Consider the following 57671-nt stretch of genomic DNA (forward strand, 5'->3'; position numbering starts at 1 on the left):
CGAACGCTATTATCTGAAAACAGAATGCCAGATTAAATTATTCTAACAAACCGCCGTATACCAGACCGGTACGTACGGTGGTGTGAGGGGACAGTGAGGGAAATAATCCCTCACTTCCTACTCGATTGGTGGAGATATCATTTTCGTACGGAATAACAATCCTGTCAGCACACGCTTCATTGGTAGCTCGAAATACTCAAATAATAACAGCGCAACTCCTACTATCATCCCATACACCAACACCGGTACCCAGGCATACCACATCGGTGCTGCAATCCAGCTACAAATTTTGTCGATCAATATCAATCCTACGTTCTGGTGTAGCAAGTACAGCGTATAACTAACCACCCCGACTTTCCTTAAAACGCTCCATTCCATCACCCTGATCATTTGCCAGTCTAAAACCAGGGCCAGGAACAGCAGTAACATAACTGCGAGCATGGTAAGACTAATCCAATCGAAATCCTGCATTGAACTAACCAGCAGTAACACAGGAATTATATAAGCCGGTTTTAACGTCTTCCCGATATAAAAATCATAAAAGCAAATACCAAGTGTGAAGAATGGCATGTGCTCATAAAAGAATAACAGACCCGCAGCTTTATCTACCAACCGAAGAGGAGTTAATCCACTAAATTTAGCCAGGTAGTGGAGAGATAAAAGCCCGATTAGTAGTAAGTTCCAGGACCTGAGTATATGCTTCCGGGAAATCAGGAAGTACATAAATCCAATTAACAGGTAAAATTTTACCTCTACCAGTAACGACCAGTAAACGCCGTCAATGAGGGCTATATTCGGATTCCGCAGCAGATGCTGCCACAACAATGGGTCCGTAAAAGTCAACGATGGCAGGAACGATAAAACACTTTTATGAAAGGGAAATTTGCCAGCAGGGTCTGCTATGGCCACAAATACAAAAGTAATTACACTGCATAGTAATAGTGGCGGCCATAACCGGATGAGGCGCTTCAACAAAAATTCTTTCAGTGTTACACACTTTTCAATACTCAGGAAAGTCACAAATCCTGAAATCATGAAAAAGAACTGGACACCCATATGTCCGTGCTCAAAGAAAATATTACTGTAGGTATTTCCGTAAGGGTAGTAGGACTGGTCGATGTGTGGAGGAGCCCAGCGGACATAATAGTGAAACAAGACAACCAGCGATATAGCCAGAAATCTGAATCCATCTAATCCCCCGATACGCAAGGTGGACATGGTTAAGTAGGTTGATATGGTTTATAAACGAGACAACGGATTAAACAAAAATTGTGCCTATACAGAATTCGGCAAGCGTATAATCACTGGTGGAAGTTAAACAACAAAGCCGCCAAAGTATTACTTATGGCGGCTTTAGAACGTACGAGTGTTAATTATTTTTGTGCTTGAACTTGCTGCTTCCAGGTTTTCAGCGTTTCAATTTCTTTCTGCTGCTGAATAATATATAAGGTTAGCTCCTCTACTTTCTGCAATAATTTTTTATTCATTTCACCAAGGTCTACGTCATTCTTTGCTACATCTGCTGCCGTTGGTATGTTAGGGAGATGTTGGTGCTGCCGGATATAGTTTTCCAGTTCTGTTAACGAGGGAAGTTGATAGTCGGGGGAGAAAACGAAGTCGGCCCAGTCGTTGACGCTTACTTTAATCTTTTGTGCCCTGATAGTGCCTGCTACCGCCAGTTTTGCATCGCTTCTGATAGCGCCGATACCTATGTTTCCAGTACCTGGTTGCAACAGGAGATCACCGGCGCTGTTCTCAAGTTTAGTGGTAGTACCACCTGCAGTTACAGGTCCTACCACAAAGTTACTGCCGACATGTTCCGCTTTAATGGATGGCAGGAGGCCACCACCGGTGTTTACCAGGAGTTTTATATCACCCGGATCACCATTAATCCCCATATTTCCATCCCTTGAGATGGTTAATCTGTCGCCACGGTAACTATCGTATAGATATACATTGTTTTCTTTCGCATACCATTGGAATGCCCTTCCATCACCATTCCTGGAAAGAAAATTAATACCTGCGGATGGTCCCGATGATAGGATCTGACCATTTACCTGTAATGGTGTACCGCCATCATCAGTGGCATTATTAACGAGCATGCGGCAGTTGGTGCGGATAAGTTTCGCCTCCAGGTTGAGCGGCAGCCATTCTGAATTGCTTCGATCAAACGACTGTATATAGCTGTTTTTCACGCCATCGCCATTGGTGGTGTGCGCCAGCTCAAGGCCGGTGCCGGAAGTAGGAACAGCCAGGTTACTGGTAATACGTAAGGTAAAAGGTGTACTGTTGCCGGTAGTCATGGCACCTTCTAAGCCCTGTGCCTTCAAATGTGCAGTAATACTGATGGTGGCGCCAATGGCCAGCAAAACAGATTTAAAATTCATTGGTATAGGTTTGTATATGGGTTATATAACAAAACCCGGCATAAAGCCGGGTTCATTTTGTAGCCTCGCCAAGAATCGAACTTGGATCTGGAGCTTCGGAAACTCTTATACTATCCATTGTACTACGAGGCCGTAAAGGACGGCAAAACTACATTTTATACCTTATAATCCCAAATTACATTATAGATTGATATTCGCCTTAAATATTTTTACCGCTATCGCCAGCAGGATTACCCCGAAAAACTTACGGATCACCATCAGCCCGGCCTTGCCCAGCAAGCGTTCTATGTAGCTCAGGGAGCGTAAAACAATATATACCAGCGTCAGGTTAAGTACTATACCCGCCAGGATATTGGCCTCGTCAAAGTTGGCTTTGAGCGACATAATGGTTGTCAATGTCCCCGAACCCGCTACCAGCGGGAACGCAATCGGCACAATACTGCCCGCCTTCGCATCTTTTTCACTCTTGAAAAGTTCAATACCCAGGATCATCTCCAGGCCGATTACAAAAATTACGATGGAACCCGCCACCGCAAAGGAATGTACGTCCACGCTCATGAGCCTTAAAAATGGCTCCCCGGCCAAAAGGAACAGGATCATCAGCACCCCGGATGCCAGCGTAGCCTTCCCGGCATCTATATGGCCCAGCTTCTCCTTCAGGGACACCAATATGGGTATAGACCCCAGGATATCAATCACCGCAAATAATGTAAAGGTAATGGTCAGAATTTGGCCGAAATTAAACATCGAGGTTAATTTATGTTCCCGTAAAGATAGAGAGTTATATTTGCAATCATGACAGAAGATATTATCATCCAGATCAGCAATAAAATCAAGGAAAAGCGTAAAGCCAAAGGCATCACTATCCAGGAACTGGCCGATAAAGCCGAGGTCAGCAAAGGCCTCATCTCCCAGATAGAAAATAACCGCACCGTGCCCTCCCTGCTGGTTCTGATCAATATTATCCGCGCCCTCAACCTCGATATGAACGAGTTCTTCAACGAAATCGATCAGCAAAACCAGGGCGCTAAAGTCATCGTCAAAAAAAACGACGAATACACGCCGTTTGAAAAAGAACCCGCCAAAGGATTCAACTACAAACGCGTGCTCACCAAAAATATAAAGAACTTCCCGGTAGATATTGTTCTCCTCGAACTTAGAAAAGGCGCCCGCCGCAGCCAGCTCGTTAAAACTGACGCCTACGAATACAAATACATCATCAAAGGTAAAGTCGAATACCTGATCGACAACGAAAAGTACCTGCTGGAAGCAGGCGACTCCCTCTTCTTCGATGGCCGCCTGGGCCATAAACCCGCTAATATAGGCGAGGAAGATGCACTATGCCTCGTCGTTTATTTCTTCATCGACGCTGAAAAGTAGTGTTTAAAAATACTTAACATTTAATTTAGTATAGATTAACATTCCGGTCACATTGGACCCGAATCTTTGCATGGTAAAAAATATCCCCTTAATCTAAATTGCCATGCATCTAAATCTACAACTGGCCGTCAAACGGCTCAGCGCTATGCTATTGCTATTAGGGTACGTAGCCATAGCCCATGCCCAGCAAACTATTTCCGGAAAAGTATTTAACGCAGATGATAAACAACCCATCATCGGCGCATCCGTGAAAGTTGCCGGCACCAACAAAGGCACCGTAACAGACGTCAACGGCGCCTTCGTACTATCCGCCACCAACGACGCCACCCTGCTGGTGAGCTTCATCGGATTTAACCCGGTTACCTTACCATTAAATGGTAAAAACTCAGTAACCATTGAATTACAGGGAGATAAAAAAGCCCTCAATGAAGTAGTGGTAACGGCACTGGGTATACGTAAAGAGGTAAAACGCGTAGGCTACGCCGTTCAGGAAGTGAAAGGGGCCGACCTCACCAAAGCACGTGAACCCAACGCCGTAAACGGCCTCGTTGGTAAAGTGGCCGGACTCACCATCGGCGCCTCCGCCGAACTGCTCGGCGCACCCATGGCCCTCCTCCGCGGTAATAACATCGGCCTGTACGTAGTGGACGGCGTGCCCATCAACTCCGATACCTGGAACATCTCCCCGGATGATATAGAAAGCTATACCGTCCTCAAAGGAGTTACCGCCTCCGCCCTCTACGGCTCCCGCGGCCTCAACGGCGCCATCATGATCACCACCAAAAAAGGTACGAAAGACAAACGCGGCTTCTCCATCGATTTCAACTCATCCACCATGTTCAACAAAGGCTTTATCGCCATCCCGGAAGTACAGGACGAATATGGCCCCGGCGACCATGGTAAATATGCCTTCGGTGACGGTAAAGGTGGCGGTACCAACGATGCGGACTACGACGTATGGGGACCTAAATTCGAAGGACAGCTCATCCCGCAGTACGACAGCCCCGTAGACCCCACCACCGGCAAAAGAACCGGTACACCATGGATCGCACGCGGGAAAGACAACCTGAAAAGATTCCTGCAAACGGGTATGCTCAGCACCAACAACCTCGCAGTGTCCAGCCATACTGATAAATCTGACCTGCGATTCTCCCTGTCCCATTCCTACCAGAAAGGCCTGGTACCCAACACGGAACTAAGCATCACCAACTTCAATTTCTCCGGTGGCTATAACTTTAATCCACGCCTCCGCCTCGATGCCTATATCAACTACAACCGTCAGTATACGGACAACTTCCCGGATGTTACCTACGGCCCCAACAGCATCATTTATAATACCCTCATCTGGGCCGGCGCCGACTGGAGCATGGACGATATGCGCAATTACTGGCAGCCAGGTAAAGAAGGAATACAATCAATATATGCAGAATACCAGCGCTACCACAACCCATGGTTCATGACCTACGAATGGCTGCGCGGTCACTATAAAACTGATATCAACGGCTACGTAAAACTCAACTACAAAATCTCCGATAAAGTAGAAGCATTAGTACGTACCCAGGTGACCTCCTACGACCTGCTCCGCAACGAAAAAATGCCTTACTCCGCACACCCCTACGGTCGCGAAGAAGGTAAAGGAGACTACCGCGAAGACAGACGCTCCCTCTTCGAAAGTAACACGGACGTATTGCTCTCCTACACCAACATCTTCCCACATAAAATTGGTGTACACGCCTCCCTCGGTGGTAACGTTCGCTCCTATAAATACAATTCCAGCTTCGTTTCCACCGGCTACCTCAACGCACCGGGATGGTACAGCTTCGCCAACAGCCGCGACCCGCTCTTCGCTACCAACTATACGGCACCTATGCTGGTGCTGAGTACCTACGGTTACGTGGACATCGACCTGGGGAAATATGCTACCATCTCCCTGACCGACAGACTGGATAAAAACTCCAGCCTCAGCCCGGGTATGAACGACTACTGGTACCCATCCGTTTCATTAACCACCGTGGTATCCGACTACGTGAAACTCCCGGATGCCGTGTCCTTCCTCAAGTTCAGAGGCTCCTACGCGAACGTAAAAGGGGGCCTCACACAGGCCACCATCGGCGCTACGCCAATGGCCACCTATCCGCTGGGCTATGGGGCTGAATACCAGTCGTCCTACGACGGGCCTACGTTCCAGAACTCAGGCACCTACTCCGTACAACCAATTTATCAAACTCAAGCCGGTGCCTACTACACCCAGCTGGTGCCAAATCCAAGCCTGCGCCCATTCACCAGCAAGGTGTTTGAAACAGGAATGGATGTACGCTTTTTAAATAATCGTATAGGCCTCGACGTTACTTATTACACGAACCTCAACGGACCAAGAATCTACACCGTTCCTATGCCAGTATCCACCGGCTACGCCGGCGCACTGGTAAATGGTGTAACCACCCGCAAAAAAGGCTGGGAAGCCACCATCAACGGCTCTCCGCTGCGCTCCGCCACAGGCCTTAGCTGGGATGTAACCGCCAACTGGTCCACCTTCGAGGAACGCTATGAAAGTATCTACGGCGACCAGACAAAACTGACACCTTTCATTGGCGTGGGCGACAGGGTAGACGTGTTCTATGGTACCAAATTCGTGAGAACAGCTGATGGCAAAATTATCAATGGGGAAGATGGCCGCCCTATCAACAACCCCGTGCAGCAAAAGCTCGGATACGCCAACCCTGACTGGGTATGGGGTATCAACAATAGCTTCCGCTACAAAGGCGTTTCCTTCAGCTTCCAGTTTGATGGCCGCGTAGGTGGTAGCCTGATCGACTATATCCAGCAACAAACTTTCCGCGGTGGCCGCAACATCCAAACCGTACAAGGTGCCATGGGTGAAGCCCGCTACCAGGATTATAAAGGCGTGAAATCCTGGCAGGGTGAGGGGGTAGTGGTAAGCAATGGTGTACCTATTCAGTATGATAACAACGGTAACATCACCAACGCAGATAAACTGGCATTTGCACCTAATACTACCAAAACTTTCCTGCAGGACTATATCAGCGTTTATTACAGAACCAATGAAGCTAACCTGATCAGCAAAACCTTCACCAAACTGCGTGAAGTAACCCTGGGCTATACCCTGCCGGTAACCTTGCTGCACGGTACTTTCATTAAAAATGCAAGTGTGTCCTTTGTAGGCAGAAACCTCCTGTATTTCGCGAAAAACAAAGACGTGGATATGGATCAGTACCCAGGTGCTGACCAGGGTTCATCTTCACTGCAAACGCCTACCACCCGCAGTTATGGCTTTAACGTAAACGTCACTTTTTAATCATTGGTCATGAAATCGCTTAAAATATTATCATTGGCAGCGCTTACCGGTATTGTGTTTAGCAGCTGTAATAAAAAATTCGAGGAGTACAATGTGAACCAGAACAGACCCGCCCAGGTGCCTCCCAGCATGGTGATCGGCGGTGTGCTGGCCAACATGAACGTGGATAAACCATGGAGCAACGTAATGCGCTGGAACCAGTTCGACTGCTGTAACTATAACTACTACGGCGATCAGCGGTACGACTGGGGCGGTGCGGATCTGAACTCTTTCTTCTCCCTCACCAACGTACAACAAATGGAAGCGGAAGCCACCCGCCTCGGTGGTAAAACAAACAATCCATACAACGCGTTGGGTAAATTCATCCGTGCTTATTTCTATTACCGGATGACCAGCCTCGTGGGCGACCTCCCTATCGATGATGCGCTCAAAGGCACTGCTGTAGTAGCGCCTAAGTATGCTACACAAAAAGAAGTATTTGTGCATATCCTGCAATGGCTGGATGATGCCAATACACAGCTGACAGACCTGATCAACAATCCCGATAAAAGCAATACGGCCGAAGGCCAGGTATTGAAAGGTGATATCTACTACGGTAACGACCTTACTAAATGGCGTAGAGCGGTGAACAGTTTTAAGCTGAGAGTACTGATCGCTCTCAGCAAAAAATCAGCAGATACGGACCTGAATGTAGCCGCTGCTATAAAAAACCTGCTGTCAGACCCGGCTAAATTTCCGCTGATAGAGGGAATGGATCAAAACCTGCAGTTCATTTATAACAACATCAACAAGTATCCCTCCAACCCGGATAACCTGGGCAATGATGCTACCCGTTATAATATGTCGGCCACCTACCTGAACATCCTGGTGACTCTCAATGATCCACGCGCGTACATCACCGCGGAACCAGCCACTTTACAGCTCAACAAAAACAAAAAATCGCCGGCAGATATTACTGCTTACGTAGGTGCACCCGCTGGGCAAAGCCTGGAAGATATGTCCTCCCTGATGTCTAATGTTGATACTGCTGCCTACTCCGTGCGGAGCCGCGCCCGCTACTATAGCAGCTATGCCGCTGAGCCGGGTGTGCTCGTAGGTTATCCGGAAGTATGCTTCAATATCGCAGAGGCTATCAACCGCGGCTGGGCCGAAGGCAACGCCGAAGAGTGGTATAAGAATGGGATGAAGGCCTCGCTGGGATTCTACGGTATCCCGCTGAAAGGTAATGTAGTAAAGACTTACGGCGGTGTGAACTATACAGTTTCATTCGATTTTGAAGGCGTGTATTACCAACAGCCCAGCGTAAAATACCAGGGTAACAATGCCCAGGGGCTCACGCAAATCCTGCAACAGAAATACCTGGCCTTCTTTGAAAACTCAGGTTGGGAAGCGTATTTCAACTGGCGCCGCACCGGCGTACCTACGTTTAGCACAGGTGCTGGTACCGGTAACAGTGGCGTATTACCTAAGCGCTGGAAATATCCTGATTCAGAACGTACCTCCAACACCGTAAACTGGACAGCCTCGCTGCAAAGCCAGTTTGGTAGCGGAACGGATGATATTAACGCAGCCATGTGGCTGGTGAAATAATTTTATCTCCCTAAATAAAATTTACAGGGCTGGCCATACAGGTCAGCCCTTTGCTATTCTGCTAGGAATTTTCGGAAGGGTGCTATATATTCGTCACCAGCAAACAGAAACCGCATCTCCCGGAGTCCAAACCAATGAACAGTAACCTAGCCGATCTCACGGATCAGGAACTTTTGGAATTAGTAAGAAAAGCTGATCAGCCAGCCTTCGTCTGTATATACAGGCGCTACTGGTCTGAGTTGTATCGCTGTGCCTTCCGGATTTTTCCCAACCAGCAAACCTGTGAAGAGCTGATACATGACGTGTTTCTGTACCTCTGGGATAAAGGCCGCCATACGCATATTCAGTCGCTGAAAGATTACCTGTACATCGCCGTAAAAAACCGCGCGCTCAACCAGGTGCGTGCAGAAAATAACCTGCACCGTATGCTCGGCTCCGTGCCCACGGAGGCCATATCTTCCCTGGCAGCTGAAGAAAAGCTCAATTGTCAGGAAATCAACCGGATTTACGATGAAGCAGTGGCGGAACTCCCCGATAAATGCCGGACGATACTGTTGATGAGCCGCCATCAACATCTCTCTAATAAAGAAATTGCCGCCCAGTTGAACATTGCCCCTAAAACGGTGGAAAACCAAATCACCATTGGCTTACGCCATATACGCCTGCGCCTTGGCGAATACCTGATTATCCTGCTTTCTATTTATACCCACCTGTAACCCGGAAAATATTTTTACTTTTTTTGGGGGATGGTACTTTTCGCTGTGTCTTTATATTAAACCACCCAATATGAAATTCCCTTTTTTCAGGAATAAGGTCCACCAACAAACGGAGCAAGACGCCACCCGTGGCATCGCGGAGGCAATTGACCATTTAAGGGAGGCGCCATCAGCCTGGAATGAGGATAGTATGGGGAATGAACATGCCACCGGGGAACGGGTCCTGGGCAGGCTAATGGGTAGCATCGCTACTATGCAACAGCAACGACGCAAAAAAGTGCGTAGAATAGCCACCATAGCGGCAGCTGCTGCAGTAGCACTGGCGGTTGTAGTGGTAACGCTTAACCGTTCAGCACCACCAAAATACGCCATAGCACAGGCTATGGCCGGTCAGCAACAAAAAGTGGTATTGCCCGACGGGTCCACCGTACAGCTGAATGCGGGTAGCCGTTTGCGCTATCCGGAGCAGTTTGACGGCCAGGCCCGCGAAGTGACACTGGTCGAAGGGGAGGCGTTTTTTGATATTAAACAGGATAGCAAAAGGCCCTTTATCGTGAAGGCCGACAGCCTGGAAACAACGGTGCTGGGAACCAGTTTTAATATACGTGCTTACCGTTTTATTAATAGTGTAACCGTTACCGTAGCCAGTGGTAAAGTGTCAGTAAACGGACCAGCTGCCGCGCAGCCATTTATCGTAACACCGGATCAGCAGGTGACTTACGCCAGAGGTAACGGCAAAATGGAATTGAAAGCCACCACCGCAGCAGAGACGCTGGGATGGATGGAAGGTAAGCTGCTGTTCTCTAACCAGAACTTACGCCAGGTGGCAGGCCTTATAGAAAACAAGTTTAATGTAAAAGTGATATTGGACGATGATAAGCTATCGGACTACCACTTTACCGCCTCCTTTGATGGTAACGAATCACTGACCGATGTGCTGGATGCACTCACGCTTACAAAGGGTTTGCAATATACCGTCAAAGACTCAGTCATACATATTTTACACGCGAAATAGCAGCAGAACGAAAGGTCAAAAATCAACCACCAACCTAAAATCTAAAACGACGATATCATGATTAGGTACCCTTATCTATGCTGATTGACCGGGAAGAAATGCTTCCCGCTGTGAACCTGGTCTGTTGACCACTTCATCATTTATCAACCAATTATTCATTATCAATTACGTGCATGAAAATTAAAATTGATGCCCGCAGGCATTCGTTTGCCCATACGCGAACGGGCAGGATACTGCGTATGCTCGCTGGTTGCCTGCTGCTACTTTGTTACTTCCCTGCATTTGCTCAGGAACCTGGTGAAACCAGGGTGAGCGTGAACTTTAACAACATTTCCCTGAAACAGGCCTTCAAAGAAATGGAGACGCAGGGGAAGGTGAAATTTGTATTCAACGATGAATCTATCGCGCCCTACCGCGTTACCCTGAAGGCCGATAACCAGCCGCTGAAAGCCGTTATTGGTAACCTGCTGAAAAATACCAGCCTGGATTTTCAGTTACGTGATAACAAGGTGATTATCATGGAACGAAAGAAAACAGGGGCAGTAAAGATGACCATGATGCAGGCACAACCTACCTCCGTACCCGCTACCACATTATCCATGCGCCGTGTCCGGGGAAAGGTGCTGGCAGCCGATAACAATGGCCCGCTGCCTACCGCAACCATCTCCGCGCGAGGTGCAGAAGGGCAGCACAGCGTAACCGATGCGCAGGGCGAATTTGTTATTAGTCTGCCGCCATCAGCCCGCGTATTGGTCATAACGCATATCGGCTATACGCCAAAGGAAGTAGTCATCGGTGCTTCAGAAAGCTATGTGATCACACTGGATGTATCGCAGGAAAAGCTGAATGAGGTGGTGGTCATGGGCCCGTTCAACCGTAAGGCGGAAAGCTTTACCGGCTCCTCCGTTACCTTCACGCAGGAACAACTGCGTGCTGCCGGCAACCAAACGCTGATCCAGAGCCTCAAAATCCTCGACCCTTCATTTGTACAAGTGGTGGATAACATAGCGGGTTCTGATCCTAATACACTTCCAAACCTCCAGATCCGGGGTGGGAGCAGCCTGCCAGGGCTACAGGGAGAGTATTCCAGTATGGCCAACGCACCCCTGTTTATCCTCGATGGTTTTGAAACTACCCTCGAAAAAATCTATGACCTGGATATGAACCGCGTAGCCTCGGTTACCCTGCTCAAAGATGCAACCGCCAAGGCCATCTACGGTTCCAAAGCAGCTAACGGTGTGGTGGTGGTAGAAACCAAACGCCCGCAGGCAGGTAAGCTGCGGGTAAGCTATACCGCTGATCTGAAAGTGACTGCCCCGGACCTCAGTAGTTACAAGCTGGCCAATGCTTCCGAAAAATTACAGGCAGAAGTAAATGCCGGGAGATATAAAAGCAGCTATTACCATACCACCCAGGCACTGGCAGAGCAATACAACACCAACTACGCCGCCGTAGTCCGCGGTGTGAATACGGACTGGCTCGCACAACCGGTACGCACCGGCATCGGTCAAAAACATACTATTTCTCTGGAAGGTGGGGATGAGTTTTTCCGCTACGGCGCCGATTTAAGCTATAACGATACCAAAGGCGCCATGATAGGCTCGGATCGTAAAACCACGTCAGTAGCTGTGCTGCTGTCGTATCGCGTAAAGAAGTTTGTGTTTCGCAACAACCTGACCGTAGGCTTTAACCGCAGCGATGATTCGCCCTACGGCTCCTTTGCACAATACTCCCGGCTAAATCCGTACTGGTCGCCCTTCGATGATAATGGTAACCTGAAGCGTGTGCTGGGTACATTCAGCACAGGGTCCGGCACATCTAATACCTACTACAATCCGATGTACGACGCAACCATCGGTACCAAAAATTTCTCCCGCTACACAGATATCAATAATAACTTCCAGGCAGAGTGGAACCTGGCATCTTCACTGAAGCTGGTTGGCCGTTTCTCCTATAACCTGCACCAGTCGTCCAGGGAGGATTTTTACCCGGCTAACAGTACCCGCTATACGGAGTATCCCGATTCTATGTTCTTTTTACGGGGAGATTATACCATTACCGATGGCAGGGATGTATCGTTACGGTCCGATCTTACACTGAACTATTCCAGGCAGCTGGGCGACCACCTCTTCTTCCTCAACGCAGGCTGGAACGTGGCGGATGATGCCGGTGAAACGCATGGCTTACAGGCGCAAGGATTCCTCAACGACCGCGTGGATAACATCAGCTTCGCCAAGCAATACCTGCAAAACGGCCGCCCGCTGGGTACGGACGCTAAGTCGCGGGAAACAGGACTGCTCTCCGCACTCAACTACTCTTACGATGATCGCTTCCTGGCCGACTTAAGCTATCGCCGACAAGGCTCCAGCATATTTGGTGCGGATAATAAATGGGGTAGCTTCTGGTCGGCAGGTATCGGCTGGAACCTTCACCACGAAAGGTTTTTAAAGGATGTAAGCTGGCTGAATCAGTTTAAGCTCCGTTCTTCTACTGGTTATACAGGTAGTCAGAACTTCAATCCGTACCAGGCTATGTCTACCTACACCTATTACACGGATACTTATTATGATAACGTAGTAGGCGCTAAGCTCATGGCCCTCGCCAACAAAGAACTGAAATGGCAGGAAACACAGGACTATAACATCGGGGTGGACCTGAAAGCGTTTGAACGCCTGAGCCTCCGCTTCGACTATTTTATTTCCAATACCAACAACCTGCTGACAGACTTACCACTGCCGGGTTCCACCGGTTTCAGCACCATCAAGGAAAACCTGGGCGGTGTGCAAAACAAAGGTATAGACGCCACACTGAGCCTGAAAGTAATGGCCGATCGTAAAACTGGTTCTTTCCTTAACCTCTTTGTAAGTGCTGCCGGTTATAAAAATAAGCTGGTACGTATTTCCAATGCACTTAAGTCACTCAACGATCAGAAAGAGGCTGCCAGGGCTGCATCCGGCGCCACTGCACCTTTTATCCGGTATAAAGAGGGAGAGTCTACCACGGCTATTTATGCGGTGCAATCGTTAGGAGTGGACCCCAGCACCGGCCGCGAAATTTTCCTGAAAGCCAACGGCGACAAAACATTCATATGGAATGCGGATGACCAGGTGAGGATAGGAGATTCCAACCCCTTGCTGAACGGAAGCTTTGGTTTTAATACACAATACAGGGGCTGGGGACTCAACTGCGCCTTTACATACCGCATAGGTGGCCAGTATTACAACCAAACATTAGTGGATAGGGTGGAGAACGTAGATATTCAGTACAACGTAGACCAACGGGTATTTTCCGATACCTGGAAGCAGGCAGGAGATCAGTCGTTTTTTAAAGCAATTACAACCTTGCCTAACCGCACGCTGCCTACGTCCCGCTTTGTGCAGGATTTGAATGAGCTGGTGTTGTCATCACTCAATATCACGTACGATTTTAAGAATGCACCTTTCCTGAAGAAGAGTAAGATGCAGCGCCTCCGTGCTACCCTGTTTACAGGTGATCTGTTTGTGCTGTCGTCTGTAAAGGCGGAGCGCGGATTGAGCTACCCTTACGCACGTACGCTGTCATTTTCTGTTCAGGCCACTTTCTAAACCAGCATCACATGAAAAAGAAAATATTAATAGCCAGCCTGTTGCTTAGTTGCGGTTTGATGTCGTGCAGCAAGTGGCTGGATGTAAAGCCGGATTCCCAGGTAAAAGATACGGAGCTTTTTTCTACGGAAACCGGCTTTAAGGAAGCCCTGTCGGGCGTTTACAGCGCACTCACCTATGAACCGCTGTACGGGCGGGAATTAACTTTTGGGTTGATGGGAGTGCTGGGGTATGAATGGGATTATCAGAATTCATCGTATCAGGCGGATAAGGAATATGTATATAAAACAAGTTCCACTTCCCTGGATCGCATTGATGCGATCTGGAACGGTGTGTACAATGCCATTGCAAATGATAACAAGATCCTGGAGAACATCGACGATCGTAAGTCCGTATTTGGCGGCGAAAATTACGCGATTATAAAAGGGGAAGCATTGGCATTGAGGGCATTCCTGCACTTCGATCTGCTGCGCACTTTCGGAGCCAGCATGGCTGAGAACCCGGATAAGCTCACCATACCTTATGTCACGTCCAGTTCCAAACAAATCTTTCCACAGCTATCTGTTACCCAGGTGTTGGATAAAGTTTTGGGAGACCTTACCGCCGCTGAAGCATTGCTGGCCGCGGACCCAATCAAAACCGGCAAAGTCGTTACAGTTGCGGACGATAATGGCTACCTGGTAAACAGGCAGGTGCATCTGAACTACTACGCCGTAAAAGGAATGCTGGCAAGGGTATACCTCTACAAACAGGACCTGAATAATGCACTGGCCAATGCAGAAGCGGTGATCGCAGCCACTAAATTTCCGTGGGTAACACCTGCTGCACTTAGCAACAGAGCCACTGCGGACCTGACCTTCTCTACAGAACACCTGTTTGCATTGAATAATGTGCGGTTGAATATTATTTCACAAAACTCATTTACCGCCACCGGCAGCAATGTGTTCTACATTTCTTCTGCCAGCCTGCAGGACTATTACAACAGCGCCGCTGAGGACTACCGCTACCTGTACTGGTTTAAGGTAAATGACCTGGGTGATTATTACCTGAATAAATACACGCAGTTAACGGATAACAACTGGCCAATAGCGTATCGTAACAAAATGCCGTTGCTCCGGATCAGTGAAATGTATTTCATCGCAGCAGAGTGCCTGCAAAAAACAAATTACGACAAGGCGGTAACGTATATCAACGCAGTGCGCCAGGGGCGGGGGTTAAAGGCTTCTCCGATTATTGCAGCGGACTTTGATGCAGTGCTTACCCAGGAATATCGTAAGGAGTTCATCGGCGAAGGGCAACTCTTTTTCTATCATAAAAGAAAAAATAATGCTGCCATTCCAAAGGCTTCCGGCCTGAACCTGATAGCGCTGAAAGGCTATAAGCTGCCATTGCCGGTGGCTGAATTTGAAAACGGTGTGAACCGCGTGGATAACCAATAAACGTTCGCAAATGAAAACTAAGATATCTTTTCTGGTAACCGTTTTGGCAGGTTGTTTTTTTTATTCCTGCGAGAAGTCACCGGAGCTCATGTATACCGCCGCCAACGACGGTATTAATATCTGGCTCGGCACCTCTGCTTCATCAAAGCCCGACAGTACAGAATTTAATTTCGCATTTAAGCCGGTGGTGCCAACGGACTCCATCGTTTTTACCGGTATGCTGCTGGGACAAAAAGTGGAGCACGACCGTAAGTTTATACTCTCACCTGTTGGAGGTGACACGGATCGCGTAAAGGAGGGTGTACATTATGCTTTCGGGGAATATGTGATCAAAGCCAATACCTATACCGGCACCTTCCCGATCTATGTAAAACGTACCGGTGATTTTAAAGCTGCCGGGGCACGTATCGTATTTGGTATTTCAGCTGCCGGTGACCTGAAGAAAGGGCTTACAGAAAACTCAAAAATCACTGTCATCTTCAAGGAAGAATTTTCTAAACCAGCTAACTGGGACGCAGATATTTATCCCTATAACAAGCTGTCCACTTATTTCGGTGTATACAGCGATGCCAAGTTTGAGTTCATCACCACTGTGATTGGCAAGCCGCCGGTATTCCGGGTATTGCTGTCAGGTACCGTGGGTGCAAACGATATTGATTTCACCACTGTCAGTTATTACAAAAGCAGTTGTGTGAAGCGGTTGAGTACCTACAATGCTGCCAATCCCGGTAATCCCCTGCGCGATGAAAACAATAATCTGATCACCTTTCCCTGATTTATCATGAAGAAACTATTAAGCTACATACTACTCTGTATCGCTATGTGCGGGCTGTTTGGCAGCTGCGCTAAAGACAGGGGCAATTACGATTACCTGACACTGGATTCGGTAGCCATCGATGTGTCGGGGCTGGCCACATCTTACTCTATGCTGCGATTTGATACCCTGCATCTGCAACCGGTGGTAAAATACAAAGGACAGGTGGTAACAGGTAGTGAAAAATCCGGTGAATTATCTTTTGCCTGGGAGATGTATCCCAGCTCTGTAAACCCCACCGTGCAGGAGAAGTTCACCTTCGATAGCACCATCGCCCTCCATGCAGTAATGGACAAGCGGGAGGCAGTATGGGTAGTGCTGTTTACGGTGATCAATAACAAAACCGGTGTGAAAACTTTTTCCAAGTTTTCCGTGGCCATCACGCCTTCCCTGGCTGAAGGCTGGATGGTGCTGTACGAAAAGGATGGTAATACAGACGTGGGGCTGATTGTAAATAACGAGGTTACTAAAACCAATACGGTAAAGGAAAAGGTGATGCTGGATATCTACTCGACCTCCAATGGAGCGCCTATGGCCGGTGCTCCTGGTTCAATAGGTTACTCCCTGGTAAACCTGACTGGCGCACACAAAATATATATCCAGAGTACGGGCGATGTAGTGTCGGTTACGCCTACCACCTTCCAGCGTATTGATGATTTCAGCTCCATCTTCTGGACCATGCCGGCCACCAAAGCGCCGCAGATGGTAAAGATTACAGAGCGTAGAAAAGAGTTCATGCTGAATAATAATAAACTTCACGTGATCGACTATACGATTTTAGGGAATGGCCGCCGCGCTTTTGAAGATGCACTTACCGGTAAATACGGTACGCTGGCACCATGGATAACCACTACTACCGGTGCTGCATTTGATGCGGTACTGTACGATCAAACGAACAAACGCTTTGTAAAAGTAGTAGCCCGCGGCACAGAAGTAGTCGAGTTCACCACAGCGCAAAGCGCTACGGCAGCCTTCGACGTGAAAAATGTGGGCCTCACTTTCGTGACCTCCGACCTCGGCTGGAACTATTGGGAGCATGCCGTTATGAAAGATGACGCCGGTAAGTACTTTCTGCTTACTGCTGATTTCAGAACAGGGGAAATCGCTACCATTGGTAAAGGGAAATATGACATGAGTGCCTGCCCTGAAATCAACGACCTCGTATCTATCAGTGCCGGCTACTATGGCGAAGTATTTTATTACGCATCTCCCAACAGCCTGTATCAGTTTAAGTATTCCGCCAGGAGTACTGATAAGCTGTGGAGCGCGCCTGCCAATGAAAAGATTACCAATATCGCTTTGCAGAAATACTACAACAGCAATCCTGCACTCGGCGCCTTCTACGATCCTAAAAACATCTGTAAAATATTATATATCGCCACCTACGATGAAAGCACCAAAACCGGACATGTATACCAGATGCAGGTAAACCAGTCCAGCGGTGCTATTGTAGCAGGCACGGAGAAAAAATACAGTGGTTTCGGTAAGGTGAAAGCCATGGCCTGGAAACCATTTATCATCATGTAAAAACAAAAACCCACCAATAAACTATGAAACGGATATTTATGACAGTGATGGTAGCTTGCACCTGTGCCGCATCAGCGTATGCGCAGGGCAGTTATCGGATAACAGGCAAGCTGGAAGGCCAGGGCAACGAAAAAATTATGTTCAGCTACTTCGATGGCAGCAAGAATGTAACTGTTACCGCCGAAGCAGCGGACGGCGCGTTTACCCTCACCGGTACCGCACCGGAGCAGCCGGTAATAGGCCGCCTCACCACCAGTGTAGACAGAAATATTTACCTGGGAGAAAGAGCGAACTCCATGGCGATACCTGCCATGCCATTGGATGTGGTGCTGAGCAAGGATTGCCAGCTCAGCGTCACCGGTTCAGCCCAGGATCTTAACCTGGCCACCGTTAAAGGCGATGCATACAATGAAAGTTTCAATGAGCTGCGCAATGCGGAGTCTAAAAACCTGAAAGAAAAAGCAGCACTGCAAAAGGAGCTGATGCAGCTACGCAAGATGGGCGTGAAAGACGGCCTGGACGATGTAGGTAAAAAGATGCTGGCGAACTACCAGGAATTAAACGCTATCCACAAAAAGTATGTAAAGGACCACCCGGGTGCTTATGCGGCAGTATACCTGCTTTCACGCACAGGAAAGGAGTATAGTCTTGCTGAACTGAAAGCGGCTTATGAAGGCCTCGATGCCAGCATGAAAAACACCTACCTGGGCCAGGGAGTGGCATCGCGCATCGCTATCATGAGCAGCACAGCTGCTTCAGGGCCTGCGCCTGACTTTACGAAGCCTTCACCGGATGGGAATTTTATATCTCTCTCCCAATTCAAAGGCAAATATGTGCTGATCGATTTCTGGGGCAGCTGGTGCGCCCCTTGCCGCCAGTCAAACCCGCACCTGAAAGAGCTTTACGCTACCTATAAGGATAAAGGTTTTGAAATCCCGGGGGTAGCTTCCGAAAAAGCCGATGACCTGGATGCCGCAAAGGCCGCCTGGAAAAAAGCCATCGATACCGATGGGCTCACCTGGCCGCAGGTGCTGAACAACGAGCTGGCAATGAAATCAGATGTCGTGAAATTGTATGGCGTGGATGCGTATCCTACCAAACTGCTGATCGACAAAAACGGGAATATTATAGCAAGGTGGCAGGGGGCGGAAAGCCGTGAACTTGATGTCAAACTGAAATCCATTTTTGGCAATTAAAACCCTGGCCGTATGAAAAATATAACCTTGGCCGTACTATTGGCCACCAGCTTGGTTCCTGCTGGTGCGCAGGTGAAAAAACAATTGCAGATCAGCGGTAAGGTGCAAATCCTGAACCCGGGCACTTTAAGCAAATACAACATGGTATGGCTCAAAAAAGGGCCGGGACCTAATGCACCCACCGTGGATTCAGTGCCCGTAAAGGCCGATGGGAGCTTCAGTTTTAAGCTCACCGTCACTAAGCCCGGTATCTACCAGCTGGATATCTTAAAGTGGCAAACAACGGCTTTCTGGGCCGATCAGGATGTGACAGTGGTAGCCCGGGGATACGACACTGCACAATACCAACGGAAAAACTCCGGATTTGTGGAAGTGACGAGTTTGTCGCAGGGTACGCGACTCATCAACATGGCACTGTATAACCGCTACCTCGATGAAACGCTGAAAGACGACCTGCTGGATGAAGGCTTTGCCGCGCAAAAACGCCGTAGCGTTGACTCCAGTTGGTACACCTACTATCGTAAACAAATGCTTTACCGCAAGGTGGAGCAGCAGGGCGAAGCCCGCGAACGCAAGCTGATAGCCGCATCTGGCAGTCATCCTGCCACAGTATACCTGCTGGCAACTATGAACGCCAAAAATGATCCGCAATACATCCTCACCCAGCTGGATAAGCTGCTGGCGGCCAACCCTACCCTGGAGGATGCCGTGAATGTAAAGAAGGATATCGTGACGCAAATCAGAAAGGAACAGCAGCTGCAAAAGGGTAGTATGGCTCCGGAAATTGCCTACGCCAGTCCTGATAACAGTATCACTAAACTTTCTTCCTTCAAAGGCAAGTATGTGATTGTGGATTTCTGGGCCAGCTGGTGCGGCCCTTGCCGGAAGTCGATCCCCAAGCTGAAAGAACTTTATGCTGCACATAAAGCACAGGGTTTCGAAATCCTCAGTATTTCCGTGGATAAGGACAATGACGCCTGGCGCAGAGCCATGTCAGAAGAGCAAATGCCGTGGTCACAGGTGATCAGCCCTAATGCTGATAAAACCTTGTCTGACTTTATGATCCAGGGAATCCCTACCATGTTCCTGCTGGACAAGGAAGGCCGTATTGTGGAGAAATTCACCGGGTATAGTTCCAACCTGGAGCAACTGATAAAGGATAAGTTACAGTGATGTAAACTCCTGCGCATGCCAAACTTCATTTGAAGAGCGTCCGCCGGTGGCGGACAGCTTACTTTCAAAATACCTCACGAGAGCGTTCGCCACCGGTGGACGCTCTTGTGTTTTAGGAAATGGCGCAAGTTATTTTGTAAAATTTAAGTTTAATAATACTTAACATTAAGTTTAGCTCTGCTTAACATTAAGTTCACATTACAACACCACCTTTGGTAAAACAGTGAATTTAATGTTAGCTATTCCGTGTATACAGCAGCGCCTGCAAAAAGCCGGTAGTATTACCTTTTCCTTGTATGCCGCCCTGGTGGCATTCGGCACCTATTCCTGCATGTATGCCTTCAGGAAGCCTTTTACAGCAGCCATATTTGATGGGCAAACCTTTCTGGGGATAGACTATAAGATATGGCTGGTAATGACCCAAACAATCGGGTATGCCTGCAGTAAGTTTTACGGGATAAAGTTCATCGCAGAAATGAAAGGTGCTAACCGCGCCCGTAACATCATTTTGCTGATCCTGATTTCCTGGGTTTCCCTGTTGTTATTTGCCGTTGTTCCCGCACCCTATAATATCCCTTTCCTGTTTTTGAACGGTTTCCCGCTGGGCATGATCTGGGGGCTGGTATTCAGTTATCTGGAAGGCCGCCGCGCTACGGAGTTTATGGGGGCCGTACTCAGCATCAGCTTTATCTTCTCCTCAGGATTTGTAAAATCGGTAGGCAAAATGACCATTATTGACTGGGGAGTAGGAGAGCGGTGGATGCCTTTTATGACCGGCCTTATATTCATTGTACCCATCCTGATCTTTATTCTATTGTTAGAGCAGATACCACCGCCGTCAGCAGAAGATGTAGCAGTTCGTACCAAACGCGTTCCTATGAATAAGCTGGAGCGAAAGAAGTTTCTCGTTACCTTTTTGCCGGGGCTGGTGATGCTGATTGTAAGCTATGTCATGCTCACCGTGCTGCGGGATATGCGGGATAACTTTGCTGCCGACATCTGGAAGGACCTGGGCTATGGCAGCACCTCCGCGATTTTTACACAAACAGAAATCCCTATTTCTATAGCTATTGTTGTGATTATGGGATTATTGGTATTTGTAAAAAACAACTATAAGGCATTCATGCTCAATCACCTGATAGTAGTGTTGGGGTTCAGTATCACGCTATTCAGCACCCTGTTGTTTCAGGCGCACCTGCTCAATCCCGTATGGTGGATGACGCTCACCGGCCTGGGATTGTACATGGGCTATATTCCTTTTAACTGTATTTTTTTCGAACGGCTGATAGCCGTATTCAAATACGTCAGCAACGTAGGTTTCATCATTTATGTAGCTGATTCTTTCGGATACCTGGGGAGTGTGGTGATTATGCTGGTAAAAAACTTTTACAACCTGTCGCTCTCCTGGAGCCAGTTTTTTATGGATGCGGTACTAGGTACAAGCCTGCTGGGGATGGTGATTATGATTGCGTCTTCCTGGTACTTCAGAAAAAAGTTCCTCACCATGAATGGTAGTAATAGTCCCGTTGTAAGTGGGGATGTGCAGATTGCCTGATTAGGACTCGGGTAAAAAAACAAAAGGTAAATCGTGATGATTTCATACACGATTTACCTTTTTTCTATTAGAAGGTAATAGCTACTATTCTTTGTTTTCAGCAGCAGGCTTTTTGGCACCTGGCTGATCTTTCGCATCTTTGAACTCGCGGATGCCGCTGCCCAAACCACGCATCAATTCAGGAATTTTCTTACCACCAAACAATAATAGAATTACCAGCGCAATCAGCAGTATTTCTTTTATACCAATCTCCTGCAAGAACAAGAAAGGAATATTCAAGATTGATGTTGTCATTATAAACAGGTTTTAGTGTGTTCTTTTTATTTTTTTACTATCAAACTTCACATAAAGTTAGCACGAAATCCGGGTTTTTCAGGATTTTGAAGGTATATTTCGTGTAATAACTGTAATATATTGGTAGATAATTAATTACGAATTGTAAAAAACAATATTTACTTGATTATCGGTAACGGACAAACAAGCAATTCTTCCATATTCTGTTCTTCTTTCGAAAGATTTCTCCAGAGGTGTGTCAGTAATATGTGCGAGCAGCGCCCGGATGATACCGCTATGAGTTACCAGCACCGCATCGCGGCCTTTGGCTATCACCTCGTTGAGGATCTCCACAGCCCTGGCGTACAGGTCCTGGTAGCTTTCCCCGTTAGGCACCCGTACGTATACGAAGTCGTCCATCCACTTTTGCAAGGCATCAGGGCCCAGGTCATCCCAGCGCTGCATTTCCCAGTCGCCGAAATTCAGTTCCTTCAACCGGTCATCAGTGGTAAACGTATTCCCAAACAGGTAGGTGGCCAGTTTACTGCAGCGTTGCAGGGGGCTGGCATATACGTCCATCGGTTTGGCCGGCAGCAGGCCCTTAATACGGGCAGCTTCCGTCTCAAAAGTTGGCGCCACATCTATATCAGTAAAACCATAACAAATACCGCGTTCTACGGCCGGCGTAGTGTGCCGGATCAGGTATATTTCCATGCCAGAATACAAAAACACAAATATATGACGGATTCTGCAACCTGTTGTACCGCCCCCAGGCAGTCACCGGTATATCCGCCAATCCATTTTTTCATGAGTCGCCCCATGTACAACCTGGCCATCAGCACAGCCAGTAGCGTAATCAATAAGGCATAGTTCTGCAGGTACACGGTTACCGCCAAAAAAGGCGACAAACCAAAAATACCCGCCACTATCAGTTCCTCGGTGCTGATGCCCTTGGCAATAGGTTTAGATTTACTTAACTCATCCTCCCGCACATATTGTTGTGTGTAGATGACGGTGATAGCGGTGAAACGACTCAACGGCTGGGCAGCAATTACCGCCAGCATCATTGTGTGAATCGGTAAACTCATCAGGCTTACCAGCTTGGAAGCCATCAGCAGCAGCAATCCCAGCATACCATAGGTGCCTATGCGGCTATCTTTCATGATTTCCAGGATGCGCTCTTTCGTCCATCCGCCGCCAAAGCCATCGCACATATCCGCAAACCCATCTTCATGAAACGCCCCCGTGGCCCAGATGCTTACACAAAGTGCCAGCAGCACCGTCAGCGGACGGGGAGCAATATCACCGAACGCCCATATCACCGCCAGCATAAATATGCCTACAATCCAGCCTACCAATGGCAGGTACTTGGTAGCCCTGTTCAGCATTTCAGGACTATAGGGCTCACTAACGGTAACGGGTAAACGGGTATAGAACATGACAGCCGTCAGGAATAGTTGCCATTGCGCCCTCATAGTGTACGATTTGAAACCTGTGCACTATTGAAACTGGCCATGTTGTTGAGGAAGGCTACGGACTGTTGTATCAGCGGGATAGCCAGCGCAGCGCCGGTGCCTTCACCGAGGCGCATATCCAGTTGCAGTAAAGGAGAAACGTTCAGGTGTTTCAGCATCGCCTGATGTCCTTTCTCATCGGAACAATGCGCAAACACGCAGTAGCCGGTTACTTCAGGGTGTATGGCTGCCGCCGCCAGCAAGGCCGCGGACACAATAAACCCATCAATCACAATCATCATTTTCAGCTCCGCCGCTTTTATAATTGCACCGCAAATCATGGCAATCTCAAAGCCACCGAAGGTAGCCAACGCCTGTATAGGAGAATTCGGGTTCGGGTGGAATACCTGCACTTTCCGCAGTACCGCTTTCTTTTGCTCCAACTGCTGCGCATTTGAGCCGGTACCGGCACCTATGCACTGATCGATAGGACTGCCCGTGAAAAAACTCATCAGTAACGCGGCAGCTGACGTATTGCCAATTCCCATCTCCCCAAAACCAATGATATTACAACCCTGCTCATGCAAGGCCAGCACCTCCTCGCCGCCGGCAGCCAGCGCGAGCCTGCACTGGTCGAGCGACATCGCCGGCTGATGCAGGTAGTTAGCCGTGCCCATGGCAATTTTGCGGTCGCGCAACTGTGGATGCGACGGAAATAAGTGGTTCACCCCCGCGTCAATTATTTTCAGGTCCAGCTGCTGATGACGGCAAAACACATTGATTGCCGCACCACCATTCAGAAAATTATACACCATCTGCGCGGTAACGGCCTGTGGGAAAGGGTTTACCAATCCTTCCGCCGCTATACCATGGTCGCCGGCAAATACAATGATAGCAGGCTTCCGCAGCTCCGGCTGTAAGGTTTCCTGGATCAGACCCGCCTGTAAGGCAATCTGCTCCAGCTTCCCCAGGGAGCCCGGTGGCTTGGTTTTCTGATCAATCTTTTCCTGTAATGCTTCTTTCAGCAAAGTTGAAACGGGTGTAATCATTATTATTTCTCCTCTTTTTTTATCACAACGGGAATGCCGGATACCATCAGCACAACGGTGCCGGCTATACGGGCAATATACTGGTTAGTCCATCCCTGTAGGTCCGCAAAGTGGCGGGCCACAGCGTTTTCCCCATGGATGCCCATCCCTATTTCATTAGTTACAATAATAAATGTTCCTGCTTTTTGGTGCAAGGCGTCAATTTCGGCCTGTATAGCGCTCAGGCTGGAAGAAATATTATGGCTGGTTTCTTCAAAGATATTGGTAAGCCATAGGGTTACGCAGTCGATCACAACGGTATGCCCATCCAGGGGCAGTTTGCTCACATGACGCTCTTCTTCATAATTAATCCAGGCGGCGCTCCGATCGGCCTTATGCCGCTGTACCCGTTCTTTAAAATCCTCGTCCCAGAGGCGGGCAGTGGCTACGTAAACAGGGTGCGCACTGTGCGACAATGCCAGATCCTGTGCATAACGGCTTTTTCCGGATCTGACGCCGCCTGTGATCAGTATTATCATGCAGTATTAATTAGTTGGATACCGGCATAGATGGGAAGTATAAACCAGGATAGTTAATGGTTTTCTTCAGTGTGCCGTTCATCGCATTATAAATCAACAAAGTGTTGGATTGATAATCGGATGTCAGCGCAGTTACTATCAGTGTGGTATCTTTTGAATTATATCTTACACCCGCACCATACAAAATCCTGTTGTCCGGCAGTTTTACCAGCGGTGTGGTTAAGGTGGTATCTATACCAGGTACAAATTTGTAAATTTTGGTACCGCTGCCATAAGCGTCTGTTTCACTGAAATAAATAGCATTTTCATATTTGGCAGCAGACAGGGAGCCTGCATTCCAATAACCCCAGCTATCGTAGATGTTCACAGGGATGGCATAGGTTTTCACGGCCAGCGTGCCCTCGTTAATGGCATACAGGTTTTTGCCGGAGGCTGCCCAGATATTACCATCCTGGCTTCTCGCAAAACCCACATCTGCCTTAACTACCTTTTTCACGATGCTGAAATCTGTGGCATTCAGTACAACCACACCTTCCGCTTCCGTCAAAACAAACACGTAGTTGTCTGTTTTAAGGATACCGCCGGTTTGACCCGTAATGCCCGCTACCTTAGCTCCTAAAGTAAGGGTTTGCAGGTTAATGGCATATACCCCGTCGGCGGTAGTTACCAAACCACGGCTGTTATCTATACCACAAAAGGCGCGGCCATCAGCAGGTAAACTGGCAATACGACCAGTTTCTTTCAGGGTATTGGCATCAGCAGCCACAAAAGCGCCCTGTTTGGAAACCATGTACAGCTTGCCGTTAAACAGCTGACCATACTGGGAAGTGGTACCCAGGGTTTTACCTGGATTCAGGCGGGCAAAAATATTGGTGATCATGGTATCTTCCCCGTTTCGGAAGAAGTTCAGGCTGCCCGGGTTAGGGAAGGAACCTTCGTTGAGGATATAATAACCATTTTCGTATGGTGCAAATACTTTAATACGGTAATAGTAACCAGTGAGTGAGTTGCCAGCAAATGCTTTAAAAGAGATGGTATAATCTCCGTTGGCGGTAGGTTTAAAGGTAAAGGCCGAATCTGTACTGGCTTCCACACCGTTTACAAGCCATTGGTAAGTAGGAACGCCGGCAACGTTTCCTAAGGTAGGCGCTATTTTCAGCGAATCACCCAGATAAATAGTATCCAATCCATTTGTTACTCCCGGGTCTGTCACAGAGGGGATCGTAATGCCCGCTTCGTATTTCTGACAGGCAGCCATTCCTATCGTGAGTGCTGTAGCCAGGGTCAGTAAAACCGGAAGGGAGCGTGAAAATTTAAGCATGTGCTATTGATTTGTTTTGATAGTCCTTTTGTACTATGTGCTACGTCAGAATTTGCATGCAGTTATTTTAGGCAGGTCCTAAAATAACTTAGAGATTCCAGAGTGCAAAACCGGAGCCCTGCACTCAAAAATCTCTAAATTAAAATATTATGTGATGGTATTAGTGCGCAGTACGGAGTTTTTTGCCCTGAACCAGTAACAGACCGCCAAAAAAGATGGCAGAGTAGATAACTGTACCAGCCAGGAAGAAGCGCATGTAAGGTATCGCCTGTGCGTAGCAGCTGATGATACCGGCCATATCTTTCGTGTAAGGTTTACCGGTAGTCATATCCCAACCACCGCCAATCCATACACCAAAGTCAGACACGAGCCAGTGGATTACCGCAGCAGCCACAGAAGCCACCAGGATGTTACCAACCGCTGCTTTCTTGATCAATAACTGACCTGCGAGTACAATCAGAATAAAGCTCGCATAGTTCCAGATCCAGCCGCTGTACAGCAGGCCTTGTGCAAACTCTTTCTGGAAGAACTGCATCATCACCACGTCACTCAGAAACAGCGCCAGCAATGGAAACACATAGGCTTTCCATTTCTGTTGGAAAGTAGCACCACCAAATAAAGCCATCGCTCCTACCGGAGTAAACATAGCAATGGGAGACATGCTTGCATCAGCTCCCAACACAACTCTGATAATGCCTGCCGCCAGAATAAACAGCAACAACACGCCAAATTGTGGATTAAGATTCTTTAAAGACATATGCTGGTATTAGAATTTATAAGTTAAGAATTATACCCGTATTAAAGTTAAATCTCCGGGAATTATAGCCTGTAATATCAAAATATTTTATATCTGTAATATTCCGAAACTGCCCGAAAATTTTAAGCAAGTTACCAAATTTATATTCACCGTAGAGGTCCAGGGTGTAATAATCTCCCATACGATTGCCTGATTCCCAGCGCTCGCCTACATAACGGTAGGTGGCAGCTGCATAAAATGCAGGTGTAACCTGGTAGCCAAGGGTGGCGTTTACCGCATTCCGTGGGATACGGTAGAGGTTGTAATAAGAAGTGTCCTTCCCATTTTGAGCCGTGCTGATCTGCCCGTCGGTATAGGAATAGTTTACCGTCAGGTTCAGTCCTTTGGTGATTTCCACATCGGCCTCCAGCTCGCCGCCGTAGGCTTCCTGCTTATCTGCATTGCGGTATTGACTCATATAGGTAACCGGGTCAAACCAGAAGATCACCAGGTCTTTCGTATGCCGGTAGAATCCCGTTGCTCGAACATTTACCCGCTTTAATCCAAGCTGGTAGCCCGCTTCGTAGCTGGTGGTTACTTCCGGTTTCAATCCGCTGTTACCATATCCGGGGAAATAAAGTTGATAAAGAGATGGTACTTTATACCCTGAAGAAACGTTCAGGAACAGTTTATGGCGCTCATTGATCAGGTACGATGGGTTGATGCTGAAGGTAGCGTTGTTCCCGTACAGGCTATGATAATTATAACGTCCGCCGGCATCGAGGTTAAAGCCACCCAGGTTGTGGAGCAATATGGAAGCATAGGCGCTGATCTGGTTGCTGTTTGCGGAATCGGCCGGAATGTCCGTTATATTCGGAGGAGTGATGGTATCGGTATTCAGTACCAGGAAGTCAAGCTGCATCATGGTGCTGCGGGTAAAGGCAGCGCCGCCTACCAGCCTTACCTGTTGGCTGAGGTCCACGTTTACAAAGGTTTCCGCCTGGTGAATGTTGGAACGGAAAGAAGTGTTATCATATTTAGCATAACCAAAAGGAGTAATGTATCCGGAGTCGTTCAGGATATTCCGGTTGGTTTGCTGGAAGCTGTACAACATGTGCCAGCTACCTTTTCCAAAGGTGTAGGTGCTATGAAAGCCATGCAGCTGGTAGCGTGATTTCCCGTTGTAATCCTTATCATCCGTAAAAGAATACTCGTCCAGTGCGTGGTGGTAGTCGTTGAAGTTAAAGAGGTATTGCAGGTTCCAGCGCTTCCCCACGTCGAGGCCGAGCTTCGCAAACACTGCATGCTGGCGGAATCCGTCCTTGTCAAAGTTTGCTTTTCCGGTAGGGTCGTAGGCGTCGGACATGCCATCTGTTTTTTCGTAGCGGTAGCCTGCGAGGTAGGAGAGTTTATTAACCTGGCCGTGGATGCTGGCGTGGGCCTGCTTATCGTTATAACTGCCATATCCTAAGCCGGCGGTGGCGCCCATCTTTTTGCCGCTGCCTTTGCGGGTGATCACGTTGATCACGCCGGCTACGGCGTTGGAGCCATACAGGGTAGACTGGCTGCCGCGGAGGATTTCAATGCGTTCCACCAGTTCAGCCGGGATGAAGTTGAGGTCAAAGCTGTTGGGGATAGAGGTGGCATCACTCACCGGTTGACCGTCGATCATGATAAGTGTATTGCCGCTGGAGGCGCCGCGCATGTATACATCCGGCACCGTGCCGGCGGTATTATTGGCACCATTAACGATCAGGCCAGCCTGCTCATTGAGGATGGCGGCTACGGATTTGCCGCTGTTCCTGTCCAGATACTCGCGGGATAGGATAGTGACTACCTTACCGGTTTCACTGGCTTTCTGGGGGCCTTTGGTGGCAGTAACCGTAACGCCGGAAAGGTGGCTGATCCGGCTGGAGTCCTGCGCCATGGCTGGTATAGCGGCGGCCAGGAGGAGGGTTGCAATAGTTGTTCTCAATATATACGGTATAAAAAAACGAACTACAGATTACGTCGGTTAGCAAAGCTGCAGCGAAACAATCGGTAGTTCGTAAACAAAAAAAAGCAGGATATCGCTATCCTGCTGAAACTCTTTCGGTGAAAATCAACCAGGCATTCTGGAGATGTATTTGTCCATCTCTTTGATCTGGCTTACTAACTGTTCGGTAGTAGGCTTCTGTGCCTTGGCTCTGCGGAAATATTCCTTGGCAGATTTAAAGTCGCGGCGGCTCATGGCAATAGACGCCAGGGTGAGCAGTGCTGCGGCGGTATTTTCTTTATCCGGCAGGCCCATACGAAGAGATTTCTTCAGGTTCTGGTCGGCGGTTTTAAGATCATTTTTCTGGTAAGCGATGGTGCCCAGCTGGAAGTACTGCATACCTTCGTATTCTTTCATCGGGCTGCCCGACTGAATACTCTGGCGGATGGTGGCTTCTGCTTTGTCCAGGTCGTTACTGTACATCGCCATGTTACTTTGCATGAAGAAGTAAACAGAACGGATTGGTTTATACAGCAGTTTAGGAAATTTCACCTGGCTCATTAAAGCGTTCGCTCTGTCAAGATCACCGGCTTCCACGGCTTCCTGTACCAGTCGCATAGGTCCAAACATCAGGTGTGTTACCAAACACACTACCGCCAGTACCAATACAATGGTAGCTTCCCACCAACCCACTGTCAGACCGAGGGCAATACCGCCAATCAACAGGATGATGCCTATTGGAAAGCGATATAGAATAAAAATGTTAAATGCTTTCATGGAGAATCTGTTCGTAATTCACTTATTTCTTATACGAGGTGGCAAAGATAATTAAAAAAGCACCTTAAAAATGGGGGATTTTAGAAATGATCTCTCAGGCTCCGAAAGCCGGGAGTCTGCCCCTGCTAGTCCCAAAGCACATGAGGCTTGCAAAGTGGACGAGACTTTTCTGGTGGCGGTCTGCGGCCGCAGGCCGAAAAAACAAAACCGGCAGCTCAGCTGCCGGTTTCCAATAATTTGCTAACTAAGTTTCTTCCGCAGGTTGGCCATTACAATAGCACCTAATATCACAATGACACCCGCCACCTGCACTACCGTAATCTTTTCATGCAGCAGCACCATGGCGGCTATTGTAGCCACCGGCAGCTCAGCCGCGCTGAGGATGGCGCCCAATGAAACGCCGGTTTGCGGCATCCCCTTTGAAAAAAGGAAAGGGGGCAGTACGGTGCCGAATAAGGCGAGTGGCAGCCCCCATATCCATAAACTGGTTTCCGTAAAACGTCCGTTAAATAGATATACTGGTGGAAATATTAAGGTGATGATTACAAAAGCCCCTGTTACAATCCATGCGCTTTTCAGCACCGGCGTGAGGGAGCGACCTATGCGGCCACTCACTACAATGAAAATCGTATAGAAAAAGGCCGCCAGCAGACCAAAACCGATACCGGCCAGGTTGATTTCGGCCGGGCCATTGCTGATAAGCCCGCCGGCCAGGCAGGTGCCTGCCAGAATCAGCGCTACCGCCACCCATTGCGTGGGTGTTGGCTTCTTCTTATAAATCAGCCATTCTGCCAACATACTCATCCAGGTAAACTGCATGAGCAGGATAATGCCGATGCTGGCAGGAATGTATTGCACACTTTGATAATAAGTGATACTTACCAGTCCGGTAGAACTACCAAGTATAAAACAGGTGCGTGCATCTTTTGATGTCAGACCATAGGTGGCAGCGCCGGAGATCCAGTGAATCAACCAAAGCGCCACCATCCCGTATCCGGCCTGAAGGCTACATAACTCTCCCAAAGTAAAGCCTTGCTGATAGCCCAGCTTAACGATGGATGAAAGAATTCCGAAACTACATGCCCCAAGCAATACCAGCAAAATGCCTTTCCACATAACTTAAATTTTTCTATGGTGCGAATGTAGCCTTATTCATGCAATCACTATGCTTTCCGTTTTTCCAGGTTCGGCAGGAGTCCTGTCAGTAACCCGATCAGCGGAAGATAAGCACACACTTGATATACATAATCAATACTGGTGCTGTCGGCCAGTTTGCCCAGCAATGCTGAACCTACACCAGCCATGCCAAATGCCAGTCCGAAGAACAGTCCGGCAATCATGCCTACTTTACCCGGTACTAACTCCTGTGCATACACGAGAATGGCTGAAAAGGCGGAAGAGAGAATAACGCCAATGAATACACTGAGTATGGCAGTCCAGAAGAGGTTGGCATGCGGCAACAGCAGTGAAAACGGTGCTACTCCAAGGATGGAGATCCAGATCACATACTTTCTGCCGATGCGGTCGCCCAGCGGACCACCAAAGAAAGTACCTGCGGCTACGGCAAACAGGAACACAAAGAGGTATACCTGTGCGCTTTGCACGCTGACATGGAATTTATTGATCAGATAGAAAGTGTAATAGCTGGTCATGCTGGCCATATAGAAGTATTTGGAGAAGATCAGTACCAGCAGGATTACCAGTGAAAATATCACGGTAGATGTTGGCAGCTTGGCTCTTTCTATATATTGTGCGGATTTTTTAGGCTTAGCACGGTGCATGTTTTGGGTGTACCATTTGCTGATGCGCATCATCACTACGATGGCCAAAAGCGCTGCCAGCGAAAACCAGATCACATTAAACTGCCCGAATGGTACGATGATAGCTGCTGCCAGCAATGGTCCGAGGGAACTGCCGGCATTACCGCCTACCTGGAACAGCGACTGTGCCATCCCATGCTTACCACCCGAGGCCATGTGTGCCAGCCTGGAGGCTTCCGGGTGGAAGATGGCAGAACCTACGCCGGTAAGGGCTACGGATACAAGTACCATGGCAAAGGTGTGGGAAAATGCCAGACTCACCAGGCCTACGAGCGTGAAGCTCATGCCTATGGCCAGGGAATATGGTTGCGGTTTCTTATCAGTATAGATACCTACCAGCGGCTGCAAAATGGAGGCCGACATCTGAAAGGTCAGGGTAATAAGGCCCACCTGTGAATAGGTAAGTTTCAGGGAATCCTTTACCAGCGGGTATATTGCTGGTATGAGCGACTGCATGGTGTCATTCAGCAGGTGTGTAAAACTGAGGGCTATCAGGATAGAGAACACTGTTTGCTGGGCTACTTTCTCCACCACGGCAGGTTCTTGCTGTTCGGCTAATGATGTTGACATGATGTTACTTTTTAAGATCAGATCATCTGATGTTTGATGGTCAAAAAATCCGGTTATCTACCGTGTGTTGCGATTTTAGTAGCGCAGGACCATGCCTTTTTAGGGTCTTTGTCTGCAATAGCATGCAGCAAAGCCTCATGCAGTTCCTGCGTTTCTTTGAATGTATCTGTATTGCCGTAGCGTTGTACAAATGCCTGTTTGAGCATATTGGCCACGGTTCCGTACAGCTCTATCATCAGTTCATTTTTCGCGGCTTCCGCGATGGTGCTGTGAAAGTTGATGTCAGCCTGTATACATGCTTCCAATTGGTTGCTGACAGCGTATTCATAGCGCTTTTTCAGAAAGCCTTTCATCTTTTCCACATCTTTCTTTGATCTGAGCAGTGCTGCTTTTTCTGCAATTTTTACTTCCAGCACGAGCCTTACTTCGTTCAGGTCCTCAAAATCAGCACGTTGTAAGCGCTGGGTGAGTGGCTCTCCTGAGCCATTTTGTGATGTTACAAACGTCCCTAATCCCTGTTGTACTTTTACAAAACCGCGATTAGCAAGGATTTTCACCGCCTCGCGGATGCTGCTCCTGCCTACTCCGAATTGTACCATCAGTTCCGGCTCCGGAGGGAGCTGGTCATCCACCCGGTACCTGCCGGATTCAATTGCGTCCTGTAAAAGGCCGGCCACTTCCTCGGCCAGGCTCATTCGTTTTAAGGGAGAAGTTGGTTTGCTCATCATATCATCTGATGTTTGCAAAGGTAAATGAATTAAAATTGGTCTGAAAAATTGATTTTAGGGAGATGTTACAGTTTCCATTGGTCAGGTGCTGTGTGTAGAATCGGCTACTATGGCGGGGAAGCATTCCGGGAGATTCCGATGTTTAAATGGAAAAGTTGTCATGAAAGATGTTACGGGACAATATTAATCAACAGCGTAGAGACGGGCTGCGCCCGTCTCCTCGGGATAATCTCTTTTGCAATCATCGCCAGGTTCCTTAAGGCCATTCACTAATAAATATCGCGATGATTGAAACGAGGAGACGGCCGCGGCCCGTCTCTACATCAGGAAACAGTGCGGCTTCCATGGTTAAGCGGGTTAATGTTTAATCCCCGCCACCCCCGCATCCGCCACCGCAGCCACTGCATCCGCTGCATCCGCTACTACTGCATCCACTGCAACCGGAAGTCCAGCTGGTTCCACCACGCTGGCTTGCGCATAACCATTCCCACTATATCCTGGCATAAGTCCTTCCAGTAGGCCCCCCAAACGCTTATCACAAATGATTTTAATTTTCTGTTATTAAATCCTATTTTGTCACATTCAGCCTATACCGCTTACGTTACAACTAGTATTAATTAAATTGCTATATGAGAAAATTAGTTCTGTCATTAACCCTGTTGATGTCGTTCAGGGGGTATGCACAAGATGCACTAAAGTACCAAACGCCAGCCCAGAGCATTCTGGACCTGGCTATGGCCGCACCTTCGCCATCAGTAGATTTCAACGGGAAAGGAGAGGTGATGCTGGTGCTGGAAAAATCCAGCTATCCCACCATCGAAGAACTGTCGCAGCCGGAGTACCGACTCGCAGGCTCCCGCATCAATCCAGCCAACTTTGGGCCTAGCCGCGCGCCTTACTTCACCGCTATTAAGATCAAAAACCTGGTAGCCAAAAAAGAATACGCCGTTACAGGATTGCCGGCAGACGCCCGTATTGGAGCTATTTCGTGGTCGCCGTCACAAAAAAGTATAGCCTTTACCGTTAGTGATAACAACAGCATCACCCTCTGGGTAGCTGATGTAGCTACCGGTGCTGCCAAACAGGTGACCAAACGTAAACTCAACCTCACGGATGGCAACGGCTTCACCTGGCTGGACGATAACCGCTTCATCGTATTTGCCGTGCCACAAAATATTGGTAACCCTCCTGTGAAGCCCCTGGCTCCGGAAGGCCCTACCACCCAGCAAACCAGCGGTAAAGCAGCTCCTGCAGCTACTTACCAGGATATGCTGAAAAATCCTTTCGATGAGTTACTGTATGATTACTACTTCCAGTCGGAACTGGTAATCGTGGATGGCGCCAGCGAAACCCCGATCAGCAAACCGGGTATTTTCATGGCTGCTTCACCATCTCCCGATAAACAATATTTACTGGTAGCAGAACAACACCGCCCGTACAGCTACCTCGTAGGGTCAGATAGGTTCCCAACAGTAACGTCTATACGTAAAATCACCGGGGAAGAAGTGAAGGTATTGTCCGACAAGCCATTGGACGAAGTACGCCCTAAAGGCTTCGATGCCACCTCCAACTATCCACGCCGTTTCACCTGGAGAGCGGACGCTCCGGCTACCATCACCTGGATCAAAGCCCTGGATGGTGGTGATCCTAAGAAGGACGTGCCTTTCCGTGATGAGCTGAAAAGCCTGGCCGCACCATTTACCGGCGAAGCCGTAACACTGGCGCAAACACCGGAAAGACTCTATGGCGTTACCTGGGGCAACAGCCAGCTGGCCCTGATTTCGGAAGCCAATTCCTCCAAACAGCGGATAAAAGTAAGCACTATCGATCCATCCCATCCGGGACAGGCGCCAGTGCTGCTGATCGACAGATCCGAAAACGATCGCTATAACGATCCGGGTACGCCGATCACTACCAAAAATGAATTCAACCGCTCGGTGGTATACGTTTCACCAGCAGGCGATCTCCTGATGAACGCACCAGGGGCCTCTCCGGAAGGCGACCGCCCATTCCTGGCTACTTTCAACCTGAAAACAAAGAAGCAGAACATCCTCTGGCACTCTAAAGCTCCTTATTATGAGCAGGTGGCCAGCGTGATTGATCCTGCCCGTTTACTGGTAGTTACTGCCCGTGAGTCGGTTACATCTCCCATAAACTACTACGCACAGGACCTGAAGAAAAAAACATCGACGCAGTTAACTGCTTTCCCACACCCACAGCCACAAATGGAAGGGGTACAGAAGCAGCTGCTGAAATACAAACGTAAAGACGGCGTAGACCTCACCGCTATGCTGTACCTGCCTAAGGGCTACGATCCTGCAAAAGATGGCCGCCTGCCAGTACTGATGTGGGCCTATCCGCGTGAATACAAATCCGCCAGCGATGCTGCACAGGTACGCGGCTCCGAATACCGCTTCACCCGCGTAAACTACGGTTCCGCGATTTTCTGGGTAACCCGCGGATTTGCGGTAATGGACGCCACTGAAATGCCTATTGTGGGTGAAGGAGATAAAGAGCCAAACGATAACTTTATTGACCAGGTAGTCATGAACGCGGAAGCGGCGGTAAACAAAATCAGCGATATGGGCATCGGTGATAAAAACCGCATCGCAGTGGGCGGACACTCCTACGGCGCCTTTATGACCGCTAACCTGCTCGCACATACGAACCTGTTTAAGGCTGGTATTGCCCGCAGCGGCGCGTATAACCGTACCCTCACTCCATTTGGTTTCCAGAACGAGCAACGCTCTTACTGGCAGGCACCTGATGTGTATTATAAAATGTCGCCTTTCTCATATGCCGATAAGCTGAAAACGCCTATCCTGCTGATTCACGGGGAGGCAGATAATAACTCCGGTACTTTTCCTATCCAGAGTGAGCGCCTCTACAATGCCCTGAAAGGCAACGGCGGTACCGCCCGCCTGGTATTTTTACCACAGGAAAGCCATGGGTATGCTGCTAAGGAAAGCATCCTGCATATGCTATGGGAAATGGATGAGTGGCTGACTAAGTACGTAAAATAAAATACTGAAGTATAAAACCACTGTAGTGCATCCCCGCAGGTATAGCCTGCGGGGATGCTTATTTAACCCCAAATCTCCTCAATAGGTAAAAAATACCATTAAACCTCCTTATATAACAATAGTGTTAACCCTTCCGGCAGTACCTTTGTAACATCATGGCAAAGGCTAATATCCCTACATACGATATCTGTTCCCTGGTAATGGGAAAGCCCACACAGGAAGATGTTGTAGTAGCCAGGTTCCCGGAATACCTGGCCACCCATAGTGATATTCATTTCCCGCACCGTCATTCATTTTATCATCTGGCATTTTTTACCAGTGGCAGCGGCACCCATACGATCGATTTCGAGCGTTTTCCGGTGAAGCCGGGCCAGCTGTACTTTATGGTGCCGGGTCAGGTGCATGGCTGGTATTTTGAAGGCAAGACAAATGGTTATGTGATCAATGTATCTGCCGGCTTTTTCAATGTTTTTCTGAAGGATGCGGACTATATCGAACGTTTTCCTTTTCTGAGCGGGGTAGCCGCCGAAGGCGTAGTGGAGTTAACAGCAACGGCATTAAAAGAAGTGCAGCGCATTTTCGAAGAAATGCTGCAGGAAGTGGCTACAGAGCAACCTTTTAATATGGATATGCTGCGACTGCTGATGCTGGAACTCTTTATCCGCGTGGGCAGAAGCACCCAGCAGGGCGCTATCAGGCAGGATATGCTGCATAACAATCTGTTGCTTCGCAATTTCCGAAAGCTGGTTGAGCAACATTATATGCAACTCCGGCTGCCAAAGGATTACGCCGCCATGTTGTATGTAACACCCAATTACCTGAATGCTTTTTGCCAGCATATGCTTGGCAAATCAGCAGGGGAGGTGATTCGCGATCGTGTACTGCTGGAAGCGAAGCGACTGCTGGTAAACGCAGATACTAATATCTCTGCAATAGCCTACCAGCTCAACTTTGCAGATAACTCGTACTTCACGAAGTTTTTCCGGAAGTATGCAGGTGTTACCCCGGAAGAGTTTAGAAAAAATATTGTTTGATAAAATACTAAAAGCCATGTGTGCAGATAAAACTCACGACAAAAAGCCGAATCTCCTTCTTTCCCTGCTTGGTAATAAATGTGCGCGTTGCCGCCGTGGAAGCATCTACTCCAGTGCTAATCCCTACGATTTAAAGCACTGCATGGATATGCCGGATGAATGCCCGGTATGCGGTCAGAAGGTAGAAGTAGAGGTAGGATTTTATTACGGAACAGGCTATGTTAGTTACGCGTTGTCCATTGCTATTTGTGTGGCGAGTTTGATTGCATGGTGGCTGTTCATAGGTTTCTCCATATACGATAACCGGATATTCTGGTGGTTAGGCTTCAATGGCTTGCTGCTGCTGATTTTACAGCCTCTGATTATGCGCTTGAGTCGCACCGTATGGATGGCCTTTTTTGTGTATTATGACGACAACTGGCGGGAACGGCCGCAGGCCACCGGAAGGGAGCATTCCAGTCAACTTAAAAATGCCTAGAATCAAATAACGAAAAAAGCCGGAAAGGAATAATCCTGTTCCGGCTTTTATATTTCGACTAAAACTGGCTGTGGTTAGTGAGCACCTATTTATCTTTCTTATTGTGTATCTGATTTGATTTCAGGTATACTTTTTTACCTTTTTCGTCCACGATGTATTTCCTGTCTTTTTTGTCGATGTAAACTACTTCTCCGTTCGGTCCTTCTTTTCCTTTATAGGTTTTATCGGTGATGGTGGAAGCGCCTTTTACAGCGATGGAAGCAGTCTTATTTCCTACTTTTTTTGCGGTGCTGTCGATGCCTTGTGCAAATACACGTTGTCCTATCAATGAAGCCACCACTCCTACGGAGGCAGCGAATATCAGCATGGATAAATTTTTTGGAGCTTTCATTTTAATATGGTTTTTGTTAAACTAATTTGTTGTACTAGATAGTTTCAACAAGTATGCCAGTTCAGTGCATGGGTTGTTAATGAAAGTATTATGTATTGTTAAATGTTTTTATGTAGATATTTAAGGCGACTGTATTGTACTTGCACTGAAATTTTCGTATATTCCTGATAGATATTCTCTCTTACCTATGGCGCGTGAAGGTCTGTACCTGTCTATTCCCTCTCCCTGTGATCAAAACTGGGACGAAATGGTTACCGCACAAGATGGCAGGCATTGTAACAACTGCCGCAAAACTGTTATCGATTTCACCCAGTATTCCGATGAGCAGATAATAACCTTTCTCAAAGGCCACAAAGGTGCTTTGTGCGGGCATGTGCATGCCGGTCAGTTAAACAGGAATTTGTTGCCGATGGTGCCGCAGCAGCGGCTGGTGCCGGTGATGTTGTTAACGGCAGGAATGTTGGTGGTGACGAATACAGCGGATGCGCAGGTAAACGCTACACGCCAGAATACTAAGGTTGTGTGCGAAAGTACAAAAGACTTCGTTCGTATCAAGGATCAGGTTTGCAAGGCAGAGCGTGCTGATAGCATTCAACCATGCGTTGTTAGTCTGCAGGAAATTAATGTGGTGGCGTATAAAACAGTCAGAAAAACACTTACTACCGGAGTCATTGTTGCGGTTGGAGTTGAAAAAATTGTGAGAAGTACCCCTGCAACCATCACTATATTCAGCTGGGATACGCATATACCGGTTCCTAAATTACCTTCGTGGCTTCGTAAGCGTTAGTCTTTAAAATGATACCTGCTATCCTTCCGCACTATTCCCCATCTTTTAGCATAGATATATTCTCCTCTGTCCAGGGCATCCAGATAGTTACTCAGCCATATATCAAAGGAGGGCGCTATCATCTCCCTGTGGGCATCATCATGCCAGAGGGTGATCACCTGTCCGGCCCTGCCTCCGGGGGCGGGATCAAAGTCCAGGCATAGGTGGTTGCCCAGACCATCATAAGTGAATGGTATCCAGCGGGGATTCCACCAATCGTCTTTAATGCCGCTGTCCGGCTCGGACAACAGGCGATCGCCGTTATGGAGGAAAGCGCCGTTATCCAGCAGTTCCTGCCAGGTGGTCCATTCGTCCAGGATATCCTGGACTGATAGTAGCTTGTCCCCGTTTACGAGGCCGGCTTTGGATACCATCTGACCGTCATGAACACTGTAAAAGTGCTTGAATGAGTTGGGTAACAGGACTCCGGTAGCGGATTCCAGCTCGGCAATATCGTTGAGAGATACACCAGGGTTAAGGATACTAAGCATTTTGGGGGCGTGTTCACGCATCCATAACTCCCATCTGTTCCAATATTGTTCCATTTTGACAGGGGGTTTGTAGTACCTATAAAGATGTGAAAAAAAGCTGAAAGTTTATATGTTAACTTTCTTCTTTTGCTGCCGTTTTTGTAACTATTTAATCAATACTTTTGTATTATAATCAACACTGAAATTATTCAACAGTAAATAGCGTATTATGGCACAGCTACCTAAATTCCTGATCGCAGACGACCCAGTAACAGATCCTGAGAACGAGTATATTTTCCATACGCAGTCTCCGCGCTTCTTCGCAAAACGCGTAGAAGAAGATGAGGAAACCGCTTATATCGACATCGTTCACGAAATCGACAACGTTGAAGAGTTCTTCAAAAATGCTCCTGAAAAGAAAATTGAACTGCTGGAGCAGCTGGAAGACTGGTACTATTCCTACATGGAATGGTTAGAAGACGATGGCGAAGAGGAAGAAGACGAAGAATAAACCTGCTTCATACCGGAAAAGAGGGTGTATCAAAAGTATGATATACCCTCTTTTTATTAAGGCACCTGATGGAAAGATTCCCTTTTATCTATTTCGTAGGGTCCCAAAGTTACTATTGATCAATGCCCACCGCGCGCAGCGCGGAACCCACCCCATGATACCGAAGGTGTCATGCCCCATCCAACAAAACTCCAACTCCGTTACTTTTCTTTTAAAAGAAAGCTTGCTATATTAGGTTATCAATTATAGCAGAAGGACTTATGGCGATCTACAAATTCAGCGAAGATGGTATCAGGGATGTAAAAAGGCGGATCATCCGCCGTCAGGTGATTATTTTCGCCATACTGGTAGCTATGCTGTCCTACTTTTACCTCTACAGGGATGAGGTACCCAACCGGATGGAAATGTATATCATATTCGGAGTACTGATTGTCTACTTCTCCTGGAGTAGTATCCGCCGCATCAAGCTATCCATGGATATTTACAAAAGCTTTGAGATTGAAATCAACGACCTCCATATCATCCGCAGGCAGAAACATTCGCCAGACCTCACCCTGTCTGTATTTGAAATAGCACGCATGGCGGAAACCCGTAATGGTATTGTTATACGTGGTGAATCTGCCGATGCGGTGATGACCATCCCTGACGGACTGGATAATTTCGAGGAGCTGGAAAAACAACTCGCTCACATCCGTACTTTCGATGAAACAGACGAAAAGGCTTTCCATGAACAGTTCTGGTGGCTGGGAATGATACTGATGCTGGGAGGTGCTGCTGGTTTTTATTTCAGCGATAACAAACTGATATTATCTATTTCCGGGTTGGCTCTCCTGGTTTTTCTGAATGTATTTGTCCGCCAGGCGTACAGAAACCGGCTCTTCACCGACGAGCGCCGGAAAAGAGCCAATTTCATGCTCTATCTCTTTTCATTTCTGATCCTGGCTTTTACTGTATTGAAGGTGATCAGATACATCTGATTACCTGATTACCGGGGTGGAGGTGCGGATAAAGAATACACCATCAAAGATCCTCGGCCATACTGCGGTGGCAGCCATAAAGTCTCCTATACAACCCACCTGATTTTGCTGTAACACTTTGCCGGCATGCCTGTAATCCAACAGTGCTATCGGTTTATTGGTGTTGGCAAGGGCCGCCTCAATGCTGCCCGGCTGTGGAGCGGGAACACCCATTATTTTCAGGCTTCCGTAATCCATATATTTTCCTGCTGCACCGGAAAACCCTAACGCATATACGTTGTTGCCATAATGCTTTTTCAGCTTGGCACCCATGGGGATAAAGGTGTTGTAGAAGTCCTGCAGTCCGCCTTTTCCTTCGCTGTTGCCCATAGTATTGGCGATGTGTCCGTTATGTGCCCAAACGATGATTTTCTTTCCTGTAAATACCGTGTCTGCCAGCCAGATCAGGTTATCAGCCATTTGGAGGTCGCGGTAATTAATTTCGTTGCCTTTTGCCAGGCCCCAGTAGCGGATCGCCTGTGATTCGATACTGCATACCACCCGGTACCAGAATCCCTGGTCGTCCGGAAGGTGCGTCCTAACCTGATTGTTAACTGGCCTCAGCAGTGCTTTCAGGGAGTTTACTTCTTTGAAAAAGCGTTGCTGTGAAGCACTGTCTGGGCGGTAGTTTCTGTCTTTGAACAGCGTGGGGCAGATTGTCTCAAAGCGCTGCCAGTTACTATCCAGCACATTTTTATAATGGGTGCCCAGGAATTTTTCCATATCCGGCATCATTTCACTGATTGCTTTCGCACCGCTGTGCTGACTTTCGAAGCCCGTTACAGTTAAGGGTTTTGGAGTTTTTAATTGTTGTTGAATATAGTCAAACAGCGGATACATTTGTTCGCTGGTAGCGTACATATAAAAGAGGTTGTTGGGTGCCTGTTCCATAATAGAGGCGCCGGCATTCACATTTTCCCAGATTTTATTTACATCGTAAAAACCACTTTCAAAGGCCAGCACTTCAAACCCCAGCTGTTCATGCAGGTATTGAATGATCCGTGTTTTAGCTAAAAACGTAGAGCCTTCACCGTGAGTCTGCTCACCCAGCATTACGATGCGACTATTACCTATGGCCTGTTTCAATGCTTTCAGGTCTTTGTAATCGGTGTCGCCGGGATCAATGCTGGTGATCGTGGCAGCATGTTTATCAACATATGTTTGGAGTGGTTGCTGTGCCTGCGTTTGCAGGAAGGGGATTACACAACATACTGCGATGACTAACTTTTTCATCATAAGTGGATTTATACAGATGAGATGTCGGTTTACCGGGGCAGAAGTACTATTGCTTATCTGCAATTTTGATTCGGAAGGTGGAGGGGCTCATTTGGTGGTGTTTTTGGAAGAATTTATTAAAATGGCTCATATCGCTGAATCCAAATTCATTGCTGATTTCTTTCAGAGAATAGGAACTGTGTTTGAGTCTGTTTTCGATGAGATGCAGTTTGTACCGGGTAACGTATTCGCGTAACGTAACGCCGGTTTGTTCTTTGAAATATGCGCCCAGGTAGTGTTTGGAGTAGCCGAACCGTTCAGCTAGCTGTTCTGTCTGTATCTCTTCGGCTTCATGTATATGATCGTGGATATAGTTGAGCAGCTGGGTAATTTTTTCGCTGTGTTTCCCTGTAATAGTTTGAATGGTGGGGGAGATGTTGGTTTGCACCATGGATAGCAGCGCTTGCATCAGGAGTCGCAGCGTATGGTTGTTTTCATTCTTATCATCCTGCCATTCGGCCACTATCAGATGTATCAGCTGATCTATTCTTTCCTGAGCAGTTTGGGAGAGATGTAACCGATCCTGGTGAAAAGCCCGGAGTAAATTTTCGGTGACGCTGTTCCAGTGCTGTTGGGCTGTGGCGTCTCCGGCGCCGAGATAGGCATTGGTGAATTTCAGAAAAGTGAATGTAGTAGGGGTTGCTATCTCGAAGTGATGCGCGTCAGCGGGCCCCAGCAGGAATAACGCATAGCGGCTATACGGAACGGTGGTGCCTGACAGGGCATGCTTTCCTTCGCCTTGGTGTACGAATATCAGCTCAAAGTGGTTGTGGTTATGCACAGGATGCTCCCACACCTTGCCAGTGAAGTGCGATATGCGCAGGTATTCGTGCTGTATGTAACGTTTCATTCCCGGAAAAATACAAATTATCCCTACTAAAGTACAACAGATACCCCTATTGCCCAACGGATCTTTGTGGTACAAACAAGCAAAGCATATGAATACCGGAAATAATAAAAAGATAGCCCTGGTAGCGGGCGCACAGGGAGTAATAGGAAAAAATCTGATCAACTATCTGCTCACCCTGGACGATTGGGAGGTAATTGGATTATCCAGACGTGGCGGGGAAGCTACAGATAAGTTGCAATACATTGCTGTAAACCTTCAGGACCGCGACAACGCCCAACAGCAGCTGCGGCATCTCACTACGGTCACGCATATATTTTATACCGCTTACCAGGATGCTCCTACCTGGGCAGCGCTGGTACCGCCTAACATGGCGATGCTGGTAAACCTGATGGAAGCGGTGGAGCCGGTGGCTAAAAACCTGCAACATGTGAGTCTGATGCAGGGTTATAAGGTATATGGCGCGCATCTTGGCGCATTTACTACGCCGGCTAAGGAATCTGACGCGGGCAAGCATATGCCTCCGGATTTCAACATGGATCAGCAATATTACCTGGAACGGCTGCAGCAGGGAAAGAGCTGGGGCTGGTCGGCCATCAGGCCATCAGTGGTGGGTGGTACTGCCCTGGGCAATCCTATGAACCTGGTGCTCAGCATTGCAGTATACGCCAGCATCTCCAAAGAGTTGAACCTGCCGTTGCGCTTCCCGGGCAAAGCGGATGCTTACAACAAAATCATGGAAATGACGGACGCCGACTTGTTGGCTAAAGCCACCGTATGGGCTGCCATTACTCCTAAGGCGGCTAACCAGGCGTTTAATATCACCAACGGGGATTTATTCAGGTGGGAGCAGTTATGGCCTAAAATTGCCGCTTATTTTGGCCTGGCGGTGGCGCCACCGTTGCCAATGCCACTGGATACGGTGATGTCGGATAAAGCGGCGCTCTGGGAGACTATGCGTGCAAAATATTCACTGACAGCTCCCTACGAAGCGGTATCCGCCTGGAAATTCAGCGACTTCGTGTTCTCCTGGGATTACGACTTTTTTGCCGATGGGAGTAAAGCGCGGCGGTTAGGTTTTCATGAGTATGTGGATACGGAAGAGATGTTTATGAGGTTGTTTGATGAGTTGAGGAGGGAGAAGGTGGTGCCGTGAGGAAGGGCATAAAAAAGGCAGCTCACGCCGCCGGGGGAATACTACTACAAACTGATGCTTGGTTCACATTCAAAGTAAATGTACAAAGTTTAGTCGAAGTTGTTGTATCGATTTTTAGATTTGATTAGTTAAATGTAACTATTCATCAGATGTCAAATCTAAAACTGCAACCGGTTTTAATTTGTTCTGAATAGCTAACCGATATTGAGAAGATGTTTTGGTAATGTGAAAGCCATTAGATTGAATCCAGTAGAATGGATGCCTGCTTTTGACCCTAAGAGCATTGAGTTGAGGAGCTGCGGTACTTAACCAAGTTTTCAACCATTGTAGCTTTCGGATTACAGTATTCACTTCTCCGGTATAAGCAGGATGTACTTCTACGAAGTAAATTTCATCATTCACCCCGAAGCAGTAATCCCACCGACTGCTATTAGCATGTCTGGCTTCAGTATGTGCATCGATATCGACGCTACCATCGCATTTTTTATGGGATGGTAGTTTGATTTTAGAACTGTAAGCTCCTAATGCCCTTAGTCCGTGCGTGTAACCATCTTTGATATCCGGCGTTGCGGCAACAGCAATTTGGAATCTGTTTGTTTTTGTTGTTGTTTGGGCCTTGTGCTGGTCTTTAATCCTGTTGTTCTTCATTGTTAGCTACTTTCAAGATTATATCAGAGGCTTTTGTACTAAATGAGGAAAGACCTCCCCATTCAGAGGTGGATGGGTCTGAACTGCCAGCGTCTAATGACGAAATGTCTTTTACGTTGACTTTACTAGAAGTGCGATTGAAAGAGTAAGTCTTAAATAACTTGTTTTCTAGAATATTGGTAAACATGTCTTTCAATGCAGGAGTTAACTGTTTCAATTCAAATAATTCAGCTAATTCTTTTGCACCTGCTTTCTGTTGTTGCAGTATCTGAACGGCCCATGCGAATTCCAATAATACAGGAGAATGAGTAGATATTATCACTTTGTATCCCCTGTTCATCAAGTCAATAACCTGGAGTAATATCGAAGTGATTGCCTGCGGGTGTAAACCCATTTCCGGCTCTTCAATAATTACATATTCTATACTATCCTTTCGACTCACTGCAGAACCTGGACATAACCAATAAAAACTTAGGAGCAATGGCATGAATTCTTTTTGTCCCGCACTCCAAGCCATAAATGGGATACTTGAGCCTCCTAATTCCAATTTGAATCTTTTTTTACTCGTTTTGTCAATCACGATTTTAGCATCATGGAAGATGCTGTCATTGAAAGATTTTCGCAGAGACTCTTTTAGTCTTTTGGTTTGTGGAAATATAGTATCAGTTTCTTTGTTTTTTCCAAATCCTCTTTCTAATTCCTGACGGAGTGTTTCGCTAAAATGTCTCAATACATATGGCACAGAGCCTTCATATTCCGTAAAAAAACGTGGCCAACCATTTTGAAGGCAAACAACACGCTGTGCTGGTATATAAAAAAGAGTTTCTTGGACATCCTTTATACTTACTCTCTTCCGGGGCAACAAATGCGTAATTGGATAAGCTTTTTTGTCAAATGTTACTTCAGTTTGCTTATGCCATATGCCTCCCATTCCTTCACCAAAGTATCTCTCAAGAATATCATATTCATCGTTGCCCCAAATGAAACCATACTGTTCTAATGTTCTTCGAATATGTCTGTGGTCTACAATTAATTTAATTAGCTGCAGCAAAATACTTTTACCACTTGCTTGCGGACCTACAAACAGCGTCAAGTCGCCAAAGTTTACCTCAGCATTTCCAATGGGTCCAAGATTTTTAACTTTCAATGTTTTCATGTGCGAAAGCTTGATAGTTTAACTTATCTGATTGTATATAAACGTATATACAAATAACGTATGATTAACAGAATTGTGAAAACTATATATTTTTTCTATAAAAGAACTCCCCCTAAACGAAATTCGCCTGAATCCAGTCAAGCTAAATTCAGGCGAAATATGTTTTCAGTAGCCCGGACAAGAATCGAACTTGTATCTAAAGTTTAGGAAACTTCTATTCTATCCATTGAACTACCGGGCCGTTTCCGACCTCATTTCTGATGATCGGGTGGCAAAAGTAAGATATTTAAATTAATTTTTAAATACTTTCTATATCTACTTTTCCGCCGGCTGGCGTATAGATGCCGTCGATTTCGTGCTTGTACCTTTCCAGGATTACCTTACGTTTTACCTTCAGTGTAGGCGTCAGCTCACCGGCGTCTACTGTCCATTCCTGGGGCAGCAAAGCGAACTTCTTCACCTGCTCAATGTGGTTAAAGAACTGATTGTACTTATCCACGGCCTGTTTGAAAAGGTCCTTTATTTCTGGATTTTTGAGCATTTCCTCGTTGGTGGTCCAGCTGAGGCCACGTTTCTCCGCCCATTTCTTCAGGTTACTGAAGGAAGGCACAATCAGGGCACCGGTGAATTTACGGTCTTCCCCTACTACCATCAGCTGTTCAATGTAGGGCGACTCCTTAAACTTGTTTTCGATAGGCTGTGGCGCCACGAACTTACCACCGGAGGTCTTGAACAGTTCCTTCTTCCGGTCGGTGATTTTAAGGAATTTATTATCGATGATCACGCCGATGTCGCCGGTATGGAACCAGCCATCTTTGATGGACTCAGCGGTGAGGTCAGGGCGTTTGTAGTAGCCCATAGTGATATTCGGGCCTTTGGCAAGGATTTCCCCGTCTTCGGCAATTTTAACATCCACACCGTCGATGATGGGACCTACGGTGCCGAACATACGATCTTCCACCGTAAAGCGGTTTACGCTGATAACAGGGGAGGTTTCAGTGAGGCCGTAGCCTTCCATGATCGGAATGCCGGCCGAAGTAAAGATCTTTAACAGGCGCACCTGGCAGGCAGCAGCGCCGTTTACAATTGCCTGTATATTCCCACCCAGTGCAGCTCTCCACTTGCTGAACACCAGCTTGTTAGCCAGCTTCAACTGCAGGTTATACCAGAGCCCCTGATTTTTATTAATCTCATAGCGTTTGCCCAGGTCCACCGACCAGAAAAAGAGGGCACGTTTAATCCCTTTCAGTTCCAGACCGGTAGCCATGATTTTCTCATATACCTTTTCCAGCAAACGCGGAACGGTCGTGAAAATAGTTGGTTTTACCTCCCTCAGGTTTTCTGCAATTTTATCCATGTTTTCGGCGTAATAGATAGGCACACCCGCTGTCAGGTACAGATAGGTCACCATACGCTCGAAAATGTGGTTTAAAGGCAGGAAACTAAGCGCTTTGGCCTCCGGGTTTACCGGCAGGTAAGGCTTGCAGGATACCACGTTGCTCACCACATTGTGGTGACTCAGCATAACACCCTTTGGCGTGCCAGTGGTTCCTGAGGTATATATGATCGTAACCAGTTCTTCCGGGGAGATGTTAGTCTTCGTTTTTTCAATCAGCTCGTAATCAGCCGGATCACCCATTTCCAGGACTTCTTTCCAGTGACGGGCTCCTTCCACTTTTTCAAAAGTGAAAATCTCCCGGATGGTCGGAAACTTATCACGCGCTTCCAGCACCTTATCCAGCAGTTCCTTGTCGTTTACAAAGAGCAGCCTGGCTTCGGCGTTATTGAGTACAAATTCAAGTTCATGCTGACTAATAGTAGGGTAGATGGGCGTTAGCACCGCACCCAGCTGCTGACAGGCCAGGTCAGTCATAATCCACTCCGGACGGTTGGGCGCAATCACCGCAATTTTATCTTTCTCCTCATTTTCCTTAATACCCGGTCTGATGCCTAGTTTCAGCAATCCGGAGCTGAATTTCATGGCTATTTCACTTACTTCACGGGTACTGTATTTCTTCCATTGACCATTCTCTTTCGCTGCCAGCATATCCTCCTTAGGATAATGCTCCAGCTGGTAATTAATGACGTCAAATAGTCGTTGCGGCTGGTCCATACTGTATAAGTTTTGTTTTGGCTTAATAACGTGTTTGCTGTCGTTTTTCATTGTAATACTGGAATGCCAGGAATAATCCCCATGTAGTTACCGGCCATACGGGCCAGGGCACGCCCTGAAATAATTCGTTGTCGGTAATAAACCACAAGCCCCATAGCCCCGCATTCGCGAATAGATATAGGATAAGATGAGATTTAAACGCAGCATTAGCCCTGATATGCCATAGCCGGTCCTCTCGTTCCTTGGTTTTTTCCATATAGTCACAGCTTTTACGATATTGCTGCTGTTCTAAATTTAATCTTTTTTCTGCGTTTTTGCCAGCAAAAAAAACCTAAAATTCACTACCTGGTAGCATTAATGGTGAAACTGATATTCACCAGGGAATTAATCAGCTTGTCCTGCACGGATTTATCTGCACGGTACGTGATGCCCCAAAGGGTGCGGTCAATATTGAAAGTAGCCATGGCAGACACTTTGCCAGGCGAAAAGGAGAGAATCGCAGGGAAGGAAATATTCTTTGTAACCCCTTTAATGGTAAAGTTACCTTTAATGGTATGGGTAGCGTCTTTCAAATTTAAATCCTCGTCCAAAGCAGGTTTAAAAGGCTCTATAGCCGTCATTTCAAAGCTGGCAGTAGGAAACCGGGCTACATCAAAAAATAAAGGCCCTTTCAACTCCCTTTCCAGTTTGTTTTTCATAGATGTATCAGCCGCCAGATCCACATTCTCCATCGTTTTCATGTTAATGACAAACTGGGCAGCTGTCACAACAGTATCTTTTACATACACCGCTCCACTCTGCACTTTCACCGTGCCGTGGTGTTTGCCTGTAGGCTTGGTGCCTATCCAGCCGATAATACTGGATGCTGTATCCACCAGATATGCATGACCTTCTCCTACCTTTACCTTCTGTACATCGCTTACTTTTGCCTTGTCAGCACGAGGTGCCTCCTGGCAGGCAGCCAGTATCGTCAGCAGGAAAATAGTGTATGCAATCCGTTTAGTCATATATATAAATATAACGTATTTTATTGAAGAACGGCTACCCGCTGGGGTAGCCGTTCCAATAAATGCAAGACTTTATTCTGCCAGTTCTCTGTTACCGACCCACACAAACCGCTTTAAAATGAATTCCTGGTTAGTAAAGCTGGCATTACCCGCCGGATTACCTCCCGTTACATGGAAATCAGAGAAAGCAGCATGCTGGTTTACCCAGATGAACCCGGTAAGGTTAAACGACACCGGTGTGAACACACTGTTCATCTCATCCCGGATCTCCTCCTTCACCGCCGGATCAGTGGTGTAGGCAGCACAGGTGATAGCCCCATGCTTTTGCGCCATCTGTTTAGCCAGCTGCAAGGAATGCTTGGTGTCTTTTGTTTTGATAATCAATACAATCGGTCCAAATAATTCCTGCTCGTAAATATTGTTATCGGCACTGCTTACCTCAATAATAGTTGGGGTAAACATGCGCGCTTTCGTATATTCTTCATTGTTAATCGACTGCCCCTGGAGCACTACTTTACCACCCAACTGCACAGCCTCTTTGGCACGTTGCAGCGTTCGCTCATTCTGCACCGCTCCCAGCGTGCCTGCCCCCATCTTAGGGTTGTTGACAAGCGCCTCCACAGCTTCTTTGAATTGCTGTACCACATCATTGAAACTCACCAGACCGGCATTGGTATTGATGCCCTGCTCGGGAATGAAGAAATTCTGCGGTGCGGTGCACATCTGACCGGAATAGAGACTCACAGAAAACGCCAGGTTCTGAATCACGGCATCCAGGTCTTTCACACTGTCAATAATAACAGAGTTTACACCCGCTTTCTCCGTGAATACTGTTTTACCTTTCAGGGTTTCTACATAGTCGCCAAAGCTGCTGCCGCCCGTATAGTCAATCAGTTTCACTGCCGGGTCTTCACACAATTCTTTAGTGATCATATGTTCAGAGGTATCCGGTGCCAGCTGGCAAATATGAGGGTCATAACCCATTTCTTCCAATGCCTGCTGAATGCTGCTAACGGCAATGGCTATAGGTAAAATTGCTTTCGGATGTGGTTTTACAATCACCGGGTTGCCGGTAATCAGATCTGCGTACATGCCTGGCAGTGAGTTCCATACCGGGAAAGTAGAACAGCCAATCACCACGCCTACACCTTTTGGTATCGCGTGAAACGACTTCGCCAGTTTTATACTCACCTTGCCCATAGGCTTCTCCCAGAGCAGGTTGCCGGGATAACGACGGATCTCGTCATAGCCAGCAGCAATGGCTTCCAATGCACGATCATTCGCGTGCGGCCCTGAGGCCTGAAAGCTCATCATATAGCTTTGCCCCGTAGTATGCATGGTGGCATTGGCAATATCGAAGAAGTGATCCCTGATCTTATCCAGGGTTTCGGTTAACACAGCAGCCCGCTGCTCCACAGGTACCTTAGCCCAGGACTTACCGGCCTCCGTAGCTTTGTCAATCAAGTCCTTAACGGAAAACAGGGGATAGGTAACCCCCAATACTTCGCCACTGTAAGGTGATACCTCCTCGCCAGCCCAGCCTTTTTCACCGGTTTGCAGTAACTGCTTATACGGTTTGTTCAGCATTTGCTGGTAGCTCTGTACGCCAATGGCATGTGCTTCGTCGCCGTATGCTTTGGGGTGTTCAGGATAATGCGCGTAAAATGTTCTGCTCTGATTAGCTTTTACCGCATTTTCAATTGTGTTTTGGTGTTTAGCAACAAGCATATTTAGATTTTGTGGTTTTTCAGGTATCAGTACCCCGCGTTCACCAACGAAAACTTCCCATCATTATAATACTCATCCGGCCTTGGTTTCAACGGATTGTTACGCTGGTATTTTGAAAACGTGTCATATTCCTGTTTATGCAATGTAGTCCAGGTCCTGTATGCAGCCTGATTAATTTCAGGACCAAACAGCCACTGGTTATAGGCATCAAATAGCCCTTCCTTCAACATCTTACGCTGAAAATCGAATAACGCATATGGATAATTGGATGCATAAGCATTATCCCAGTCCAGCAAAAATCGGGTACGCACCATTACCAGCGCATCCAGGTCCACACCGCCGGTGATCACACTAATCTGCTTACCCATTGTTTGTTTATATGCCTGGGAGAAGCCACTGTCGCCAGTTTTGCCTTTCTTCTTCCCTTCATCCGGTAAAATACTGTTCAATAAAGAAGGGTCATTAAATAACCGCTTGTAGGATTCCAGTAAAATGTTCCTGATCTCCGCCGTACGGGTGGTAAAGCTCTCCATATTCATGAATACTTCCCCATACAGAATGCACCACATTGGATTATTACTGAAACTATATGTTTTGGTGGCGTTGTAGTAGTTGCCTGGGAAAGTAGGGTCTTTCTCAATCCCTTTCAGCCAGCTGTTCAGCGCACCGTCAAACATCTTAAAATTCATCAGCAGATTGCCGTTGTCGTTATACAGCTCGCCGCTTTCCGGGAATTTACGCAATGCTTTTTCATACATTTTCTGCGCTACCTTCCAGTCTTCGCGACTCACATAAATATTCCCGGCTATCTGGTACACCTGCACATCCGCTTCTTTACTGTTCAGTAACGGTTCTATGATCGTTTTAGCCCGGGTAAGGTCTCCCTTCAGGTAAAAGGTGTAACCAAGCTGTTTCTTGGTTTCGAAGTTATCCGGCTCCAGCTGTAATGCCTGGTTAAAAACGAGTATGGCATTGGAGTAATCTCCTGTACGCTGAAACCCGGTGGCCGTATTAAACAGCTCCCTGGCATCCTGACCAAACACCGTCTGAGAAAATAGTACCCCTGCTATAAATATTGTTTTCAATAAAGAAGACCTAATATGCATTCCTGTCCGTCGTTTCATGTAAAAGTAAGGAAAATGGGGTAATGTGCCGCAGGTACGACCGCGACATTGCCTGATTACTTTTCTTTAAATTAATTTTTAATTATATATCATTAGATGGCGTCTGTAGTAGCCGGCTCCATTTTTTGTAAGTCCTTTAATAGCACAAACCAGCATAAACCGGCAATCACCAATGCCAGCAAACCTGCCCACAGGGGAAGTACTTCAATGGTCATCAGGAAATCAGACAGCGGCATCACCAACATAATACCTACCATTAACAGGGGAATAAGTACCGTTGCCAGCGTTACATAAAGGACCGCCCGGGTGCGACTATAAATCAGGAAAGAGAGAACAGAGGTAGGTAGTGCTACGAGAATCAAGCCTGGCTTAAAGTTCAGTACCGACAAAAGCACCACGGCAATCAGTACATTATAGGCTTTATAATTTTTTAACAGGCCATCATAAACGATATCATATACGATAAAGGCTGAAAGTACCGGTATGATCAGCGCATAGGCGAGGATTACCATACCCGGACCCATCTCACTCAACTGGTTATAATACATCTGCATGGAAAATCCCAGGGAGTCCAGGTGCATCTTTTCAGCCAGGAGGTAAGTGGCGATGTTTGTTGCAAGGAGGGTAATTGTAGTCTTGCCCAGGAAATCTGCTTTAACCGGTTTTTTATACGTAAACTGATAATCCGGTTCATGCCTCTTCTTTTGCCACACCATGAAAATCGCCATTAATATAATCACCCCCAACATCATTCCCATGCCTACTGCCAGCATGCCGCCGGTATTTCTGGGATCTGTTGGATTGTTCTTGGCAAAGTAAAACATGAAAGGAATCATCGCCAGGATGCAGGCGCCAAGGCCAACGGGTATCAGCACAAACAGCTGCCCTACCGTTGGATATGCTTTGCCTTTAATAGAGGTTTCAAATTCTTTTTCAGAAAAGATGGAAGATTCATGTTGGTCTAAGGACATAAGAAACTTGTTGATAGGTGCAATTGAAAAAGCCTGCCGGTGCCGGCAGGCTCAAAATATATATTTCTTTCTTTTTCTCAATGTAATATGTCAGCTAGATAAGATGTGTGATCAGCCCATCTCTGAGTTTGGGCTCAAACCAGGTGCTTTTAGGCGGCATTACATTACCACTGTCGGCAATGTCAAATAACTGCTGAATCGTAACAGGGTAGAGGGCAAAAGCCACTTTCCATTCGCCGCTGTCCACCCGCTTTACCAGTTCCTGCAAACCCCGGATGCCTCCAATGAAGTCTATCCGCTTATCAGTACGCTGATCCTTAATACCCAGGTATTTCGAGAGTATGTTATTGGAAAGAATGGTCACATCCAACACCCCGATCGGGTCGGTGGTATAAGTCCCTTCCTCTGCCACCAGGCGGTACCAGCGGCCATCGAGGTACATGCTGAACTCATGGAGCATGGAGGGCTGCTGCGGGAGGTGGCCTATTTCTTCTACATTAAAAAAATAATCCAGGTTAGACAAAAAGGCTTCCTTACTCATGCCGTTCAGGTCCTTCACCACCCGGTTATAGTCCATGATAGCCAGTTGGCTGGCTGGGAAGATGGTAGTCAGGAAGTAATTAGCAGGGTTGTCGATACTGGTAATTTTACCGGCCTCCTGGAGTTCTTTTTGCACAAGGCTGGCTGAAGCGGCCCGGTGGTGGCCATCCGCGATATAAGTTGCCGGTACTTTTTCTGCAAAAAGCGTGGTGATATCCTCCACGGCTGATGGGGTGTTAACTACCCAAACAGTATGGGAAATGCCATCTGCCGCCGTAAAATCGTATATGGGTGCATGTTGTTCCTGCCATTGGTCAATCAGGGCGTTCACTTCCGGCACATCATTATAGGCCAGGAATACATTACCTGTTTGTGCCAGTGTGGTTTTGATATGATTGATTCTGTCCAGCTCCTTATCGGGGCGGGTGAATTCATGCTTTTTGATGATGCCGTTGTTATAGTCGGCCACAGAAGAAACGCATACCAATCCGGTTTGAGCGCGGCCATTCATCACCAGTTTGTAGATGTAATACGCAGGGTGGTCCTCCTGGAAGAGGGTGCCATCCTGCACAAATTTGCGGAGATTGGCGGCAGCCTGATCATACACCTGCTGACTGTGTGTGTCTATATTATCAGGCAGATCTATTTCGGATTTAGACACATGGTAGAAGGAATACGGGTTACCAGCTGCTTCCTGTTTTGCTTCTGCCGCGCTGAGTACATCGTAAGGCCTTGCAGCCACCTGGGCAGCGAGTGCTACTTCAGGCCTTAATCCATTGAAGGGTCTTATAATAGCCATAGTATTTTTTAATGTATGAATACTAAATATAACAATAAAAAGGCCATGACTTTTGTTCCCCGGAAAAAGGTTTTTTATTCAAATGGAGCTTGTTCCTGATGGAATGGATTGCCCTGCTGCTAAAACTCACCAGGGGTTAGTGCATCGTCGCGGACGATGTACTAACCCCTGGTAATAATCTGTTGAAGGCGGCTTGTTAAGCTTTCTTCAGGCTGAAATATTTCATGGCTTCTACCATTACTTCCACACTTTCATACGGCAGTGCGTTGTACATGGATACGCGGAAACCACCTGACAGGCGGTGACCTTTGATGCCAACGATATCTTCTTTTTTGCAGAATTTCAGGAATTCCTCTTCCATTTCTGGTTTGTCCATCACGAAGCAGGCGTTCATTTTACTGCGGTCTTCTTTCACAACGGTTCCTCGGAACAGTGGGTTGTGGTCGATTTCGTCGTACAGGAGCGCTGCTTTCTTATCGTTTAATTGCTCGATGGCCGGCACACCGCCCTGCTCTTTGAGCCAGCGGAGAGTAAGCATGGAGATGTAAACGGCAAATACGGGAGGGGTGTTAAGCATGGAGCCATTCTCGATATGATTTTTGTAATCGAGGATGGAAGGGATTTTACGAGTAACCTTGCCCAGCATACTTTTGCGGATAGCTACCATGGTAGCACCGGCGGCACCCATATTCTTCTGGGCACCTGCGTAAATGAGGGAGTACTTGTTGAAATCCATGCTGCGGCTCATAATATCGCTGCTCATGTCAGCGATGAGCGGAACATCAGTTACCGGGGTCATCTGCCACTGTGTACCGTAGATGGTATTGTTGGTGGTGATGTGCAGATAGCTCGCCTGTGGCGGAATAGTAAACTGTTTGGGGATGTGATTGTAGTTGCTTTCTTTGGAGCTGGCTACTACATCAACGTAACCAAACAATTTGGCTTCTTTGATTGCCTTATTGGACCAAACGCCGGTGTCTACATATGCAGCAGTACCACTGTTGTCCAACAGGTTCATCGGAACCTGCATGAACTGGGTAGTAGCGCCACCTTGCAGATAAAGCACCTCAAAGTCGTCATCTAGTTGCATCAGTTCCTTCACCAGGCTACGGGCTTCCTCCATCACCGCAATAAACGGCGCTGTTCTGTGACCAATTTCCAGTATGGACATTCCCGAACCTTCAAAATCGATTAGGGCTTTGCTGGCTTTGTACAATACCTCGTTAGGTAATACAGAAGGACCTGCGTTAAAATTGTGCACCTTCATGTTGCGATCTAGATTAAATTCATTTTTTGATCTTTCCACTTTGTTTTGGTTTTTCTAAGGAAACGGAAAAAAAACGGCACGGGTGTTAAAACCAGTAAGGCGCGTGGTGTAGGATAGGCTAAAAGCTAGTGCAACAAAGATAAAATATCTTTTTTAAATTATTCAGTATAGCCTTAATATAATATTTTATCTGCTAATCTTCTTCTGATCTTCCCTGCAATTGCCCGTGCAGCCATTGACGCTGCAAGTTAGTAAAATCCAGCAACTCCTGAACAGTTAGTGTCGTGTGCGACAACTCCCGTAACGACGGCTGCCCCGCATTTACCCAGGCGGTATACCAGCAACTCGCCACCGCATGAATGGCCTGCTTCATCCTCCTTTCCACCATCCCGCCCAGCAACGCATTATAGGCCATTGTATACGCACTGCTGTAACTCCGCGTCAGCTTGCCGTTCCGCGGCTCAAATGCATACCTCGCCGGAGATCCGGGCGCCAGGGACAACCGCTTTTCCTCCCGCAGCACGGTATCCGCAGCCAGCCCGCTTTCCGTTACCACTCGCCAGAAATAAACCCTGGGATTGGGTAAATACACCGCACGCCCCGCCCAGTAATCAAAGGAAGTGTCGGCCAGCAGCTCCGGTATGCGCGACTCCCACAACCCATGTATCCCGTGCTGATCCGTAAACTGCCCGTTGTGATTGGAACATGCATGCAAAGGCACATGCCCGTCCGCAATGTAATGCCCCAACTCCGCCGATACCTTCAGGATCAGGTACTGATCCCTCTCACGAAAGGCCCGCGTCAGCAACGCCAATTCCTTCTCCAGATACCAGGGCAATATCCCATTACGCTGCAGGGAATCATTGGAATACTTCGCCAGCGCCTGCTCCCAGCTACGGGGAATGTTTTGGTAAGGAGGCCTGTCATACACATCAATGTCTATATAATGCCGTGGCCCCTCCGCAGGTACCATGTACCGCCGCTTGTCAGGATCAGTAGCATGCAGCGTAATGTACTCCAGGTGCGGTTTGTACAAAACCATCATCTCCGGCGGTAAACAGAATACCGCCAGCCGGTTGATCCGCTGATGTGCGAAAAATCCCCAGCCATGCAGCCATAGCGCAGGGAATAATAATAAACATGTTAAGAAAATTCGTATAGTCTTGTGGGTTAACATAGCACTTAGTTTCAATGAAAGCTAAGTTAGACTATAGAATGAAGTGAAAAGCGCGGTTTCGGGGTATTTTATGCCCGAACAATAATTTTCTGAGAGCTAGTGTCAGTAAGGGTTAGCGCTGCCTCAAGCCTTATTTTGCCTGGAGATACTTAGCGCTATCTCCCGGGTGTACTATTAATCCCGAACCACATTTTCATGCGGTGTGGTAGCAGTAATGTTCGTAACTCCACCACTCACCGCAAACTTCATGGCATCGCCGGCAGAAATGTTTGTCAACTGCTTTACCTTCTCCTTAGGCACCATAAAAACCTTACCGGTGATCGCATAGGCATGTGGTACATACACCGCCATATAACCTTCCAGCCCGAAATTGGTAACGTCCGACTGCGTAATGAACCCCAACTCCCATACATCTACACCGTAAACCTGCACCAGTACCGGATGATCGAACTTTTTCTTCTCACCCACAAAAGCATCAAAAACATCTTTAATCGAAGTATAAATGTATTTGATAAAAGGTGTACGCTCCAGCAAATGGTCAAACAAATCAAAGATCCGCCCGATAATAAAAGACGAACTCAGATACCCCACACTCACCACCAGTAACAATACCACCACAAAACCCACTCCCTTGAAACGCAATATGCTAAAGGCCGAATCCCCCGGAATCAAATCCTTAGGAATCAGGTTGTCTATCGTCATAAACGCCCAGTACAAGGTTAACGCAGTAATACCAATCGGCGCCAGTATCAGCAATCCCTGGAAAAAATAGCGCAGTATGCGCGAAGCAAATACTTTTAATCGAAGCTTTGGCGACATGGATATTAATTGATCCCCCAAAATTACTCAATAAAGCGGAATGCCCGCCGCTTTATTAACCAACCTAAATGGATGTTATGACATGTAAAAAAATATTACTGGAAACTTTTGAAGTATAAAAAGTTTCCATAGTTTTGTTCTGCATTGATCATCTGTTAGCACCCGTTATCTTATGGAAATTCAGGAACGCATTATGGATAAGGCCTTTGGCCTGTTCCGTCAGTTCGGAACCAGGTCCATCACCATGGACGATATCGCCGAAAAAATGGGCATCTCTAAAAAAACACTCTACGCCCATTTCTCCGATAAAGATGATCTCGTGTATCAATCCATATCCGGATTCATATGCGAGATCCACCAGGAATGCCTGGAAAACAAACAA

52 protein-coding genes and 2 tRNA genes (1 of these 54 running past the window's edge) are annotated in these 57671 nt (G+C 47.4%); 20 read left to right on the plus strand and 34 right to left on the minus strand.

From position 1 onward, the window contains the following. Positions 1-117: 117 nt before the first annotated feature. From KW844_RS25345 to KW844_RS25360, 4 genes are all read right to left on the minus strand, one after another. Entirely contained in the window at positions 118-1218 is a 1101-nt protein-coding gene (locus KW844_RS25345; protein ID WP_218379590.1) for an acyltransferase, read from the minus strand. Between the two features lie 155 nt (positions 1219-1373). Next, a complete protein-coding gene (locus tag KW844_RS25350; RefSeq protein ID WP_218379591.1) occupies positions 1374-2387 on the minus strand; it encodes a hypothetical protein in 1014 nt (337 codons plus the stop codon). Between the two features lie 60 nt (positions 2388-2447). Next, a tRNA-Arg gene (locus tag KW844_RS25355) sits at positions 2448-2519 on the minus strand. Positions 2520-2567: 48 nt separating this feature from the next. Beyond that, positions 2568-3134, minus strand: a complete 567-nt coding sequence (locus tag KW844_RS25360; RefSeq protein ID WP_073084253.1) for a MarC family protein — start codon at positions 3132-3134, stop codon at positions 2568-2570. 48 nt (positions 3135-3182) lie between these two features. Here KW844_RS25360 and KW844_RS25365 point away from each other — a divergent pair, with 48 nt between their 5' ends. The 12 genes from KW844_RS25365 (at position 3183) to KW844_RS25420 (ending at position 21692) form a co-directional block, all read left to right on the plus strand. Beyond that, positions 3183-3767, plus strand: coding sequence for a helix-turn-helix domain-containing protein (locus tag KW844_RS25365; protein WP_218379592.1), 585 nt, complete (start codon positions 3183-3185; stop codon positions 3765-3767). 103 nt (positions 3768-3870) lie between these two features. Further along, the gene (locus tag KW844_RS25370; RefSeq protein ID WP_218379593.1) at positions 3871-7083 is read left to right on the plus strand and encodes a SusC/RagA family TonB-linked outer membrane protein; all 3213 of its coding nucleotides are present in this window, start codon (positions 3871-3873) and stop codon (positions 7081-7083) included. 9 nt (positions 7084-7092) lie between these two features. Continuing rightward, on the plus strand, positions 7093-8673 hold the full coding sequence (locus KW844_RS25375; RefSeq protein WP_218379594.1) for a SusD/RagB family nutrient-binding outer membrane lipoprotein: 1581 nt from the start codon (positions 7093-7095) through the stop codon (positions 8671-8673). A 134-nt stretch (positions 8674-8807) separates the two neighbouring features. Continuing rightward, a complete protein-coding gene (locus KW844_RS25380) occupies positions 8808-9389 on the plus strand; it encodes an RNA polymerase sigma-70 factor (RefSeq protein ID WP_218379595.1) in 582 nt (193 codons plus the stop codon). Positions 9390-9459: 70 nt separating this feature from the next. Beyond that, entirely contained in the window at positions 9460-10404 is a 945-nt protein-coding gene (locus tag KW844_RS25385; protein ID WP_218379596.1) for a FecR family protein, read from the plus strand. A gap of 173 nt (positions 10405-10577) precedes the next feature. Continuing rightward, positions 10578-13988, plus strand: a complete 3411-nt coding sequence (locus KW844_RS25390; protein ID WP_218379597.1) for a SusC/RagA family TonB-linked outer membrane protein — start codon at positions 10578-10580, stop codon at positions 13986-13988. 11 nt (positions 13989-13999) lie between these two features. After that, positions 14000-15427: a RagB/SusD family nutrient uptake outer membrane protein gene (locus tag KW844_RS25395; protein ID WP_218379598.1), complete on the plus strand. Its 1428-nt coding sequence runs from the start codon at positions 14000-14002 to the stop codon at positions 15425-15427. Between the two features lie 10 nt (positions 15428-15437). Continuing rightward, on the plus strand, positions 15438-16202 hold the full coding sequence (locus KW844_RS25400; protein ID WP_218379599.1) for a DUF4843 domain-containing protein: 765 nt from the start codon (positions 15438-15440) through the stop codon (positions 16200-16202). A gap of 6 nt (positions 16203-16208) precedes the next feature. Then, positions 16209-17768, plus strand: coding sequence for a PKD-like family lipoprotein (locus KW844_RS25405; RefSeq protein WP_218379600.1), 1560 nt, complete (start codon positions 16209-16211; stop codon positions 17766-17768). Positions 17769-17791: 23 nt separating this feature from the next. Continuing rightward, on the plus strand, positions 17792-18964 hold the full coding sequence (locus KW844_RS25410; protein ID WP_218379601.1) for a TlpA disulfide reductase family protein: 1173 nt from the start codon (positions 17792-17794) through the stop codon (positions 18962-18964). Positions 18965-18976: 12 nt separating this feature from the next. Next, entirely contained in the window at positions 18977-20137 is a 1161-nt protein-coding gene (locus tag KW844_RS25415) for a redoxin family protein (RefSeq protein ID WP_218379602.1), read from the plus strand. A 232-nt stretch (positions 20138-20369) separates the two neighbouring features. Continuing rightward, the gene (locus tag KW844_RS25420; RefSeq protein WP_218379603.1) at positions 20370-21692 is read left to right on the plus strand and encodes a DUF5690 family protein; all 1323 of its coding nucleotides are present in this window, start codon (positions 20370-20372) and stop codon (positions 21690-21692) included. Between the two features lie 84 nt (positions 21693-21776). On the opposite strand, the gene tatA is transcribed toward KW844_RS25420, so the two are convergent. The 13 genes from tatA to KW844_RS25485 form a co-directional block, all read right to left on the minus strand. Then, positions 21777-21986, minus strand: a complete 210-nt coding sequence (gene tatA / locus KW844_RS25425) for a twin-arginine translocase TatA/TatE family subunit (protein WP_073084244.1) — start codon at positions 21984-21986, stop codon at positions 21777-21779. A gap of 135 nt (positions 21987-22121) precedes the next feature. Next, positions 22122-22679: an alpha-ribazole phosphatase gene (cobC, locus tag KW844_RS25430; protein ID WP_218379604.1), complete on the minus strand. Its 558-nt coding sequence runs from the start codon at positions 22677-22679 to the stop codon at positions 22122-22124. After that, positions 22664-23440, minus strand: a complete 777-nt coding sequence (locus tag KW844_RS25435) for an adenosylcobinamide-GDP ribazoletransferase (RefSeq protein WP_218379605.1) — start codon at positions 23438-23440, stop codon at positions 22664-22666. Before KW844_RS25435 ends, cobC begins: the two co-directional genes overlap by 16 nt. Then, complete coding sequence (cobT, locus tag KW844_RS25440; RefSeq protein ID WP_218379606.1) at positions 23437-24468, minus strand: nicotinate-nucleotide--dimethylbenzimidazole phosphoribosyltransferase; 1032 nt, start codon at positions 24466-24468, stop codon at positions 23437-23439. The genes KW844_RS25435 and cobT overlap by 4 nt, the downstream gene beginning before the upstream one ends. Before the next feature lie 2 nt (positions 24469-24470). Further along, entirely contained in the window at positions 24471-24986 is a 516-nt protein-coding gene (gene cobU, locus KW844_RS25445) for a bifunctional adenosylcobinamide kinase/adenosylcobinamide-phosphate guanylyltransferase (RefSeq protein WP_218379607.1), read from the minus strand. Positions 24987-24996: 10 nt separating this feature from the next. After that, a complete protein-coding gene (locus KW844_RS25450) occupies positions 24997-26307 on the minus strand; it encodes a DUF5074 domain-containing protein (protein ID WP_218379608.1) in 1311 nt (436 codons plus the stop codon). Positions 26308-26467: 160 nt separating this feature from the next. Continuing rightward, positions 26468-27064, minus strand: a complete 597-nt coding sequence (locus KW844_RS25455; RefSeq protein WP_218379609.1) for a DUF6580 family putative transport protein — start codon at positions 27062-27064, stop codon at positions 26468-26470. Between the two features lie 16 nt (positions 27065-27080). Beyond that, a complete protein-coding gene (locus KW844_RS25460) occupies positions 27081-29018 on the minus strand; it encodes a TonB-dependent siderophore receptor (protein ID WP_218379610.1) in 1938 nt (645 codons plus the stop codon). Between the two features lie 126 nt (positions 29019-29144). Next, on the minus strand, positions 29145-29795 hold the full coding sequence (locus KW844_RS25465; protein WP_073084230.1) for a lipopolysaccharide assembly protein LapB: 651 nt from the start codon (positions 29793-29795) through the stop codon (positions 29145-29147). A 240-nt stretch (positions 29796-30035) separates the two neighbouring features. Continuing rightward, entirely contained in the window at positions 30036-30911 is an 876-nt protein-coding gene (locus tag KW844_RS25470; protein ID WP_218379611.1) for a DMT family transporter, read from the minus strand. A 47-nt stretch (positions 30912-30958) separates the two neighbouring features. Next, positions 30959-32185, minus strand: a complete 1227-nt coding sequence (locus KW844_RS25475; RefSeq protein WP_218379612.1) for an MFS transporter — start codon at positions 32183-32185, stop codon at positions 30959-30961. A 53-nt stretch (positions 32186-32238) separates the two neighbouring features. Then, positions 32239-32913 carry a FadR/GntR family transcriptional regulator gene (locus KW844_RS25480; protein ID WP_255578629.1) on the minus strand — a complete coding sequence of 225 codons (675 nt, stop codon included), beginning with the start codon at positions 32911-32913 and terminating at the stop codon, positions 32239-32241. Positions 32914-33270: 357 nt separating this feature from the next. Beyond that, on the minus strand, positions 33271-33417 hold the full coding sequence (locus tag KW844_RS25485) for a hypothetical protein (RefSeq protein ID WP_218379613.1): 147 nt from the start codon (positions 33415-33417) through the stop codon (positions 33271-33273). Positions 33418-33542: 125 nt separating this feature from the next. Here KW844_RS25485 and KW844_RS25490 point away from each other — a divergent pair, with 125 nt between their 5' ends. The 3 genes from KW844_RS25490 to KW844_RS25500 all read left to right on the plus strand — a co-directional run bounded on the left by KW844_RS25490 (position 33543) and on the right by KW844_RS25500 (position 37448). Continuing rightward, positions 33543-35936, plus strand: coding sequence for a prolyl oligopeptidase family serine peptidase (locus KW844_RS25490; RefSeq protein WP_218379614.1), 2394 nt, complete (start codon positions 33543-33545; stop codon positions 35934-35936). A 155-nt stretch (positions 35937-36091) separates the two neighbouring features. Continuing rightward, positions 36092-36970: an AraC family transcriptional regulator gene (locus KW844_RS25495; RefSeq protein WP_218379615.1), complete on the plus strand. Its 879-nt coding sequence runs from the start codon at positions 36092-36094 to the stop codon at positions 36968-36970. A 16-nt stretch (positions 36971-36986) separates the two neighbouring features. Next, positions 36987-37448, plus strand: coding sequence for a DUF983 domain-containing protein (locus KW844_RS25500; protein WP_218379616.1), 462 nt, complete (start codon positions 36987-36989; stop codon positions 37446-37448). 85 nt (positions 37449-37533) lie between these two features. Here the strand turns inward: KW844_RS25500 and KW844_RS25505 are convergent, their stop codons facing one another. Then, positions 37534-37839 carry a hypothetical protein gene (locus KW844_RS25505; protein ID WP_218379617.1) on the minus strand — a complete coding sequence of 102 codons (306 nt, stop codon included), beginning with the start codon at positions 37837-37839 and terminating at the stop codon, positions 37534-37536. A gap of 187 nt (positions 37840-38026) precedes the next feature. On the opposite strand from KW844_RS25505, the gene KW844_RS25510 reads away from it, so the two are divergent. Continuing rightward, positions 38027-38626 (plus strand): hypothetical protein, encoded by a 600-nt coding sequence (locus tag KW844_RS25510; RefSeq protein ID WP_218379618.1) that lies wholly within the window; start codon positions 38027-38029, stop codon positions 38624-38626. Here the strand turns inward: KW844_RS25510 and KW844_RS25515 are convergent. After that, positions 38623-39210 carry an SMI1/KNR4 family protein gene (locus tag KW844_RS25515; protein WP_218379619.1) on the minus strand — a complete coding sequence of 196 codons (588 nt, stop codon included), beginning with the start codon at positions 39208-39210 and terminating at the stop codon, positions 38623-38625. The two genes, KW844_RS25510 and KW844_RS25515, sit on opposite strands and share 4 nt — an antisense overlap. A gap of 154 nt (positions 39211-39364) precedes the next feature. Between KW844_RS25515 and KW844_RS25520 the strand changes: the two genes are divergently transcribed. Together KW844_RS25520 and KW844_RS25525 are read left to right on the plus strand one after the other, a co-directional pair. Beyond that, positions 39365-39646, plus strand: coding sequence for a hypothetical protein (locus KW844_RS25520; protein ID WP_218379620.1), 282 nt, complete (start codon positions 39365-39367; stop codon positions 39644-39646). A 260-nt stretch (positions 39647-39906) separates the two neighbouring features. Continuing rightward, on the plus strand, positions 39907-40623 hold the full coding sequence (locus tag KW844_RS25525) for a hypothetical protein (RefSeq protein WP_218379621.1): 717 nt from the start codon (positions 39907-39909) through the stop codon (positions 40621-40623). Here the strand turns inward: KW844_RS25525 and KW844_RS25530 are convergent, their stop codons facing one another. Together KW844_RS25530 and KW844_RS25535 are read right to left on the minus strand one after the other, a co-directional pair. Further along, the gene (locus tag KW844_RS25530; protein ID WP_218379622.1) at positions 40624-41898 is read right to left on the minus strand and encodes an erythromycin esterase family protein; all 1275 of its coding nucleotides are present in this window, start codon (positions 41896-41898) and stop codon (positions 40624-40626) included. Positions 41899-41944: 46 nt separating this feature from the next. Then, entirely contained in the window at positions 41945-42787 is an 843-nt protein-coding gene (locus tag KW844_RS25535) for a helix-turn-helix domain-containing protein (RefSeq protein WP_218379623.1), read from the minus strand. An 88-nt stretch (positions 42788-42875) separates the two neighbouring features. Here KW844_RS25535 and KW844_RS25540 point away from each other — a divergent pair, with 88 nt between their 5' ends. Next, complete coding sequence (locus KW844_RS25540; RefSeq protein WP_218379624.1) at positions 42876-43940, plus strand: SDR family oxidoreductase; 1065 nt, start codon at positions 42876-42878, stop codon at positions 43938-43940. Between the two features lie 138 nt (positions 43941-44078). On the opposite strand, the gene KW844_RS25545 is transcribed toward KW844_RS25540, so the two are convergent. The 13 genes from KW844_RS25545 to KW844_RS25605 form a co-directional block, all read right to left on the minus strand. After that, positions 44079-44588 (minus strand): hypothetical protein, encoded by a 510-nt coding sequence (locus tag KW844_RS25545; protein ID WP_218379625.1) that lies wholly within the window; start codon positions 44586-44588, stop codon positions 44079-44081. Continuing rightward, a complete protein-coding gene (locus KW844_RS25550) occupies positions 44569-45744 on the minus strand; it encodes an AAA family ATPase (protein WP_218379626.1) in 1176 nt (391 codons plus the stop codon). Before KW844_RS25550 ends, KW844_RS25545 begins: the two co-directional genes overlap by 20 nt. 169 nt (positions 45745-45913) lie before the next feature. Beyond that, positions 45914-45985: transfer RNA gene (locus KW844_RS25555), tRNA-Arg, on the minus strand. A gap of 57 nt (positions 45986-46042) precedes the next feature. After that, complete coding sequence (locus KW844_RS25560) at positions 46043-47857, minus strand: long-chain fatty acid--CoA ligase (protein WP_218379627.1); 1815 nt, start codon at positions 47855-47857, stop codon at positions 46043-46045. Between the two features lie 22 nt (positions 47858-47879). Next, entirely contained in the window at positions 47880-48113 is a 234-nt protein-coding gene (locus tag KW844_RS25565) for a 2TM domain-containing protein (RefSeq protein ID WP_218379628.1), read from the minus strand. An 85-nt stretch (positions 48114-48198) separates the two neighbouring features. After that, positions 48199-48864, minus strand: a complete 666-nt coding sequence (locus KW844_RS25570; protein ID WP_218379629.1) for a YceI family protein — start codon at positions 48862-48864, stop codon at positions 48199-48201. A gap of 72 nt (positions 48865-48936) precedes the next feature. Beyond that, on the minus strand, positions 48937-50592 hold the full coding sequence (gene paaN, locus KW844_RS25575; protein WP_218379630.1) for a phenylacetic acid degradation protein PaaN: 1656 nt from the start codon (positions 50590-50592) through the stop codon (positions 48937-48939). Positions 50593-50618: 26 nt separating this feature from the next. Continuing rightward, positions 50619-51677 (minus strand): lipopolysaccharide assembly protein LapB, encoded by a 1059-nt coding sequence (locus KW844_RS25580; RefSeq protein WP_218379631.1) that lies wholly within the window; start codon positions 51675-51677, stop codon positions 50619-50621. A 131-nt stretch (positions 51678-51808) separates the two neighbouring features. Then, complete coding sequence (locus tag KW844_RS25585) at positions 51809-52687, minus strand: hypothetical protein (RefSeq protein ID WP_218379632.1); 879 nt, start codon at positions 52685-52687, stop codon at positions 51809-51811. A gap of 94 nt (positions 52688-52781) precedes the next feature. Further along, entirely contained in the window at positions 52782-54026 is a 1245-nt protein-coding gene (locus tag KW844_RS25590) for a DUF1015 domain-containing protein (RefSeq protein WP_218379633.1), read from the minus strand. A gap of 196 nt (positions 54027-54222) precedes the next feature. Beyond that, complete coding sequence (serC, locus tag KW844_RS25595; RefSeq protein ID WP_218379634.1) at positions 54223-55293, minus strand: 3-phosphoserine/phosphohydroxythreonine transaminase; 1071 nt, start codon at positions 55291-55293, stop codon at positions 54223-54225. Positions 55294-55486: 193 nt separating this feature from the next. Further along, complete coding sequence (locus tag KW844_RS25600) at positions 55487-56470, minus strand: zinc dependent phospholipase C family protein (RefSeq protein ID WP_255578630.1); 984 nt, start codon at positions 56468-56470, stop codon at positions 55487-55489. 174 nt (positions 56471-56644) lie between these two features. After that, on the minus strand, positions 56645-57289 hold the full coding sequence (locus KW844_RS25605; protein ID WP_218379635.1) for a DUF502 domain-containing protein: 645 nt from the start codon (positions 57287-57289) through the stop codon (positions 56645-56647). A 172-nt stretch (positions 57290-57461) separates the two neighbouring features. Between KW844_RS25605 and KW844_RS25610 the strand changes: the two genes are divergently transcribed. Continuing rightward, positions 57462-57671, plus strand: partial view of a TetR/AcrR family transcriptional regulator gene (locus tag KW844_RS25610; protein WP_218379636.1) — the start only. 402 nt of this gene lie beyond the right edge of the window; 210 of the gene's 612 nt are visible here — the first part of the coding sequence; the start codon lies at positions 57462-57464; its stop codon lies off the right edge, out of view.

It is taken from the genome of Chitinophaga sp. sic0106, assembly GCF_019219075.1.
Taxonomy (GTDB): Bacteria; Bacteroidota; Bacteroidia; order Chitinophagales; family Chitinophagaceae; genus Chitinophaga.

Excerpts from the sequence above, each read along its gene's own strand:
- KW844_RS25360 (WP_073084253.1), bottom strand. The coding sequence starts at position 3,134 with ATGTTTAATTTCGGCCAAATTCTGACCATTACCTTTACATTATTTGCG.
- KW844_RS25605 (WP_218379635.1), bottom strand. The coding sequence starts at position 57,289 with ATGTCGCCAAAGCTTCGATTAAAAGTATTTGCTTCGCGCATACTGCGC.
- KW844_RS25495 (WP_218379615.1), top strand. The coding sequence starts at position 36,092 with ATGGCAAAGGCTAATATCCCTACATACGATATCTGTTCCCTGGTAATG.
- KW844_RS25520 (WP_218379620.1), top strand. The coding sequence starts at position 39,365 with ATGGCACAGCTACCTAAATTCCTGATCGCAGACGACCCAGTAACAGAT.
- KW844_RS25565 (WP_218379628.1), bottom strand. The coding sequence starts at position 48,113 with ATGGAAAAAACCAAGGAACGAGAGGACCGGCTATGGCATATCAGGGCT.
- KW844_RS25475 (WP_218379612.1), bottom strand. The coding sequence starts at position 32,185 with ATGTCAACATCATTAGCCGAACAGCAAGAACCTGCCGTGGTGGAGAAA.
- KW844_RS25515 (WP_218379619.1), bottom strand. The coding sequence starts at position 39,210 with ATGGAACAATATTGGAACAGATGGGAGTTATGGATGCGTGAACACGCC.
- KW844_RS25435 (WP_218379605.1), bottom strand. The coding sequence starts at position 23,440 with ATGAGGGCGCAATGGCAACTATTCCTGACGGCTGTCATGTTCTATACC.
- KW844_RS25585 (WP_218379632.1), bottom strand. The coding sequence starts at position 52,687 with ATGTCCTTAGACCAACATGAATCTTCCATCTTTTCTGAAAAAGAATTT.
- KW844_RS25545 (WP_218379625.1), bottom strand. The coding sequence starts at position 44,588 with ATGAAGAACAACAGGATTAAAGACCAGCACAAGGCCCAAACAACAACA.
- KW844_RS25390 (WP_218379597.1), top strand. The coding sequence starts at position 10,578 with ATGAAAATTAAAATTGATGCCCGCAGGCATTCGTTTGCCCATACGCGA.
- tatA (WP_073084244.1), bottom strand. The coding sequence starts at position 21,986 with ATGACAACATCAATCTTGAATATTCCTTTCTTGTTCTTGCAGGAGATT.
- cobC (WP_218379604.1), bottom strand. The coding sequence starts at position 22,679 with ATGGAAATATACCTGATCCGGCACACTACGCCGGCCGTAGAACGCGGT.
- KW844_RS25465 (WP_073084230.1), bottom strand. The coding sequence starts at position 29,795 with ATGAAAGCATTTAACATTTTTATTCTATATCGCTTTCCAATAGGCATC.
- KW844_RS25450 (WP_218379608.1), bottom strand. The coding sequence starts at position 26,307 with ATGCTTAAATTTTCACGCTCCCTTCCGGTTTTACTGACCCTGGCTACA.
- KW844_RS25410 (WP_218379601.1), top strand. The coding sequence starts at position 17,792 with ATGAAACGGATATTTATGACAGTGATGGTAGCTTGCACCTGTGCCGCA.
- KW844_RS25370 (WP_218379593.1), top strand. The coding sequence starts at position 3,871 with ATGCATCTAAATCTACAACTGGCCGTCAAACGGCTCAGCGCTATGCTA.
- KW844_RS25500 (WP_218379616.1), top strand. The coding sequence starts at position 36,987 with ATGTGTGCAGATAAAACTCACGACAAAAAGCCGAATCTCCTTCTTTCC.
- KW844_RS25395 (WP_218379598.1), top strand. The coding sequence starts at position 14,000 with ATGAAAAAGAAAATATTAATAGCCAGCCTGTTGCTTAGTTGCGGTTTG.
- KW844_RS25350 (WP_218379591.1), bottom strand. The coding sequence starts at position 2,387 with ATGAATTTTAAATCTGTTTTGCTGGCCATTGGCGCCACCATCAGTATT.
- KW844_RS25380 (WP_218379595.1), top strand. The coding sequence starts at position 8,808 with ATGAACAGTAACCTAGCCGATCTCACGGATCAGGAACTTTTGGAATTA.
- KW844_RS25600 (WP_255578630.1), bottom strand. The coding sequence starts at position 56,470 with ATGTTAACCCACAAGACTATACGAATTTTCTTAACATGTTTATTATTA.
- KW844_RS25365 (WP_218379592.1), top strand. The coding sequence starts at position 3,183 with ATGACAGAAGATATTATCATCCAGATCAGCAATAAAATCAAGGAAAAG.
- KW844_RS25345 (WP_218379590.1), bottom strand. The coding sequence starts at position 1,218 with ATGTCCACCTTGCGTATCGGGGGATTAGATGGATTCAGATTTCTGGCT.
- KW844_RS25420 (WP_218379603.1), top strand. The coding sequence starts at position 20,370 with ATGTTAGCTATTCCGTGTATACAGCAGCGCCTGCAAAAAGCCGGTAGT.
- KW844_RS25560 (WP_218379627.1), bottom strand. The coding sequence starts at position 47,857 with ATGGACCAGCCGCAACGACTATTTGACGTCATTAATTACCAGCTGGAG.
- KW844_RS25405 (WP_218379600.1), top strand. The coding sequence starts at position 16,209 with ATGAAGAAACTATTAAGCTACATACTACTCTGTATCGCTATGTGCGGG.
- cobU (WP_218379607.1), bottom strand. The coding sequence starts at position 24,986 with ATGATAATACTGATCACAGGCGGCGTCAGATCCGGAAAAAGCCGTTAT.
- KW844_RS25505 (WP_218379617.1), bottom strand. The coding sequence starts at position 37,839 with ATGAAAGCTCCAAAAAATTTATCCATGCTGATATTCGCTGCCTCCGTA.
- paaN (WP_218379630.1), bottom strand. The coding sequence starts at position 50,592 with ATGCTTGTTGCTAAACACCAAAACACAATTGAAAATGCGGTAAAAGCT.
- KW844_RS25530 (WP_218379622.1), bottom strand. The coding sequence starts at position 41,898 with ATGATGAAAAAGTTAGTCATCGCAGTATGTTGTGTAATCCCCTTCCTG.
- KW844_RS25510 (WP_218379618.1), top strand. The coding sequence starts at position 38,027 with ATGGCGCGTGAAGGTCTGTACCTGTCTATTCCCTCTCCCTGTGATCAA.
- KW844_RS25415 (WP_218379602.1), top strand. The coding sequence starts at position 18,977 with ATGAAAAATATAACCTTGGCCGTACTATTGGCCACCAGCTTGGTTCCT.
- KW844_RS25570 (WP_218379629.1), bottom strand. The coding sequence starts at position 48,864 with ATGACTAAACGGATTGCATACACTATTTTCCTGCTGACGATACTGGCT.
- serC (WP_218379634.1), bottom strand. The coding sequence starts at position 55,293 with ATGAAGGTGCACAATTTTAACGCAGGTCCTTCTGTATTACCTAACGAG.
- KW844_RS25525 (WP_218379621.1), top strand. The coding sequence starts at position 39,907 with ATGGCGATCTACAAATTCAGCGAAGATGGTATCAGGGATGTAAAAAGG.
- KW844_RS25385 (WP_218379596.1), top strand. The coding sequence starts at position 9,460 with ATGAAATTCCCTTTTTTCAGGAATAAGGTCCACCAACAAACGGAGCAA.
- KW844_RS25550 (WP_218379626.1), bottom strand. The coding sequence starts at position 45,744 with ATGAAAACATTGAAAGTTAAAAATCTTGGACCCATTGGAAATGCTGAG.
- KW844_RS25535 (WP_218379623.1), bottom strand. The coding sequence starts at position 42,787 with ATGAAACGTTACATACAGCACGAATACCTGCGCATATCGCACTTCACT.
- KW844_RS25375 (WP_218379594.1), top strand. The coding sequence starts at position 7,093 with ATGAAATCGCTTAAAATATTATCATTGGCAGCGCTTACCGGTATTGTG.
- KW844_RS25480 (WP_255578629.1), bottom strand. The coding sequence starts at position 32,913 with ATGATGAGCAAACCAACTTCTCCCTTAAAACGAATGAGCCTGGCCGAG.
- KW844_RS25540 (WP_218379624.1), top strand. The coding sequence starts at position 42,876 with ATGAATACCGGAAATAATAAAAAGATAGCCCTGGTAGCGGGCGCACAG.
- KW844_RS25470 (WP_218379611.1), bottom strand. The coding sequence starts at position 30,911 with ATGTGGAAAGGCATTTTGCTGGTATTGCTTGGGGCATGTAGTTTCGGA.
- KW844_RS25485 (WP_218379613.1), bottom strand. The coding sequence starts at position 33,417 with ATGCCAGGATATAGTGGGAATGGTTATGCGCAAGCCAGCGTGGTGGAA.
- KW844_RS25490 (WP_218379614.1), top strand. The coding sequence starts at position 33,543 with ATGAGAAAATTAGTTCTGTCATTAACCCTGTTGATGTCGTTCAGGGGG.
- KW844_RS25455 (WP_218379609.1), bottom strand. The coding sequence starts at position 27,064 with ATGTCTTTAAAGAATCTTAATCCACAATTTGGCGTGTTGTTGCTGTTT.
- KW844_RS25590 (WP_218379633.1), bottom strand. The coding sequence starts at position 54,026 with ATGGCTATTATAAGACCCTTCAATGGATTAAGGCCTGAAGTAGCACTC.
- KW844_RS25400 (WP_218379599.1), top strand. The coding sequence starts at position 15,438 with ATGAAAACTAAGATATCTTTTCTGGTAACCGTTTTGGCAGGTTGTTTT.
- cobT (WP_218379606.1), bottom strand. The coding sequence starts at position 24,468 with ATGATTACACCCGTTTCAACTTTGCTGAAAGAAGCATTACAGGAAAAG.